The following is a 55,530-nucleotide window of genomic DNA, read 5'->3' on the forward strand; positions in this document are numbered from 1 at the left end:
GCCACTTTTGTTCAACCAACACCCATTATTGATTTAATTGATAATAATTATTTGGATAATCAATCAAATGATTCTAACAAAACAACCAACATCAAAGAGCAAACAGATAAAACTTTAGAATCTTTAACCGAAACCAGCACCAGAAATATTGCAATAATCGCTCCAACTTTTGGTTTTATCGCAAAGATATTTACAAGATATCCGCAAAATAACTACAAAAAATCGACACCTGTAGCGCTTATCGGCGATGATAGCCAATTCAAACTAGTTAGCGCGTTACCAAAGTCATACAAACGTTTTATCAATGATGAAAAATTAGTCAATTTTACCACAAAAGATGGTCGTAAGTTTATTGGTCAAATCAACAAAATTGATAAATCTGTACAAAATTTGGCAAATTTTGGATTTAGCGGCATTCAAATCCACATCTTGATTCCCAAAGACGAAGCTGAAAAAGCCAAATTACATATTGGTGATAAAGTTAGCGGTTCTGTAGAATATGGGCAACTGACTACAGGAGTTTTAGTGCCTGCTTTTGCCGTTTTTGACAACGCTCAATCGCCTTTTGGTCTAAATACACTAAAAAAACCTCCCTACAAACCCATCACCCCGTTGCATGCCTATGTTTGGGAAGTTGGTCAAGATGGTTATATAACTCTTGCCCCGGTTGATGTGATTGAATATCGACCAAAAAGCGATCAATATTTGGTTTCAGGAGTTACTTTAACCGGACTGATTGTACTAGCGGACTTACCCAAAAATGCTCAAAACAAATTGGTAAAGCTGGAGGGTTTTTAAGTTTATAAACCCAAAATACTTTTATAACCAGACAACAAGCAGTAACGTTTATTTACAATTTATATCGGATTTATCAAAAACCTACTTGAAACATTAAAAAAACGTTCTTTTTTTGTAGTATCGGCGGATTGCCCCTTGCTAAATACATCAAAGATTGGCAAGATACAACAGCTGTTTATTTACAGGCTTAGTTTGTGTATTTGCACAGTAACGCCCTAGATTCAACCGTATCGCACCCAAAATAACCGTGCATTACAGGATAATTTTACACATTTTACAACAAATAAGGTTAAAATATGAGCAAACAAATTTTATTAATTGAAGATGACCCTGATTTGGCGGAACTTATCAGTGAATACTTATCCATGAATTACTACGAAATTCATCATGCGCCAACCGCTCAGGAAGGTTTGGATATTTTGGACACCAAAGAGCGTGATATTAACCTAGTTGTGCTGGATTTAATGCTACCTGATATGGATGGTATGCAGGTTTGCCAAAAAGTTCGCGCCTCTAAAAACACACAAATCAACAAAGTACCCATCATCATGTTGACCGCCAAAGGCGATACCACTGACCGAGTGTTAGGACTTGAAATGGGCGCTGATGATTACATCTCCAAACCTTTTGAGCCACGTGAGCTTTTAGCACGCATTCGTGCGGTATTGCGCCGACATGAAACCCCAAATCAAGCCGATACCAATTCTGGTAGTTTGACTTTTGGACGTTTGACCGTATTTCCAGACAGTCATGAAGTTACCATTGATGATAAAATCGTTCGTCTAACCACACATCAATTCCAACTTTTACATTATTTTGCCACACATGCAGGCAAAGTGTTAAATCGTGAACAACTGTGGCAAGCCATGCCAAACGATGACAGTTCTGAAAATATTGACCGTGCTATTGATGTACACATCTCTCGCTTGCGCGCCTTGATTGAAGATAACCCACGCCAACCCAAACGAATTATCACTGTTCGTGGTGTTGGCTATCAATTTGCCACTGACCAAGTATAATCAAACCTTTTTATCAAAACCATCAGCTTGCTGGTGGTTTTTGACTTGAAGTCTTTTTGTTTACTGATGATTTCCCATGAAAGACCCGACTTCTAACGCACAAACAGAACCCGATTTTGGTATTCATTCTTTATTTGCGCGGCTATTTATCAGTGTGTTTTTAGCATTGATTATCTTTGCTATTGCTATGGTGTTACTTGCTCAGCTTACTCATAACAATTCAGACAGCATTCGTTCTAAGGTTATTGCAGGTCAAATTCTTCATCAATTAGACCCATTGCTTGTTGAAATTGACAAACACAGCCATGAAGGCAGACGTGTACAGACGCGTTTTGTACTGGCAATTGTTAAAAAAAGTTTTGATATTTTTGATGAAAGTTTAAACGCTAAAATTGGTTTATACGACCCTTCAAGACGGCTTTTGGTACAAACTGAAAATTCTGAACTTCCTCAAAAGTTATTGTTAGAAACTTCTTGGGTGTCAAGTATTGTACCAACTTTGATTGGCGATAGTCGCCCTTATGTAACCGTAGTTAGCAATACAGGATATATCTTATGGTATGAAAATCGCAATCCGCCAAAAGAATCGCCATTTTTAGGCATGTTCAACTTATTTACTGGCACGATGTTATTAATGATTATCATGACCGCAGTTTTATGGTGGATTGCCCATTCAATAACATGGCGCATCAATCAAATGAGCCGACAAATGGCAAAATTAGGTGATGGCGATTTTAGCGTGCGTGTGAGTGAAGACGGCAACGACGAAATCGCCTTTTTAGCACATGGCTTTAATCAGTCCACTCAAAAAATTGAACGGCTCATTAACGCCAATAGTCTACTTTTAGCTCATGCATCGCACGAATTTCGCACACCCATTACACGCATTCGCTTACAAATTGAAATGATGGACATGCTTGCCAATCGCCTTGATGAAGCCAGCAAAGCCAAATTTGATAAAAGAGCTGCAGCAATCAATCGTGATTTAACTGGCTTAAATGATTTGGTTGAAAGTATCTTGTTAGTCAGCCGCTTAGATGCTGGGCACGCCCTACAAAATACTGAAATGGTTGATTTATATGAGCTGGTAAAAAATGAATGTCAGCATTATTCTGAAGCAACACTGTTTGCCTTGCCAGTATCGATGCCGGCTCAACCCAAATTACTAACGCATTTAGTACGAAACCTTCTTAATAACGCCATGATTCATGGTATACCACCTATTGAAGTGTATCTGTACACCGCCATTACTACTGAAGATGCTTACAGTATACCAGCAGCCCTACTTGATTTAGATGGTCAGTATTTTGGCGAAGATGCGATAATTGACAAATACGGTGCTGAACATCAAAATACTGAAGAATTTAGCGAAGAAAAACCCAAAAACAGCTTTTTACGAAAACTTACACGAAAAGACAAAAAATCAGAAGAAGAGCAAGCAAATTTTGCGGTGATTGCAGTGATTGACCAAGGCGAAGGTATCAGCGTAGATAAACGTGAAGACATCTTTAGCCCGTTTGTGCGTTTAAAACAAGAGAAAAAAGGGTCAGGACTTGGATTGTCTTTGGTGTCACAAATTGTAGAAGCTCACAATGGGCAAATTAGTACAGATACTTGGCGGGGGAAAACTCGCTTTTTAGTCATCTTGCCACTCAATGCCAAAAAGCCTGATGAGAAAAATGAAAAATCTGTTCAGGCTTTAAATGAAAAAGATGACCAATCCACTCAATCTTGATTTGATTTTTTAATAACCACGTAGCGATATTGATTGTCCGATAAAACCTCTTGTTCAACCAAATGATGACCTAAATGCCGACAAAAATTGGGAATATCGCGCGTGGTTGCAGGGTCAGTTGCCAAAATTTCAATACTCTCTCCTGCCTTAGCTTGACGAATGATTTTATGCAAAAGCATGATTGGTTCAGGGCAATTTAATCCTTGGGTATCTAAAACATGGTTAATTTTTGTCATAATTTTTTCCAATTTTGTTGATTTGATGTTATTGATTTAAAAATGCCAAAAATTTTTTAAAGTTTACTTTAAATAAAAATGGCATACCAAACCACGATATCATGGTTAAAAATAAACTCATAAAAAACGCCACACCAGCTCCTTGAATTATTCCCAAAATCACTGTAATTAACAACGACCCCAAACCAATGATGAGCAAAATCATAATAATGCCAAGCTGAATGATGCGATAACGCCACAACAAAAATAAATGGTGCAAACTCAATGGTATTGACAGCGAAATCAGCACATATGGTAAAAAATGAAACGCGTAATAAATCAATATACTGTCTTTAAATTTTGCCATACTGGCTAAGGTGCCAAATACACAAAACACCAAAATTGCCAAAAATCCCAAATATGTACTCAATGTTGCGGTTTTGATGGCGGTTTTGATGTGTTGTTTAATAATGGAATGTTCAATCATGATTGGTCTTGGGCTGTTTGGTCATGAAAATTGGCAATGTAAACCGCTAAATCAGGCGCATGATAATAACTGTCTAATAAAATACACGCTGCTACATCATCAATGGGGTCAGTTTGACGTTTAATCAGTCCATGTTCCCATGCCAGCCTACGGGCTTCATTAGAAGTCAATCTTTCATCATAGAAAAATACAGGCACTTTTAAATGCCTTTCACCCAACCGATGAGCCAGTCTGCGAGCAAATTTTTTAGCACGCAAGGTTATCATGGATTCTGTGCCATCCATATTCAGTGGCAACCCAACTAAAATCTGTCCAATTTTCCAAGTATTAATCATACCCAACAGATTTTCCCAATCAGGCTGACCATTATTCATCGCAAGCACATCAAAGGGGCGAGCATTTTGGGTTAGACTATTGCCAAGCGCCATGCCCATTTTTTTAACCCCAAAATCCAAAGCCAACGTTAAAATTGGCTCTAGTGAGTTATGTAAATTTTTTGGTGTATTTTCAAGCAAAATAACGTCTCTTTTTTTATAATCTCAACAATTTATTAGCTATTCACCACTGACATTAAGCACGGGTGATGCGTTTTCTTCTGAAAGTAGCACCGTCATCATATTGGTTACCAATTTTGCTTTTTCATTATCGGTCATGGTAACAATTTTTCTGGCTTCTAAAGCTCTAACTGTGCTTTCCACCATTAAAATTGCCCCTTTTACCAATGTTTGACGTGCTATCAGCACTGATTCAGCCTGCTGTTTCCTTAACATGGCTTGAGCGATTTCAGCCGAATACGCCAAATGAGTAAATCGCGCTTCCTCAATATACACGCCTGCCATTTGTACACGTTCTTGCACCATGTCGCGAAACTCTTGTAAAATCTTAGCAGAATGCCCGCCTAGGCTTTCTTTACCATCTTGATTAGCATAAGGATAATGTGAAACGAGTGTGCGTAAGGCGCTTTCACTTTGGGTTTTCATAAAACCATGCACATCTTCAACATCAAATACTGCGGCTGCCGGATTATCAATTCGGTAGACAATTGCTGCCGCTACATCAATGGGCGTTCCTGAAATATCATTGACTTTTAAAATTGGGGTTACGTAATTGGTAGTTTTTAAAGAAACACTTTGCACTGAATAAAAAGGCACAATCCAATAAAAACCCTGTTTACTCAGCACCCCCGAATAATGTCCAAATAATGTACTGACTAAAGCGGTATTTGGTTGAATGATTTTAAATCTTGCCAATAGTACCACTGGCACCACAAAGATGGGTACTAGAGTTTTATCAGGTAAAACAAACACAATAGCAAGTATAATAATGATAAAAATGGCAAGAGCTACAAAACCATTGAGATGGTACATAGTGTATTGAGGACTGCTTTGTTGAGTCATAAAATTATCCTTACTTATATTGTGTTCTATCATTCAGCTGTTGTTAAGCGTATCCAACAATCTGCTCTAAATCTGGTAAAATTCCCAACTTTGTTTTGGCGAGTAACAGGCGTTTTTCAAAATCTGCCCCAAATAAAATAGACAAATCTGCAGGGCAAACCAACCATTTTTTATTTAAAATTTCTTGCTCTAACTGCCCTTTTGACCAACGACAAAATCCCATACACAGTAAAAAATGCGACAGTTTATCTAAAGCGATATTTTTTAACACATCTTTACTGGTGGTCAAACAAACATTTTCACCAACCGCAAAAGATGATGCAAATACAGGCAAACCAGTATGCAAAACAAACCCTGCTTGGTCATGCAAAAAACCGCCAAGCACCGCATTTGTATTCATGAGCACTTGAGACGCTGGCAAATTCATTTCCGATAAAACCGAACCAACTGATAAGAATGACAACGGTTTATTAATAATAAATCCAAAAGCCCCTTCTTGGCTTTGGTGGCGACATATATAAATTAATGCGTCCACAAAACGGTCATCATTGATTGTTTGACTGGGAATCAAAAAATGATGAATTAAGCTTTTGGGCAATACTGCGGCTTGGGATATCTGGGTCATAAATCAATCTTATGTGTTTTAAAATTCATGTAAAAACCAATGTTCACCAATCTATTTATTAGATTTTTTATCAGTTTTAACAATGTCCGCTAGCAAACTTTTTACATGAGCTTTGGTAGCCTCAGTAATATTAACACCTCCTGACATACGTGCCAACTCACCAATTTGTTCGTCTTTAGTAATTACTTTTAAATGACTGGTTGTTTTTTCACCATGTTTTTTTGCGACTAAAATATGCTGATGGGCGGCGGCGGCGACTTGAGCCTGATGAGTGATGGCAAGTAATTGCTGGTGGTCGCCTAACTTGCGTAAAAGCTCACCCACCACCTGAGCGGTTGCCCCACTAATTCCTACATCTACCTCATCAAATACAAGCGTTGGGCGAATTTGAGTTTGTTGGTCGGCATTCATGACCTGCATTACTAACGCAATTCTGGATAATTCACCCCCAGAAGCCACTTTGTGTAAAGGCTGTTTTGGCATGCCAACATTAGCACTAAATAATAAAGCAATCTCTTTGGTGCCATGCATGGTGTAATCATCAAGCTCTTTGGGGTAAAATGCAAATTCACAACTTGCATTAGGTAATGCCAAGGTTTTTAAATACTCTGCTAAAGTTTGAGTAATTTTTGGAGCAATTTCCTGGCGTGCTTTATCCAGTTTTTGAGCGTTATCAATATAAATGTCAAAAGCTTTGGCAACTTCTTTTTCTAAAGTTTGATTGTCTGGAATTGCCATCAAAGTTTCAAGCTCACGTTGCCAGCTATCTGTTTGATTTAAAAGCTCATCAATGGGTGTATGATACTTGTTTGCCAATCGATGTGCCAGTCCCAATAAATTGTTTAGCTCATTAAGTCTTTCTTCGTCAGGCAAAGACTGCTCGGCATAATCGGCAAGTACAGAAGCTGATTCACTGATGTGTTCTTGAGCTAGATTAAGCAGCTGACTGCACTGGCTAAATACTTTACCTTTATCGCTTTGACTATCGCAAATTTTAATGGCTCGTGATAACAAACTAAGTACGCTTGGCGCATCATCATCATTTTCCAAAGCCATTTTTGCCGCTAAAGCATCTTGCATCAAACTTTCTAGATTGGATAATTCGTCATATTCGCTTTCAATTTGAGCAAAATTAATTCCTAAAAGCGGTTGAACATCCATCAATTTAGCATTTAATAATGCCATGCGGTCAGCTCGCCCTGCTTCTTCTTGTTTGGCATTTTTGGCTAAAACTTGTGCGTTTTTCCATGCCTGATAGGCATCTTTAGTGGCAATTTTTAGAGCGTTTAGCTGCCCAATCTCATCCAACCAATCCATCACAAATTGTGGCTTTAACAGCTCAAGCCCCGCATGCTGTGAATGGATGTTTACCAAAATATCACCCAATGATTTAAGCTCGCCAATGCTTGCAGGTACGCCATTTATCCATGATTTAGAACGACCTTGATGGCTAATTTTTCGGCGAATCAACAGCACATCTTCAAATTCACGCTCGCATTCATCAAACCATGCTTTCACCGCATCATTATCCGATACATCAAACTCACCAAATATTAAGGCTTCATCTGCACCATGTCGCACCAAAGACGCATCGGCACGACCGCCTACACAAAGCGATAATGCATCTAAAATCAAAGATTTACCAGCACCTGTTTCACCAGTAATGACATTAAAACGCTTATCAAATTCAATCTGATGATGCTCAATCAGTGCCAGATTATCCAAAGTTAAAGACACAAGCATATAAAATAATTTTCCTAATATTTTTTTGACAATCAGTCAAATAATTTATAACAAACTGACTATTCTAGCATAAGTTTCTTGATGGATTGAGCAACTTTTTATGAGCATTACTCATCAATCATATTGTATCTATTAATTTATCATTTATAATAATAGCTAATGATATTATCAATAGGACTAATATGAGCACCACGTTACGTCAATTAAAAGCCTTTGTGTTGGTTGCTGAACAAAACAGTTTTACCAAAGCTGCCGAAGCCTTATGTCTAACCCAATCGGCATTAAGCGGCTTAATTAAAGAGCTTGAGCAAAATTTAGACGTCAAACTTTTTGACCGCACCACAAGAAAACTTCACCTATCCGACGCAGGCGGTAGGCTACTGCCTCAAGCCAAACGTGTACTCAATGAAATGAGTGTGCTTAATGAAAAAGTTGCCAATTTAAAATCATTACACCAAGGACATATTCATCTAGCAGTATCTCAGCAATTATCAGCAAGCACCATGCCAAAATTTATTGCTAAATTTTGCGAACTGCACCCTAATATCGAAGTTACGTTAACCGATTGCTCAATTGACCAAGTGGTTGAGCACATTGAAAATTTAGAAGCAGATTTAGGCGTTGCACCCGAACGCAGTTATTCAGATGACTTGCACGCTGATATTTTATTTAGTTCACCATTTTATTTAGTACTCCCAACAAGCCATCCTTTTGCTAAAAAAAATCAATTGCACTGGTCAGATTTATTAAATGAACGCTTAATTACCTTAAATGGTCCTTTTATTAAGGGCTTGCAAAACGAACTGCCTGTGCAAATTTCTAGCCGAATTTTTAATCCTGACTTTGAAATTAACTTTTTATCCACCGCTCTTGGTATGACGCGCATGGGACTTGGGGTAACCTTGTGTCTGTTATACGCTGCTGAATGGGTTGAACAAAATGGCTTAACCATGCGCCCAATTACCGAACCTGTCGTGGAACGAAAATTTTTACTTTATACGCATAAAAATCGTTCATTATCACCTGCAGCATTGGCATTCAAGGAATTTTTACTTAATAATGCCCATGAATTTTTGGTCAGTAAACCGACCACAATTTAAGGTGAATTTTTTGATTTTTTTACTGACAGAGCGTTTGATTTTGGTTATACTAAGGCTAGTTTTAGATTAAATTTCGACAAATTTATTGTGCAATCCCTAAGGATTATTTATGTTTGAACACGTTACCCCTTATGCTGGCGACCCGATTTTGGGTTTAATGGATAAATTTGCTAACGACCCACGCACAGACATCAAAGTCAATCTTGGTGTGGGCGTTTATTATACCGAAGATGGCAAATTGCCTGTGCTTGAGTGCGTAAAAACCGCTGAAAACCAAATTGCCAACCCACCAAAACCACGTGGTTATCTGCCAATGGACGGTTTACCTGGTTATCGTAAAGCCTGTCAAAATTTATTATTTGGTCAAGACAATCCTATCGTCAAAGAAGGACAGGTTGCAACCGTTGCAACACTTGGCGGAAGTGGCGCTTTAAAGGTTGGTGCAGATTTTATTCACGAATGGTTTCCGGATGCTAAGTGCTATGTTTCCGACCCAACTTGGGGTAACCACATCAGCATCTTTGAAGGAGCAGGCTTTAAAGTTGGTAAATACCCCTACTACGACCCAAAAACCATTGGGGTAAAATTTGATGAAATGTGCGAATTTTTTAATGGGTTAAATGAAAATGATGTAGTTTTGTTACACCCTTGCTGTCACAACCCAACAGGCGTAGATTTAACAAAAGAACAGTGGGATAGCGTTTTACAAATCATCAAAGATAAAAAACTCATTGCTTTTATGGACATTGCTTACCAAGGTTTTGGTGACGATATGACCGGCGACACCTACGCCATCAATAAAGCTGCGCAAATGGGTCTACCTCTGTTTGTTTCTAATTCATTTTCTAAAAACCTATCTTTGTATGGCGAACGTGTTGGCGGTTTATCGGTGGTCGCCCCAACCAAAGAAGAAGCTCAAACTGTTCATGGTCAGCTAAAATTTACCATTCGTCGGATTTATTCTAGTCCAGCATCACATGGCAACCATGTAGTTGACATCGTGATGAATGATGAAGCACTATACAATCAATGGGTTGGTGAAGTTTATGAGATGCGTGACAGAATCCGTCTTATGCGTCAAAAATTACAAGATATTCTAAGCCAAAAATTACCTGAGCGCGATTTTAGTTACTTTACCAAACAACGTGGCATGTTTAGTTTTACAGGCTTAACTGCCAAACAGGTAGAACGTCTGCAAAAAGAATTTGCCATTTATATGGTCAGCAATGGTCGTATGTGTCTTGCTGGTTTGAATAACAAAAACATTGATTATGTTGCTAACAGCTTTGCTGAAGTCTTAAAATGATTTAGCTAACTGACTCATGATATAATAAAACCACTTAATTTAATTAAGTGGTTTTTTATGAATGAGATAATTTTTTTAGAACATCAATGGCAAAATATCTCAGAACAGCTTTTTGGTCAAAATGAGATAACATTGTGGCAAAACATTGTTTTTCATTATCAACAAAAAGACCGTTTTTATCACAATCTTCATCATTTATATGAATGTTTTATTTTGTTTGATGAAATTAAACACCTATTAAATAAGCCAAATTTGGTGGCATTGGCTTTGTTTTATCATGATATTATTTATGATAGTAAAAATAATGATAATGAATTAAACAGCGCCAACTTTGCTAAAAATCAGCTAAAAAATAAAATACCAGATGATGGTTTATCTATAATTTACCAATATATTTTAGCAACTAAAAATCATCAAAACTATCTAACTGATAAAAATTTTGATGATTTAAATTATCTTTTGGATATTGATTTAGCAATTTTAGCACAAAATAAAAAGCGATTTTTAGAATATAATGCACAAATTCGCAAAGAGTATCAATGGGTAAGTTCTTGGATTTATTATCCAAAACGCCATTTTATTTTATACCACTTTTATCAAAAATCACCATTATTCTTGACTGATTATTTTTATCAAAAATCAGAAAAACAAGCTAAAGAAAATTTAGCATCTGTATTATTTAAACCTTACCACCCATCATCACGGTTGTTTTCTTAAACAATCGTCTTGAATTGGTTTGTTGCTAGACTACTGTCTCAAATAATGCTCAAATACATCCCCAAAATCATAACGGCGAATTTTTTCCAAGCGTTTTTGATAATGGTTTTCTATTTGGTCCATGGTTTGATTGATAATATCAGGCAGCTGCAAAATCACACTATCAGGCAACTGTTTTAAATCCACCATGCTCGTTGCCTTATCAAACGCCTTTTCTAAAATTCTTTCTTGATGATAAATGTGATGGCATTTTTCAGCAATGCTGGTTAATGCTTTGTAAATATCACGAATTTGCTCAATTTGATTTTTATCAATATCAATACTAAAAGTTTTACCTTGTGTTTTATTTAAACTGTCTGAATCACCTGTACCAAGCAATACAAATTTTAATTCTGCATCCAAATCGATTGTGCCTGCGGTTTCAATAAGTACGTTTGAAGGAGTGAAATAACGGTAAGGATAACGCTTTAATACTCGCTTTTTACTCATGGCGCTTTGTCCATCCAGATGCAAAAATGCCAAATTCGTAAAACAGTATTCATCCGATTTGGATTTAATCACAAAATAAATCTTTTCACCATCCTCATGAAAAATATAATCGTCAATGTCAGTTTGATGAAACTGTGATGGTGGAATAATTTTACCAATATCACTCAAACCCAAGGCATCAGATGCAAAGTTTTTAAACATGACTTTTCTCACTTTTAATGTAAAAATCTATTTTGATATAAAACGACCAATTTAAAAGAGCATAAACTCAATCTTCAGTGTGAAACAGCAAAAATAATTCAGTAATATTATCTTCTAAAGCATTTGCCATTTGCACCAATGTTTCTTCATCGCGCACATCACCCATTTCCTCATCAATGCCTGACAACATCACCATTGGTAATGTCAGCATTGCCACATCTTCTTCGGTTTGTGGGTCATCAAACCAATCTACATTCTCATCGGCATACATCGCATCAACAAAACCGATTGCCCACGCCGTCAAATCACTTTCTTCGCTAAAGTCAATAGAATCATCACTGGCATCAAAAGGCAGCTCGATTGACTCTTCAGCTTTTAGGGTGTCATAAAGCTCTTTTTGCCAACTTTTGATGGCATCTTTAATCTTAGGAGCAACTTGAGTGTGATTGCCTTCAAAAAAGCAATCAAGCCAATTTGGTAAAGGTTTGCCCACTACTGTTGCTGTCAAAAAACCATGGGCGGCAATGCTATCTAATCCAAAAACATTTTCATCGGAATCTAAATAACGAAATAATTCATCTTTTGTCATAATTATCTCAAAATGTTGTTACAAGACCAACCAAAATGACTATTCATCGTCAAAATCGTCGTCAAAGTCGTCAAACTCAGCAAAATCATCGTCGTCTTCTAAAGCGCGTTTTAAGCGATTTAAACGTTGTTCTTCTAATAATGCATCAATTTTTAGACGTTTTTCTAGGGGTTTAGCCTTGCTATCATCTGCAAGCTGGGCATCAGCATCTTCATCGAAATTGTCGTCGTCAAAATCGTCATTAATATCACTCATAGAGCTTTCCTAAAAATTACCACAAATTAATCTTCAACTTAATTTAAGACTTTATAAAAAGCCATTTGGTTTGTCAAGAGCTTTATTCGGTTAATAATACCAAATTACAAACTTGTTGCAATCTTTCTGCGGTAGTTTCACTCACTGCTTTCAGCCAACGGCAATTTCTTTCAGCAACACTGGTAGGTTTAAGAAGTTTATCTAAAACTGTATAAGTATTAAGTTCATTTAGTGAGGAATCTGGCAGCAAAATCAACACACGCTCTCGGTGGCGTTTACAAATAGCAATCATGTCTTCTTGATGCTCAATATCACTAACCATAGCGTGTACTGGCAAACAAAAGCGTTTTAATTCACGATGTTTATCATATACAATCTGCCCAAGTATTACAGATAATCTTGCAAGCATCATACCTGCTGTGGCGACTTTTGCATGACGATTTTCAGCTTGCAAAACAACCTTTGCTCCCTCTTCGTTATAATCATCAATCCCTACTAATTTTACACCCGATAAAACTCTTAATTTTAAAAGCTCATCGACTGATTTGACAAGCAATTGGTCGCACAATGCAAAATAAGCAGATTTGGTATGATGACTAACCGTTGTCATTAAATTATTGCTATCATCAAAGCGAATTTGCACCAAAACATATTCTTTTTTGGTGTGTTCTTCACCTTGAGTCAATGATTTTTCTGACTGTAAAGCAGATAATTGTGATGTTTTATCATCTGCAGGTTTAGTAGGTATTTTTTGGTCTAAATCTGTTACGTCTTTAGGTTTGTTTGTATCTTGTTTTGCATCATCAGATGCAGGCTCAAACATTTTATGATGATCAGCTGCTAAAGTTTCTTCTTGTAAAATATCAGAAGCCAAAAGCTGACGACGCAAGTCATCTCTAATTTTGGCAATCATATTACCACTTGGTCTAGCAATGTAACCATAAATTAAAAAAACAACCACATGTAAAAAGGCAATCATCACCAAATATATCCAGTGATGGCGAAAAATATCTGCCCGATTAACCGATTTGGTGTGCAAAGCCACAACACCTAACATTTGGTCTTTGTGTGTGATGGTTTCTTTAGCTGTAAAACCAGATTCAGATTCTTTGCCCACTGACACAAGCAACTGATTTTCATTGTTGTACACACCAACAAAATCAATGGAATCATCTTTAATAAAATGTTCAGCAATCACGGATAAACTTACGCGGTCATTGGCATTTAGCGGTATTGACATTTCTTCAGCAATCAAAATCGTGTCATGTTTTACACTGTCTTGATTTTGCTGATTAATCCGATATTCTTGTGCGACAACAAAAGCAAGCAATTGCAAACTTAAACTGATAAACATGACAATGGCAAATAAGCCTTGACGTGGGGCAAAATAGGTCATGATAGTACGTATTAGTGATAAACTACTAATTCTATCATTTTCACCCAAAAACACAAAGAATCTTCGCACAAAAAGCAAACGGTTTTTTCATGGAATTTTTATTAAAATTTATGTTATGATAGGGATATTTTTCTTTTATCTTTAGATAAAAAGCTGTTGATTTGTTGTTTGATTTCCTTAAAATGGCTTAAATTTTAGCTGAATTTTCAAACAACCATGATGTTACCACATGAGTAAGTCGTGTTTATAAGGAATATTTAATGAATACAACCACTTACGCGCTTCCTAAAAATAGTCAAGCTTGGCACGATGCATTATTTAAAGTTGCCCATTTATTGTCTGATGTCCATCACACCATGTTAAAGGATTTGCCGATTTTTGCCATTACTGTGGTGGTAAACCGTTCAGTATTATCATCTGAAAATTCAGGTATTGAACTGTTAGATGAGGCCATGAACCGCTATATGGTAAATTTATCAAAATGGCATCTACAAATGGTTTATGATGATGAAGCTGCCAAACAAGCTGCTGATAAAATCGTTGCTGGCATGACACTTGCCGATGTGGTTGTTTCTCGTTATTTGTTGCTGCCAAATGACCCAGAACAAATGACCAAAAGCAAACAAGAAGCAGCGGCTCGCATTATTGATGAACAACTTACCCATCATCTTAAACAATGTTTTAGTTCTGATGATGGTAAAGATGTTGTTGATGTTCACATCCTAAACATCAACCAGGTTCTAACTGCACCAAAACTGGTATGTTTTGATATGGATTCCACACTAATTGAGCAAGAAGTCATCGTTGAATTAGCTCGTATGTGTGGTCTGGCAGATAAAGTTTCTGAAATCACAGAAAGCGCGATGCGTGGAGAGATTGATTTTGCTGAAAGTTTTGCCAAACGTGTGGCATTATTAGAGAATGTACCTGAAAGTGTTGTTGGTGAAATTATTCAAAAACACATCACCATTCAGCCAGGAGCTTTTGCGGTGATTCGTGCCTTAAAAACCTTAGGCGCAACTACCGTACTGGTTTCTGGTGGTTTTGAACCTTTTGCCCAACACGTTGCTCAGACACTGGGAATGGATGAATTTCATGCAAATCCATTACTCGTTGCCGATGGCAAACTAATAGGGCTGACTGATTCAAATATTTTAGATGGCAAACAAAAAGCACTGATTGTAGAGCGCACAGCAAACCGCATGGGCATTAGCCTAGATGAGGTGGTGTGTGTAGGCGATGGCGCCAATGACTTACCCATGATGGCAGTTAGTGGCACGGGCATTGCTTACAAAGCCAAGCCCATCGTTGCCGCTAAAGCAGATGCTGCTGTGAATATCACCGGACTTGAAGGCGTGCTTTATGCGCTTGGTCATCGTTTTGACAAAGTTTAGATTTACCCCTACTTGATTAAGGCGGATTTATGTTTACTGTACCTGTTATTGATGTAAAATTTGACCCATTGGACGCGCTATTGTACGCCTTGGGTTTGCGTTTGGCTCATCTAACCAAGCATGGCACCGATGAAACTTATAATAATTTGATTAAAGGCAAAGAAGTTGCCATTCAATTTTTAAGCGATGATGTGGCTCGTTATTATCGCTTTGTAGATGGACATTTTGGTCAAGCCATTGGCAAAGCAAAAACGTCTGATTTAACCATTGAATTTAAAGATTCGATGACGGGCGTTAAAATTCTTACCAAGGGCGATATTGCGACATTTATGAGTGCAATTCAAGATGGCGATATTACAATTACAGGTGATTATAAATTGTTGCTTTGGCTGGCTAGCATTGCCAAACACGCAGCAAAATTACCTGAAGAATACAAAGGTTATCTAAATCAAGCTAAACCTTATTTAGACCAAGCCAAAACCCAATTACAAAATGCCAAACCGTATCTTGATAAGGTTAAGCCATATGCTGAGAAAGCCAGCGACCTAGCAAGTAAATTGCACAACAAACACAAATAAACCTGCTATTTTGTCAATGCCATCTGAAAAGATGGCATTTTTTAATGGCATAAAAAATCCCCAAATCAGGGGAGATTTGGGGTGGAACTGGAAAACCCAGTCAAAAATGGCGCAGCGAACGGGGCTCGAACCCGCGACCCCCGGCGTGACAGGCCGGTATTCTGACCAACTGAACTACCGCTGCAAGGTCAATCAAAACTGGTGGGTGGTAACGGATTCGAACCGCTGACCCTCTGCTTGTAAGGCAGACGCTCTACCAACTGAGCTAACCACCCAAGAATCACATCTTGTTGTGGTGCGTATTATATAGATTTTTTATTATTTGTCAAATGTTTTTTGAAAAAAAAATTTATAAAAAAGATCAAACATAACGCTTATTTTTAACTTTTTACCCATTTTTTGTATTTGTATAAAACCACCATTAAAAATCCAGCGTTTTATGTTTATATAATAAAATGAGCATAGATGGACTTAAAATGAGTGGTTGTACAATAATACTATTACTGAAAATTCACTATCTTCTCAAAGCATACAAACCTATATAAAGCCTTATGGTTATTCAATTAAATCTCTTTTATTTAAGGTTTATTTTTCCTAGTTACTTTAATTTCAATGGGAAAATAACCACTCTTCTTTGTTTGCCTTGTGTATCTGTTTGAATTTCATAAAATGGCTCATCCACCAATTCAACCTCACCTATATAAATATATTCATTTACTTTTGTGCTATTAAAAAACAATATTTGTATACCATTACTACGACTATTAGCTAAGGTTTTGTTTTGCGCAACATGAATAGATTGATCACCCTGTAAACCCATACCCGTGTAATATATCACATCATTTTCCCATCTATCTTGATACACGGAGTCACTTTTGTTTATTAAGACCAAACGATTATTTACCAAACTACGACGCATACCACCAGCATTTGATACGTTAAAGGTATCCATCAAATCCTGATTGCTAAATACATCGCCCTGTTTATAGTCACTAATTATCACACTATACCCCCTTTTTTTATCTTAAAAAAAATAAACCCACTATCTTAATTTTAGACAATGAGTTTACTTTAAATTATCAACCGCCAATCTTCTTATACTTCATACGCTTAGGCGTGGCGTCTGCTCCCAATCTTTGTTTGCGCCATTTTTCGTATTCGGTATAGTTGCCGTCAAAAAATTCTGGCGTTTCATTTTCAAATGATAAAATATGCGTACAAATGCGGTCCAAGAACCAGCGGTCGTGTGACACCACCATGACTGTGCCCGGGAAAACTTCCACTGCGTCTTCTAAGGCGCGCAAAGTTTCCACATCAAGGTCGTTTGATGGTTCATCCAGTAAAATTACGTTTGCCCCTTGCTTTAAAGTCTTGGCAAGTTGCAGACGATTACGCTCACCCCCCGACAAGCTGCCTACTCGTTTTTGCTGGTCTTGACCTTTAAAATTAAAACGTCCAATATAAGCGCGACTTGGAGTTGTGTATTCGCCTACTGTAATCATATCCAAACCATCTGAAACCTCTTCCCAAACGGTTTTATTATCATCAAGTTCATCACGCACCTGACCAACATAAGCAACTTTGACACTTTCGCCAATTTCCACCGAACCCGTATCTGGTTTGTCTTTACCTGTAATCATATTAAATAGTGTGGTTTTACCCGCACCATTTGGTCCAACAATCCCCACAATTGCCATTGGTGGCACAGTGAATGTTAAATTTTCATACAACAAACGGTCGCCAAATGATTTAGAAATATTATTCACCTCAATGACTTTATTGCCAAGTCTGGGTCCTGGTGGAATATAAATCTCAGCAGTTTCATTGCGTTGTTGGAACTCTTTAGAATTCATCTCTTCAAAACGTTCTAAACGAGATTTTGATTTGGCTTGCTGACCTTTCTGGTTCTTACGCACCCATTCCAATTCTTGCTTTAAGGCTTTAGCAAAGGCTTCTTCTTGTTTTTGCTCTTGTTCTAGACGTTTATTTTTTTGCTCAAGCCATTCGGTATAATTGCCTTTATAAGGGTAACCATAACCACGGTCAAGCTCTAAAATCCACTCAGCGACATTATCAAGGAAATAACGGTCGTGGGTGATAGCAACAATTGTACCAGAATAATCTTTTAAGAAACGCTCAAGCCACGCCACAGATTCTGCGTCTAAATGGTTGGTTGGTTCGTCAAGCAGAAGCATATCAGGCTTAGAAAGGAGTAAGCGACACAAAGCTACGCGACGTTTTTCACCCCCTGATAATTTACCCACATCAGCATCCCAAGGTGGTAGGCGTAATGCGTCCGCTGCTTTTTCAAGTTGGGTGTTTAAGTTATGAGCATCCCACGCTTGAATGATGTCTTCCATTTTACCCTGTTCAGCTGCTAATTTGTCAAAATCAGCATCTGGCTCAGCGTATTCAGCGTAGATTTGATTTAGACGGTCAAGCGCATCCAGTGCTTCACGTACACCATCCTCTACATTGCCACGCACATCTTTATTGGGATTAAGCTGAGGTTCTTGGGGCAAATATCCAACTTTAATGCCTGCCTGGGCGCGAGCTTCACCATTAAAATCCTTATCAACGCCCGCCATAATGCGTAGCAAAGTGGATTTACCAGCGCCATTTAAACCAAGCACGCCAATTTTTGCGCCAGGGAAAAAAGATAAACTAATATCTTTTAAAATTTCACGTTTTGGGGGAACAATTTTTGACACCTTGTTCATGGTGTAAATATACTGTGCCATACATTCACTATTACAAACAATAAAAAATAAAAGGATTAACCGTTTATTATCGCATTAACCCTTATAATCAGCAAGTAATAAATTTCTTTTCCTTTGAAGAGCTTTCGTTTATAATGGAAAGTTTAATAATATTTTGAGATAATTATGGCATTATTACCCATTTTAACCTACCCCGACCCTCGTTTACGCACAATTGCCAAGCCTGTAGAAAACTTTGATGACACTATTAAAACCTTAATTGCAGATATGTTTGAGACCATGTATGAAGCTCGCGGTATTGGACTTGCTGCAACACAAGTGGATAGGCATTTACAAGTTGTTGTGATGGATTTGACAAAAGAAGATGAAGAAAAACAACCACAAGTATTCATCAACCCCAAGGTTACACCTTTAACAGATGAATGTGTTCCCTATCAAGAGGGGTGTTTATCCATTCCGGAAGTTTATGATGAAATTAAACGTCCCGGCAAAGTACGTATTGAAGCACAAGATGCCAATGGTCAGGCATTTGAAATGGAAGCAGATGGGCTTTTGGCAGTTTGCATTCAACATGAACTTGACCATTTAAATGGCATTATGTTTGTTGATTATTTATCACGCCTAAAACAAGATAGAGCTCGCGAAAAAGTTAAGAAAGTCGTCGCCAAACGTAAGCGCCACTGATTTTAATAAATCAAATTTTAAATTAGATTATAGTGATAAATTAGATTATAGTGATATTGTCAAAATGGTTTTACAATTGCCAATATCACTACAAAAATAAGAATAAATACAGGTAATTCATTAAACCATCGCCAATAGACATGGGTTTTATAATGAGGATTTTGTATTAATTTTAGGCGAAAACGTCCACATAATAGATGATATATGGTTAATAAAATTACTAAAGTTAGTTTAATATGCAGCCAAACTTGAACTTTGTAAATTTGCCAATTCATCATCACCATACTCAGCCCAAGCATCCAAGTTACCATCATAGATGGATTCATGATGCCACGATACAACTTACGCTCCATGAGTGCAAAACGCTCTTGGCTTAACTTATCCTCACTCATGGCATGATATACAAATAAACGTGGTAAATAAAAAATACCAGCAAACCAGCAAACCATGGCAATAATATGCAATGCCTTAATGTATAAAAACATATTAAACTTCTACAAACTAAATCAAAGGACAAGAGGTTTCAGGTTTACCTGTCATGGCATCAATAATTTTTGGGCGTGGCTTTGGTTTTTGACAAAAAAGCCCAAGTTCTGACATCAAGCGGTCATCATTGGCTTGCGACTGATTGCTTGTCGTTAAAAGTTTATCCCCATAAAAAAAAGAATTTGCCCCAGCCATAAATGCAAGCGCCTGTTCACCATCTGTTAAGCTTTCACGCCCTGCTGACAGCCGAACATAACTATTAGGGCAGCAAATTCTAACTACGGCAATGGTTTTAATCCATTCAAGCACAGACAATCTTCCTTCTGCCAATACTTTATCACCTAAAGGCGTACCCTTGATAGGCACAAGTAAGTTTACAGGGATGGACTCTGGCGGTAAAGGCATTTGCGTCAATTCATATACCCAGTTTACACGGTCTTCACGACTTTCTCCCATTCCGACAATTGAGCCTGAACATACATTAATGCCAGCATTTCTTACATAATCCAACGTTTGCAGCCTATCATCATAGCTTCGTGTACTGGTAACTTGACTGTAATATTCTCGTGACGTGTCTAGATTATGATTATAATAATCAAGCCCTGCCTTCGCCAAAATATTTGCCTTATTTTCATCCAACATCCCCAGCGTCATGCAAGTCTCCAATCCTAAGGCTTTAACTTGTTCAATCAGCTCAACCAGATAAGGCATGTCTTTATCGCTTGGATGCTTCCATGCAGCCCCCATACAAAAACGTGATGAGCCCGATGCTTTTGCTTGCTTGGCAGCATTAACAACCTTTTGAATTTGCAATAATTTTTCTGAAGACAGTCCTGTTTTTTTTCTATAATGTCCAGACTGTGAACAATAACCACAATCTTCAGGGCAATTGCCCGTTTTGATAGATAATAGTGTACTAATTTGTACTTCGTTGGCAACAAAATTTTGACGGTGAACGGTTTGTGCCCGCATGATTAAATCCATAAATGGCAAATCAAACAGTTGAGCAATTTGTGCCTTGGTATACATTTTGGGGCTTTGATGAGTGGCAATCATAAGCAATCGCAATTATTAAATAAATGTAAAATAGAACAACTAAAAAGGTAGTTATTCTATCATAAAGTTTATTTTTAGTACACTTGTAGCGTTATTTTACTCTTAATAAACAGGCAATTAAATACAATAAAAAAAATAATCAAAAAAAGAAAACCAAGGTTTTGACACCTTGGTTTTATTACCGCCTATTATGGGCGGTCTACTAGCTCAACATAAGCCATCGGTGCATTGTCACCATCACGATAGCCACATTTGATGATGCGCAAATAACCACCTGGTCTGGTTTTATAACGAGGTCCAAGCTCATTGAACAGTTTACCCACAATTACTTTACTGCGAGTACGGTTAAAAGCTAGACGACGATTAGCTACGCTATCTTCTTTTGCCAAAGTAATTAATGGCTCTGCTACACGACGCAATTCTTTAGCTTTTACTAAAGTGGTCTTGATTAGTTCATGTTCAAACAGAGAGTTAGTCATGTTTTGGAACATTGCCTTACGATGGCTGCTGGTACGACCCAGCTTGACTCCGCTATTACGATGTCGCATGGTCACATATCCTTTAAATTAACGGCTACGATAAGAAAAACGGTCATCAACACGCAGGTTGCTAGGTGGCCAATTATCTAAACGCATACCCAGCTCTAAACCTTTAGACGCTAACACGTCCTTAATTTCAGTTAATGATTTCTTACCCAAATTTGGTGTTTTTAATAACTCAGTTTCTGAGCGCTGCACCAAATCGCCAATGTAATAAATGTTTTCGGCTTTTAAGCAATTTGCTGAACGAACCGTTAGTTCAAGATCATCCACTGGACGTAATAGTACAGGATCAATCTCATCTGGTTTATCTTTACCGCTGGTTTCAGGCACATCTTCAGCTTCCAAATCTACAAAAATTGCAATCTGCTGCTGTAAAATGGTTGCTGCCTTACGAATTGCTTCTTCAGGGTCAATAGTACCATTGGTTTCAAGCTCAATAATCAACTTGTCCAAATCTGTACGTTGTTCAACACGCGCATTTTCAACTTCATATGCCACTCGTAAAATCGGGCTAAAACTTGCGTCTAGTTTTAAATGACCAATCATTTTTGCATTTGCATCTTCACGACGCTGATTCGCTGGCTCATAGCCGCGCCCTGTTGCGACACGTAAGCGCATTTTTAAATGCCCGCGTTCGCTAAGAGTACCTAATACCAAACTTGGATTAGCAATTTCAACATTGTGTGGCAAATCTAAATCCGCAGCAGTAATAATGCCTGGACCCTTCTTATCCAAAGTTAAATAAGCCTCATGTTGGTCATGTAAAATAATTGCCAAACCTTTTAAGTTTAGAAGCAATTCTAGTACATCTTCTTGCAAACCCTCAAGTGTTGAGTATTCGTGATCCACACCCTCAATCTCAGCCTCAATTACAGCCGCGCCTGACAATGAGGAAAGCAAAATACGGCGTAGGGCATTCCCTAGAGTATGCCCAAAACCACGTTCTAACGGCTCGAGCGTGACCTTAGCAGTTGTTTCATTAACCGCATCCACGATAATGGTACTGGGTGTTAGAAACTCATTTGCACTTGTCATAGTGTCACCTCGATAGTTCAATAATTATTTAGAGTATAGCTCAACAATCAAGTTTTCATTGATTTCAGCAGGTAATTCACTACGCTCTGGTGCAGTTTTGAAAGTACCTTGTAATTTGCTATGGTCAACTTCAAGCCATTCTGGAATACCACGTTGAGTCGCCAACTCAACCGCATTTTTGATGCGCAGTTGCTCTTTTGACTTTTCATGCACAGCAATTACATCGCCATCTTGCACTTGAATTGATGGGATATTAACGCGCACAAACTCATCACGACCTGCTTTTTTTAGCAAAATAGCACGATGGCTAACTAATTGACGCGCCTCTGCACGAGTTGCACCAAACCCCATACGATATACAACATTATCCAAACGGCGTTCTAGCATCACTAACAAGTTTTCACCTGTTGCGCCACGCATGCGTGCTGCTTCTTTATAATAATTTGAGAATTGACGCTCAAGTACACCATACATACGTTTTACTTTTTGCTTTTCACGAAGCTGTGAAGCATATTCAGACGCTTTATTTTGGCTATTGCCATGCTGACCAGGTACACGACCTGCTTTTTTTGTCTTAACATCATAAGGTTTAACACCTGACTTTAACTGCAAGTCAGTACCTTCACGACGTGACAATTTTAATTTTGGACCAATATAACGGGCCATGTGTCTTTCTCCTTAAACTCGACGTTTTTTAGGTGGGCGGCAACCGTTGTGTGGAATTGGGGTTACGTCACTGATGCTGTTAATTTTATAACCCAATGCACCTAATGCTCTAACCGCAGACTCACGACCTGGTCCTGGACCTTTAACCAAGACATCAACATTTTTTACACCATAGGTTTCCTGAGCAGCTTTACCAGCAACTTCAGCAGCAACCTGCGCAGCAAATGGTGTTGATTTACGTGAACCACGGAAGCCTTGTCCACCTGATGTGGCCCAAGCCAATGCATTACCTTGACGATCAGTGATCGTTACAATGGTGTTATTAAAAGACGCATGAATGTGGGCGATACCTTCAGATACCGAGCGACGAGCCACTTTTTTGCGGCTACGAGTGTCTTTTGCCATCTTTTAGCTTCCTAAGTTGTTACTTTTTAATTGCTTTGCGTGGACCTTTGCGGGTACGCGCATTTGTTTTTGTACGTTGACCATTAACAGGCAAACCACGACGGTGACGAAGACCACGGTAGCAACCTAAATCAACTAAACGCTTAATATTCATTGAAATTTCACGACGAAGGTCACCCTCTGTAGTGTAATTTGCAACTTCTGCACGGACAGCATCTAACTGCACATCATCTAACTGACCAATTTTAGTGGTTTCTTGAATTCCTACTGCAGCCAAGATTTGTTTAGCAGTAGTACGACCAATACCAAAAATATAAGTCAATGAAATAACAGCATGCTTGTTATCCGGAATATTTACACCGGCAATACGAGCCATTAACTTTCTCCATTATGATGCAAGCACAAAGTTATGCTTGCCCAAACTCACTCTACTACCAAGAAGGTAGCACGGCAAGTAGCGGATAATACAACACCCGCTACTAAATTTCAAGTATTAATTTAAAAAAAATTAACCTTGACGTTGTTTATGACGTGGTTCTGAACTGCAAATTACTAAAACTTTGCCTTTACGGCGAACAATTTTGCAACTACCACAAATTCTTTTGACTGATGCTTGAACTTTCATTTCATGCTCCTACTGATGATCATTATTGCGATGATTTAATTAGTTTTTGGTCGTGATATTGGTGTGTCATAAGATGAGCCTGAACCTGTGCAATAAAATCCATCAACACCACAACAGTGATTAATAGAGATGTGCCACCCAACGGAATATGCACATGAAATGATGACTGCATAATCATAGGCATTAAACAAATCACTGTCATGTACATCGCTCCAATAAAGGTTAGGCGATTCAAGACGAAATCCAAATATCTTTTAGTTTGTTGCCCTGGGCGAATACCTGGAATGTAGGCGCCACTACGCTTTAAATTTTCTGCCACTTCTTTTGGATTGAACATCAAAGCGGTATAGAAATAACAGAAAAATATAATCAGAACAGAAAAAATCAACAAATACAAAGGATTTCCCGGATGCAGTGCCAAAGAAATATTTTGTAACACCGTCTGAAATGCTGTTGGATTTGCATTTGAACCAGCCCATTGCCCTAAACTTGCTGGCAACATTAATAAGGAACTGGCAAAAATTGCAGGTATTACTCCCGCCATATTCAACTTTAAAGGTAAATGAGACTGCTGTTGTGCGTAGACCTTACGTCCTTCTTGTTGTTTTTGAGCGTAATTAACTGGAATACGGCGCTGTGCGCGCTCTACAAAAACGATTGCTGCAGTTACAGCGATACCTAAAACGATAAAAATTGGCACTACTAACGGATTATCAAGTCTACTAGAAGCTGCTGAAATCATAGTTGGCATACTGGCAATAATGCTAGCAAAAATTAGCATTGAAATACCATTACCAATGCCTCTTTCCGTAATTTGCTCACCAAGCCACATCAAGAACATTGAACCAGCAACCAAAGAAGTTACAGCGGGCAAATAAAACTGCAAGCCGGTTGTCAAGGTCATACCTTGCACGATAAGTCCCGTAGACATAGCAATCGCTTCCACAAAAGCTAATGCCAAAGTACCTTGACGTGTGTATTTGCTTAGAGTACGTCTACCTGCCTCACCTTCTTTCTTTAAAGCCTCTAGAGAAGGTATAACTACTGACATCATCTGCACAACAATAGATGCCGAAATATAAGGCATAATCCCCAATGCCATAATTGACATACGTTCTAAGGCGCCACCAGAAAAAACATTAAACATTCCTAAAAAGGGATTGTTTTCTGGATTAAAAAAGTCTGCTAATGCAACAGGGTTTATGCCAGGTACAGGTATATGAGAACCCAAACGATAAACAATCAACGCTCCAATCAAAAATAACATGCGATTCCAAAGCTCATCATATTTTCTTATAAAAGCAATGGGATTTAGTGAAAGATTAGAATTTGTCGTTGATTGTTTTGACACGATTTTACTCCTCGACGCTACCACCAGCAGCTTCGATAGCTTGTTTAGCACCTCTAGTCACTTTAACACCTTTAAAAGTTAAAGCACGGGTAATTTCGCCAGACAAAATAATACGGGCGCGCTTCATATCGCCACGAATAATATTGGCAGATTTTAAGGTTTCTAAACTAACAACATCGCCTTCCACCTTATTTAGTTCAGAAAGACGTACTTCAGCTGTAACCATTGCTAATTTACTAGTAAAACCAAACTTTGGTAAGCGACGGTAAATTGGCATTTGACCGCCTTCAAAACCTGCTGGAATACTAGATCCAGAACGTGAGGTTTGACCCTTGATACCACGACCACCAGTCTTACCAAGACCTGAGCCAATGCCGCGACCACGACGTTGAGCAACCTTTTTTGCACCTAAAGCTGGTGCCAGTTCGTTTAATTTAAGACCCATTAGGCTTCCTCCACTTTAACCAAGTAGTTAACACGATTCACCATGCCACGAGTAGATGGAGAGTCTTCAACCTCAACAGTATGACCAATGCGACGTAGTCCCAAACCTTTTAAGCAAGCTTTATGGCTTGCTAAGCGATGGGCACTTGATTTAACTTGAGTAACTTTTATTTTCTTCATTACAACCCACCTAAATTAACCCAAAATTTCTTCAACAGACTTACCACGTTTTTGAGCGATAAATTCTGGAGAAACCATGTCACGCAAGCCTTTAAATGTTGCTTGCACCACATTTGCAGCATTGGTTGAGCCATAACATTTTGCTAATACATTTTGTACACCAGCCACTTCTAACACTGCACGCATTGCACCGCCGGCAATAACACCAGTACCTTCAGAAGCGGGTTGCATATATACTTTTGAAGCACCATGACGAGCATTAATGGGATGCTGTAGAGTATGTCCAGCCAATTCCACCTTAATCATATTGCGCTTTGCTGCTTCCAATGCTTTTTGAATTGCAGCCGGCACTTCACGAGCCTTACCGCGACCAAAACCAACACGACCATTACCATCACCTACAACGGTAAGTGCAGTAAAAGAAAAAATGCGACCACCTTTAACAACTTTTGCCACGCGGTCAACAGCGACTAAACGCTCTACCAAACCGTCAGTTTGTTCAACTTTTGCCATGATTAGAACTCCAATCCATTTTCGCGCGCAGCGTCAGCCAAAGCTTTAACGCGGCCATGATATTTAAAACCACTACGATCAAAAGCAACTTTAGTAATACCAGCTGCTTTTGCACGCTCAGCAATCAAAGCGCCCACTGCTTTTGCAGCTTCAACATTACCTGTCACACCTGAACGCAAACTCGCATCAAGAGTGGATGCTTGGGCAACCACGACACCACCAGTGGGTGAAATAACTTGTGCATAGATATGGCGCGGAGTACGCGTTACAGTCAAACGATTTACACCCAATTGACGAATATGGGCACGGGTCTTCTTAGCTCGACGAAGACGAGCTGCTTTTTTATCGAACATTTTTGCTCACCTTACTTATTTCTTCTTAGCTTCTTTACGCAGAACCACTTCATCACTATAACGAACACCTTTACCTTTATAAGGCTCTGGAGAACGGAAGGCGCGAATATCGGCTGCTGCTTGACCCAATTTTTGTTTATCACTTGATTTCAAAACGATTTCAGTTTGACTTGGGCTTTCAGCAGTTACACCTTCAGGCAATACATATTCGATTGGATGCGAATAACCTAAACTCAAATTTACTTTATTGCCAGCAACTTGAGCACGATAACCAACACCAACTAACTGAAGGCGACGCTCAAAGCCATTAGTAACACCATTGACCATATTATTTAATAATGCACGAATTGTACCAGTGTGCATCCAAGCTTCCTTTGTATCTTTCACAGGAGCAAGGGTAACAGTATTTTCTTCTTGTTTAAGCTCGACCAATTCATGCAGGTGTAAAGACAAAGAACCATTTTTGCCTTTAACTTCTACCTGCCGATCGTTCAAAGTAACGCTGGTACCAGCTGGCAACGTTACTGGGGCTTTAGCCACACGAGACATAGAAATTTCCTTTAATTCAAAATACCATCAAATACTTGACGGCAAGAAAAAACTAACAGATTATAGAACCTGTTAGTTTACCACATTTAAATTTGAAAGTAAATCCAAAATTAAACTACAATAATATTTTAAGCAACCAATGCAATAACTTCACCGCCAACACCTAAAGAACGTGCTTCACGGTCGCTCATAATACCTTTACTGGTAGAGATTATAGCTACACCCAAACCTCTTTTAACGCTTGGCAATTCATCTTTTGAACGATATTGACGAAGTCCAGGACGGCTAAAGCGTTTCAGTTCTTCAATAACGCCTTTACCCTGATAGTATTTTAACTCAATGGTTAAAACCTTTTTACCATTTTCAATATCATCAACCTGTGCACTGGTCAGGTATCCTTCTGCAACTAACAAATCAGCAATTGATTTGCGCAGTTTAGATGCAGGCATTGATACAGTTGGTTTATTTCTTGATTGGGCATTGCGGATACGGGTCAGCATATCAGCAACAGGATCTTGCATACTCATAGCCTTAACTCCTTACCAGCTTGCTTTACGAACACCAGGCACATCGCCTTGCATTACACGTTCACGTAATTTATTACGTGAAAGACCAAATTTACGGAAGTAACCATGTGGACGACCTGTCAAACCACAGCGATTACGCAAACGTACTGGAGATGAATTACGTGGCAAAGCTTGTAAAGCCAACATCGCATCTAGACGCTCTTCATCAGTTGCACTGCTATTACTAATCACTTCCTTTAGCTTTGCACGCTTTTCGGCGTACTTAGCAACCATCTTTTCGCGTTTCAACTCGCGATTAACCATGCTTTTTTTAGCCATAACGTTTTACCTTATCTGAATGGGAAGCCAAATGCCTTTAATAGAGCACGACCCTGATCGTCATTTGCTGCCGTAGTTGTAATAGTAATATCTAAACCACGAATACGATCAATTTTATCAAAGTCCACTTCAGGAAAAACAATCTGCTCTTTGATGCCAAGTGAATAATTGCCACGTCCATCAAAAGCCTTAGCTGAAAAACCACGGAAATCACGAATACGTGGAATCGCAATAGAGATTAATCGATCTAAAAATTCGTACATTTGCTCGCCACGAAGTGTAACTTTACAACCAATTGGCCATTCTTCACGAATTTTGAAACCAGCAACAGATTTACGAGCTTTTGTTACAACAGGCTTTTGACCTGCAATTACAGTCATATCTGCAAGCGCACCTTCCAATAACTTTTTATCTTGTGCTGCACCACCCACACCCATATTTAAAGTGATTTTGGTGATTTTTGGTACTTGCATGACGTTTTCCAAGCCAAGCTCGTCTTTGATTTTTTGCTTTAGCTGGTCATTGTATAATGATTTTAATCTTGCCATTAGTGAATTACCCTTTATAAATTACGCAGTCGCCACTACTTCACCAGTAGAACGATAGATGCGCACTTTTTTGCCATCTGCATTCACCTGGTAAGCAATACGGTCTGCTTTTTGGGTTGTTGCATTATAAATTGTAACATTTGAAATATGTAAAAATGCTTCTTGCTTAATAATGCCGCCCTCTTTACCCAACATTTGATTAGGTTTTTGATGTTTGGTTACAATATTAATACCTTCCACTTTTACACGGTCTGCTTTAACCGCCAAAATTGTGCCTTGCTTGCCTTTGTCTTTGCCAGCAATCACAACCACGGTATCGCCTTTGCGTAACTTTGCCATAAGATGCCTCTAAAAAAAGGTTACAGTACTTCTGGTGCAAGTGAAACAATTTTCATAAATTGTTCAGTACGTAATTCACGGGTTACTGGCCCAAAAATACGTGTTGCAATCGGTGCTTTGTTGTTGTTTAGAATAACTGCTGCATTGTCATCAAAACGCAATACAGAACCATCGGGACGACGTACGCCTTTTTTGGTACGTACTACAACGGCATTCATTACATCGCCTTTTTTAACACGACCACGAGGAATGGCTTCTTTAACAGTTACTTTGATAATATCACCAACAGACGCATAGCGACGATGAGACCCGCCCAATACCTTGATGCATTGTACACGTCTTGCACCACTATTATCTGCAACTTCCAGCATTGTTTCAGTCTGAATCATCGCATTAACTCCATAATAATTTTAAGCAGTAAAAACCACTTGCTGCTAAATCTCGTAAATCCAATAAATGGATAATTTAAAGGATGCACATTATACTAGCAAATGGCTTTTAATGCAAATAACTTAAATTTTTACTGCAGTCTCAATCACATCCACCAAAGTCCAAGATTTGGTCTTTGAAATAGGACGAGTTTCTTTGATACGTACGATATCGCCTTCTTGACAAACATTATTCTCGTCATGAGCTTTTAGTTTGGTTGAGCGGCGAACTTGCTTGCCATACATTGGGTGGCGAATTTGGCGTTCAACCAACACTACAATGGACTTATCCATCTTGTTGCTGATTACTTTGCCAGTTACGACGCCAACTTCTTGAGTTTGGATATTCTCGCTCATGCATCGCCTCTTTGTTTTTCATTAATTAAAGTCAAAATCTTAGCAATCGTACGACGATTGGCTTTGACTTCATGAGTATTACCTAGCTGACCTGTTACTTTTGCCATACGCAGACGAAACGCATCTAACTGTTTTTCATCAAGCAATTGAGCCAACTCTTCTACAGATTTATCACGCAATTCGCTGGTTTTCATTACATAACCGTCCGTTTAACAATTGTGGTTTTGAAAGGAAGTTTGGCTGAAGCTAGTGTTAAAGCCTCACGAGCAAGCTCCTCGCTAACACCCTGAATTTCATAAAGCATTTTTCCAGGCTTGATTTCAGCAACCCAATATTCAACAGGACCTTTACCTTTACCCATACGAACTTCTAAGGGTTTTTCGGTAATTGGCTTGTCTGGGAAAACACGAATCCAAATTTTACCACCACGTTTAATGCGACGAGCAATAGTACGACGGGCCGCTTCAATTTGGCGAGCAGTCATACGACCACGACCAATAGATTTTAGACCAATTTCACCAAAGGCAACTGTGCTACCACGTTGGGCAAGACCTGTGTTACGTCCTTTGTGCATTTTGCGAAACTTGGTGCGTTTTGGTTGTAACATAGCTTAACCTCTGTCTGAATTACGGCGACCGTTATTGCGACCACGACGCTTAGGTGCACGAGTCTTATCTTCGGTTACCGGATTATAAACACTATTCATGCCATCTAGAATTTCACCACGGAAAATCCAAACTTTAACACCAATAGTACCATATGTGGTTTCTGCACGAACTTCTGAATAATCAATATCGGCACGCAAGGTATGCAATGGCACACGACCTTCACGATACCATTCTGTGCGAGCAATTTCAGCACCACCCAAACGACCTGATAATTCAACTTTAATGCCTTGAGCGCCAGCACGCATACTGTTTTGAACTGCACGCTTCATAGCGCGACGGAACATAACACGGCGCTCAAGCTGGCTTGCGATACCAACAGCAACCAAGCGAGCATCTAAATCAGGTTGGGTAATTTCTTGAATATTAACCTGAGCAGGAACGCCCATCAATTTGGTTAACTCTTTTTGCAAGGCTTCGATGTCGGCACCTTGCTTACCAATAATCACGCCGGGACGGGCACTATGGATAGTGATTTTAGCAGCACCTGTTGGACGCTCAATACTGATATTACTTACCATAGCTTCTTTTAATTTATTGCGCAAAAAATCACGCACTTTAAAATCATTTAGTAAGTAGTCTTTATACTGCTTTGGATTGGCATACCAGTTAGCATTATGCTTTTTAATTACGCCCAAACGGATGCCAATTGGATGTACTTTTTGACCCATAATTATTCCCCTACCTTAACAGTGATATGACAAGTGCGCTTGCTGATTCGGTCAGCACGACCCTTGGCACGGGGCATAATACGCTTCAATGTGATACCTTCATCTACATAGATGGTAGAAACACGTAGCTTATCAATGTCTAAACCATTGTTATGTTCTGCATTTGCAATAGCAGACTGTAGGCATTTCTTAACTAATTTAGCACCTTTTTTATTGCTAAACGTCAAAATATCTAAAGCGCGCTCGATTGGCTTACCACGAACTTCGTCCGCAACCAATCTTACTTTTTGTGCCGAAATAGCGGCACCACGTAATTTTGCAGTTACTTCCATGGTAGTACCTTATCTCTTAGATTTCTTATCAACGCCATGACCGCGATAACTGCGAGTCGGAGCGAATTCACCTAGTTTATGACCAACCATTTGTTCGCTAACTATCACAGGCACGTGAGTACGACCATTATGGACAGAGATGGTTAGCCCTACCATTTGTGGCAAAATCATTGAGCGACGAGACCAAGTTTTAATTGGTTTGCGACTATTGGTTTCAAGAGCATTTTCAACCTTAGCCCACAAATGCGCATCAATGAACGGACCTTTTTTCAATGAACGAGGCATGAATTATTCCTTATTTCTTGGCGCGACGGCGACGGATAATCATACTGTCAGTACGCTTATTAGAACGAGTCTTCAGACCCTTAGCTTTCTGACCCCAAGGACTGGTAGGATGTTTACCAAAGTTACGTCCCTCACCACCACCATGTGGGTGATCAATTGGGTTCATTGCTGTACCACGAACAGTAGGACGAACACCACGCCAGCGTGCTGCACCAGCTTTACCTAGTGATTTTAGATTGTTTTCAGTATTTGATACTTCACCAATTACCGCACGGCAATTTGAATGAACGCGGCGAGTTTCACCTGAACGCAGACGAACAATCACATAAACACCATCACGGCCAAGTAATTGAACTGCAGCACCAGCAGAACGTGCAATCTGAGCACCTTTGCCAATTTTTAGTTCAATGTTATGAATAACGGTACCCACTGGGATATTTTTTAGGGGCAAACAGTTACCTGGACGAATTGGAGAGTTCTCACCTGATTGAACTTGGTCACCAACAGCTAATTTTTTTGGTGCAATGATATAACGACGCTCACCATCTGCATATTTCAATAACGCGATATGCGCTGTACGGTTTGGATCGTATTCAATACGCTCAACTACTGCTGGAATATTGTCTTTATTACGTTTAAAATCAACTAAACGATAATGCTGCTTGTGTCCACCACCAATATGACGAGTGGTAATACGGCCATTATTGTTACGACCACCAGTTTTTGCTTTTGATTCAACAAGTGGTGCATATGGACGACCTTTATATAGGTGTGGATGCACAACTTTCTCAACAAAGCGGCGACCTGGTGATGTAGGTTTTGCTTTTACGATAGGCATTTTTGTTATCCTTATTCGTTATTCGCTGTTTCACTAGTGACTTCTTCACCAGCACCGGTTTGTACGTCTGTACCTGTTTTTAAAGTAACATACGCTTTTTTAACGTCACTACGACGTCCAACTACACGACCAAAACGTTTTGTTTTGCCTTTAATATTTAATGTGTTTACTTTTACAACTTCAACACCTTCAAACATCAACTCAACAGCTTTTTTAATTTCACGTTTGGTGGCACTGCTATCTACTTTGAAAACTTGCACGCCAAGGGTATCCCCTAAACGTTGAGATTTTTCAGAAAAAACAGGGGCTTTTAGTACTTGATATAGTCTTGCGTTGCTCATGCAAGTGCCTCCTCAAATTGTTTGGCTGCTTCTACTGTCATGATGACTTTATCAAAAGAAACCAAGCTCACTGGGTCAACTTCGCGAGCACCTAACACATTCACATGTGGAATGTTACGTGCTGACAAATATAAGTTTTCATCAACTTCATGAGTAACAATCAATGCACGTGGAGCATTTAATTCAGCTAATTTTGCAATCAATTCTTTGGTTTTAGGCGCAGAAACACTGATATTATCAACTAATACCAAACGGTCTTGACGAACTAATTCAGCCAAAATGCACTGCATTGCGCCACGATACATTTTACGGTTTACTTTTTGCGACCAATCTTGTGGCTTAGCTGCAAAAGCACGACCACCACCGACCCAAATTGGTCCACGAATAGAGCCAGCGCGAGCGCGACCAGTACCTTTTTGACGCCATGGCTTTTTGCCACCGCCAGAAACTTCACCACGTGTTTTTTGGGCACGAGTACCTTGGCGTGCACCAGCTAGGTAAGCAGTTACCACTTGGTGTACTAAGGCTTCATTGAACACACGACCAAAGGTCACTTCTGAAAGTTCAACCGCCGTACCTGTAACAGTTTTTAAATTCACGTTAATCCCCTTTACTAGGCTTTGACTGACGGACGTACGATTACATCGCCACCGTTGGCACCTGGAAGTGCACCTTTGATGACTAGTAAACCTCGTTCAGTATCCACAGACACGATTTCAAGCCCCTGAACAGTAACACGTTTGTTACCCATTTGACCTGGCATCTTTTTGCCTTTAAATACTTTACCTGGTGTTTGGTTTTGACCTGTTGAACCAAGAACACGGTGTGATACTGAGTTACCATGAGAAGCATCTTGAGTACGGAAATTGTGACGCTTCACACCACCTTGGAAACCTTTACCTTTGCTTTGACCAGTCACATCAACCAACTGACCTACAGTAAATAAATCTGCCAAAATTTCTGCACCAACTTCACGACCTTCTAGGTCAGCTTCATCAGCACGAAATTCCCAAACACCTCTACCAGCGGCAACACCAGCTTTAGCAAAGTGTCCTTTTTGTGCAGCAGTTACACGGCTTTCACGACGCTCACCTGTGGTTACTTGGATTGCGTTATAACCATCGGTATCTACTGTTTTGATTTGTGAAATGCGGTTAGCTGTAACCTCAACTACTGTTACAGGAATAGATGCACCTGCTTCAGTAAAGATTCGGGTCATGCCGCATTTTTTACCGACTAAACCAATCGCCATTTTAGACCTCTTAACTTGTTAATCGTTTATATTAAACCAGCGTTCATTAGCCTAAGGCGATTTGAACATCAACACCAGCTGCCAAATCTAATTTCATCAAAGCATCTACTGTTTTATCAGTAGGTTGCACGATGTCAATCATGCGTTTATGGGTGCGAATTTCATACTGGTCACGAGCGTCTTTATTGACGTGTGGTGATGTCAATACGTTGAACCGCTCAATACGAGTCGGCAAGGGAACAGGTCCACAAACTTGTGCGCCTGTACGCTTTGCAGTATCGACAATCTCTTGTGCCGACTGATCAATCAGACGATGGTCGAAAGATTTTAGTCGGATACGGATTCTCTGGTTAGCCATGCCAACAAGCTCCTAATAAGTATTTTAACTTCCATCTTAATATGATTTCAGTCATTATTTAATCAATTTTTTCAAAGCATTTTTTTAGACAAAATAAAACTTTCCTATTAATCTAACTTTCATTAGTAACAGGAAATTTAGATTTTGAAGTGCCAAAAACGATGCTTCGGCTGTGGCGTTGTTAATATTTACCTAATTTGGAAGGCAAATATATCAAAGGATAAATACAACGCTAAACTAAAAGTGCTGACATTATACATGTTTTTTGATAAAAAACAAGTTATTTTATCTAAATTTTTAGCTGAAAGTTATAAAAACTTTAAGGTGTATTGTTCAGGCAAATAATCTGCCCTAGCCTGTAGCGTTGGTGATAATTTACTTTGTAGATTAAGCTGGCTTAACAACCGACTTTCTTGCAAATATTGAATCACAGCTAAAGAAGCATCAATATTTATTTGTTGATAATTTTGATCATGCATTGGTTTTTCTAATATTTTTTGAATAATTTCAAAAGCAATGGTTTTAGCACTCTTAACTTTGCCGCTACCCTGACAAGTAGGGCAAGTTTGGTTTAAATAATTATTTAATGTGTCTTGCTGTCTTTGGCGCAATAAAATAGCAATGTCTGCTTTTTCAACATAGGTGATTTGTGTATTTATTTTATCTGTTGTCGCTTTATATTCTAATAAATTCAAAACCTCTTTTTTATGGTTATTTGATTTCATATTAATAAAATCGATGACAATAATACCGCCAATTTTTCTTAAAAGTAGTTCATAAAAAATTGTATAAATTGCTTCTATATTAATTTTTTGATAAATATTCAAAATATCTTTGGTTTTTGAACCCGAATTTACATCAATTACTGTCATTGCTTCGGTCTGTTCAATCATTAAAAAACCACCTGATGGTAGATCTACACGATGATTTAAAATATGATTAAAATATTTTTCCACACCAAATTGTTCAAATAAGTTTTTATGTGGATAGTAGTGAATATTTGGTACAAAATTATAAAAAAATTTATTGGCAAAATCAATTACTTGATTATATATTAGCTGGTCATCAATAAAAATATTAGCATCTGATTCAACTTCGTGAATCTCTTGTAAAAAAATAGGTATCTGCTGGTATAATAAAGCAGGTTTTTTATATTGAGGTTTTTTTTGCAAAATGGATTGCCAGATTTCACTTAAATAAATCAGCTCATTGATTAAATCTTTTTGGTTAGCATCTTGTGCCTGGGTACGAATAATTAATGTGCCTTTTATTGACAAATTACTTAATGACAATATTTTTTGTTTTAGATTATTTTTAATCGATTTTTTGGTGATTTTATGTGAAAATCTTATGATAAGTTCTTTAGACTGACCTTCATTATTTGGTAGATATAAAAAATAACGTCCTGTCAATGATAATAGCATCGTTACCTTAATGCTTTTACTAGATATTGCATCTTTTTGCACTTGAACTAAAATTCGCTGACCTGTATAAAATCTCTGCAAATCGGTCGATTCAGCTATTTCTAAAAAGGCCATTTTCGCTAAACCAATATCCACAAAAATGGCTTGCAAATCAGGCAAAATTCGAGAGATGACACCAAGGTAGATATCACCCAAATGAATATCATCAGCATATTGCAATGATAATTTTTCAACCGTCTGATTGTTTAAATACACCATACGGGTCTGGGTTAAGATTTGACTAATTAAGATTTGTCTAGACATAATCTTTTGTCATTTGATTGATTAATGCCAAAGTTTGCGCGAGTGGTAAGCCTACAACTGCTGTGTAACTACCATTAATTTTTTCCACCCAAGCTCCGCCAATTCCCTGAATGGCATAAGCCCCTGCTTTATCCTTTGGCTCACCTGTTTGCCAATACCACTGCTTTTGAGCATCCGTTAAGGTGATAAATGTAACTTCTGTTTGTGATTTAATGATTTTTTGAGCAATAATTTGCCGATTTTTGACTACACTAGCACAAACAGCGGTTAAAATTGTATGGGTTTTTCCTGATAGTTTATCCCACATCAAAAAAGCATCGGCTTGATTTTTAGGCTTACCTAAAATCTCACCTGTTGGTGCAATCGCAATGGTATCGGCCGTTATTAACATTGTCAATTCATGGTTCAGTAATGTACAGGCCTTTTGAGCTTTTGATAAAACCATGCGCTGGCTATATGTTTGAGGGGTTTCATTTGGATTTAACTGTTCATCAATTTCTGCACTCAGTGTATCAAAGCAAACACCTGCTTGAGTTAATAAATCAATGCGTCTTGGCGATGTGGAGGCTAAAACAAGTTTCATTAGATAGTTTCCATTTGATAATCTTTATTAAGTAACATTTATCAATAAGCTCTATCTTTGTGCTGACCATTAATCCAATATAAAGGAAACCAAAACAAAGGAAATAGTGTAATACTGCTCATCAAAGACCCAAAACCTATCCAAGTAAATACATGATGGGAAAATGCTTGTAATATCCACAATAAAGTTTGATAAATCCCAAGCCCAATTGCCGCAAGAACCCATGCTTGGATTAATGTTAATTCCTTAGTGTATAACAGCATAAATCGCAGCGCAAATGCCATTGCAACCGCACAAAACGCCTGATGCCCCAAATGTGTTCCTAATAACAAATCGCAACTTAATCCCACCAAAAACACCGCCCAAACCGACATCATGCTTGAACGATACATAACCCAAAAAGCCAGTACCATCACCAAAAACATGGGGCGAATGCCAAAAGTGTATTTTAGTGGATAAACATTGAGCATGGAAGCCACTACAAAACTGGCTACCATACCTACAATCAAAATGGTCTTAGAACTTGAATTCATGATGCGTTAGCACGCTGGGTGTGAGCAGCTGACTGATTTTTAGTGTCATCTTTAGGTTGAAGAATAAGCACAAAATCGCTGCGCAAAAAATTAGCTGCTGGCGTAACACGAATATCAGCAAAATTATCAGTGTGAGTGGTGTCAATTGCAGCGACCTTACCCACCTTATAACCTGCTGGCATACGTCCACCAAGTCCCGATGAAATCAGTTCATCGCCAACTTTGACATCAGCAGTTTTAAAAATATAATCCAAACTTAAACTGTCTGGCATGCCGCCACCAGAAACCATGGCTTTTTGACCAGTACGTGCCACCACCACCGCCACGGATTGCTGCTCGTCAGTTATCAATAGCAGACGACTGGTGTCATCATAAGAATTGATAATCTGTCCTAAAATACCATTTTCATCAATTACCGTTTGACCAATTTCCACACCGTCTTTTTTACCTTTATTTAAAATAACCACCTGTTTTAAAGGATTGCTATCAGTGCCAATGACTTTGGCAAGCATTAAATGATGGGTGTTGGATAACGTTGTATTTAAAACACCATTTAATCGAGCATTTTGTGCAATTAAGGTATCTTGCACTTGCAGCCTAGCACGCGCTTGTAATAATTCAGTTTGTAAACGAATATTTTCACGACGCAAGGCTTCTTTTGAATATGCAGTACTCTGAGCGTATTCCATCATATAAGATGGAATAACAGACACTTGGTAAATTGGTTGCATTGACGCATGACTGGCACTGCGAAAAGGAGCAAACCAATGTGAATTTTGGCTGTCTAACAACATCAAAACCAATGCCAACACCAAAAATCCAAGTGTCATACGGATATATAATGGTTTTTGGGAAAAAATACTCGGCAACATTGCCAAACCTTTATCAGTATAAAATCAAATAATCATCAATAAAAACAGCAAATGCTGTTTTTATTACTAAACAAAGATAAGATTCAATGACTTATCATGAATAAAGTCTAATGCTTTACCACCACCACGGCTTACACAAGTTAAAGGGTCTTCAGCAACAAAAACAGGCAATCCAGTTTCACGTGATAGCAATTTATCCAAATTGCGCAGCAGCGCTCCACCACCAGTTAACACAATTCCGCGTTCAGCAATATCTGATGACAATTCAGGTGGGGTTTGTTCAAGCGCTTCTTTTACACCTGTTACGATAGATGCTAAAGGCTCAGCTAACGCTTCTTGAATTTCACGTGAAGTCACTGTAAATGTCTTGGGCACACCTTCTGCCATGCTACGTCCGCGTACTTCTACTTCCAAATTATCTTTATCTTCATAAACTGCTGTACCCACTTCCACTTTAATACGCTCAGCAGTGGTTTCGCCAATAATGCAGCCGTGGGCTTTTCTTACATAATTGATGATGGATTCATCAAACAAATCGCCACCCACACGAATAGAATCTGAATATACACAACCTGATAAAGCAATTACGGCAATTTCTGTTGTACCACCACCAATATCCACCACCATGGAACCACTAGCATCATGCACAGGAAGTCCTGCCCCAATTGCTGCCGCCATTGGCTCTTCTAGTAGATGCACGCTGTTTGCACCTGCTGAACGTACCGCTTCCTCAATAGCACGGCGCTCAACCAAAGTGGATTTACAAGGTACACAAACCACAACATTAGGGTCAGCCAAAAAGCGTTTGGCTTTAACCTTGTACATAAAATGCTTCAGCATTTTTTGGGTAACTTCAAAATCAGCAATCACCCCATCTTTTAAGGGGCGAATTGCAGTAATATTATCAGGGGTACGCCCCAACATTTGTTTAGCATCAACGCCAACAGCGGCAACTGTTGGGTTTTGGGTGCGATTTGCTCGCAATGCAACGACCGTTGGTTCATCAAGTACCACGCCCTTACCTGGGGAAAAAATTAAAGTATTGGCAGTACCTAAGTCAATCGCGATATTTGTGGATAAAAATCCGAGTAAGTTCATGGTTTATTTCCAAATTTTTTTACTAAAACAACAAATTTGCGATAATTAAAACAATAAAATTGCCCAAAAATTATACAAATTCTAAAAAGGTTAAGAAATGGTGCTAAATTATACCTGATTTAGACCAAAAAAATCATAATGATTTACTAAAAAAATCATCAATTTGCAATAAAATTTGTCAAAAGATAGAATTTGGTCAGATAAAACATTGATTTTTTACTCAATGTTACAAATTTTATAAAATCCGCAAATTACAAATATTCACTAAACGTTTATTTTCAGTGAGTTTGTTTTACAAATTATTTAAATAAAATTTTGTAAAAATGGTAAATGTAAATATGGTAAAATTGCCAAATTAATCCCTTATTTTAAATCTTTAGGATTATTTATGACAACTTTAACCACTGATGATATTTTGACATGCGCTCGTTTATCTCGTCTTTGTATTGATATGGATACCGCACAAAACTACGCAAGCGATTTACAAAAAATTTTAACCATGATGAGCGTATTGTCTTCGATAGATACGGACAATGTTGCACCACTTGCCAACATTCACGAAAGCTGTCAGCCGTTACGCCCTGATGTTGCTGATGCTCAAATTGACCGAGATGCTTATCAAGCCATAGCTCCAAGTGTACAAGATGGCTTGTATTTAGTTCCGCAGGTGATTGAATAATAAAATAAGTTATTGGTCATGAATTGGTTATCTTGTCTGAAGGTTTTATTATTAGGTATGGTAATGGGCTGTCATCTTGCTTGTGCTGATTTTAATATGCTTATTAAACCATTGACACACCAAACCCAAAATGACAAACAACCGCTTCATCAGGCTCAAAAAATCTATCGTATTTTAGCCAGTAAACAGTACAGCAAACTAAACGTTCATATTCACCCAACCCAAAGGGTGGGTTTTATGATGTATGCTTACACCACCTCCAACCAGTACGTTCGCCGTTTTTCAGATACCAACAAAGTATTTAACCAAAAAGATTTTAATAGATATTTGGTAGAATCCAAAATTCGCTTTACTTGGGGACAAAAAGACGGTTCTGGTGATTATTTAGTAACTTCTTTAGCAAATTATCTAGATACTTGGGTGCATGCTGATACATTAAAAAACCCAACCATTCACATAAAACACACTCAAAAACTTAGTAATCATTTTGATGATAGCGCTAAAGCGTATTGGGGCACTGTGGATTTTTCTTGATAGCGGTTCGCAAAAATGCGATTATATGGCTTGGCGACTGTTGCGACTGGTTTTTAAAGATTATTAAAGCAGTTATTATCTAATTGCTATTATTAACGGCGAATGGACGGTTTGATTTCGTCATTGTATTTACAATATTATTTTATTTAAGTGTCTTATTATGTCAAATTTACATACTCTATCTGTTGATGAAATTGTTTTAGGTCTTGCCAAAAAAGAATTTTCTAGTCTTGAGCTGACCAACTGTTTACTTGAGCGCATTCAAAGTCATGACAAAAATATTAACAGCTTTATTACATTAACTGCTGATATTGCACAAGAAAACGCCAAACTTGCTGATAGTTTACGAGCCAATGGTGATAACCGCCCTTTGCTTGGTGTTCCTGTAGCACACAAAGACAATATGTGTACAAAAGGCGTACTAACGACCGCAGGTTCAAAGATTTTATACAATTTTAAATCACCCTACGATGCTACCTTGGTAGAAAATATTGCCAATGCTGGTTTTATCAACCTTGGTAAACTCAACATGGATGAATTTGCCATGGGTTCAGATAACGAAAAATCCTACTATGGCGCAGTACACAACCCTTGGGATTTACAACGTGTGCCAGGTGGGTCATCAGGTGGCAGTGCAGCAGCAGTTTCGGCAGGGTTTGTGCCTGTAGCAACTGGTTCAGATACAGGCGGCTCAATCCGTCAGCCCGCTAGTTTTTGTGGGGTTACAGGTATTAAGCCCACTTATGGACGAGTGTCTCGTTATGGTGTGATTGCCTACGCATCCAGTCTTGACCAAGCTGGTTCGTTTGGTAAGTCTGCATTAGACTGTGCCTACTTACTTCATGCTATGTCAGGCTATGACCCCAAAGATGCTACCAGTATTAAAATTGAAGTTCCTGATTTTGTTAAAGAAATTAAAGCGGCTCCAACCGACAATCAACCGTTAAAAGGTTTGCGCATTGGCATTGCTAAAGCCTACTTTGGACAAGGTTTAAATGCTGAAGTAGAAAATCAAATCCGTAAAGCTCTTGCCACTTATGAAGAGCTTGGAGCAAGTATTGTGGAAGTAGATATTACCGACCCTGCAATTACTTTAGCAACTTACTATCTATTAGCCCCCGCCGAAGCGTCATCTAATTTATCCAGATATGATGGTGTGCGATTTGGTTACCGCTGTGAAAACCCAACAGATTTGCAAGATTTATACACCCGAAGCCGCTCTGAAGGTTTTGGCGAAGAAGTCAAACGCCGTATCATCATGGGAACTTATGCGCTTTCAGCAGGCTACTTTGACGCTTATTACACCAAAGCCCAAAAAGTGCGTCGCATTATCTTAAATGATTTTAAACAGGCTTTCTCAAAATGCGATATCATAGCAAGCCCTACCGCTCCAACTACTGCTTATAAATTAGGTGAAGACTTAGACCCTGCTAGTATTTATTTAGGTGATGTTTATACCATTGGTGTCAACCTAGCAGGGCTGCCAGCGTTATCACATCCTGTAGGTATGGCAAATGGCTTGCCAGTTGGATTGCAACTGATTGGCAATCACTGGGCAGAAAGTGAACTTTTAAAAACTGCCCATATATTTCAAGCAAACAGTGATTATCATCTTAGCATGCCAGCTTTATAGAAAACTTGATAACAATCGCGATGCGTAGTTGCGCATTGATAAACAGTAAAGAATTTTATGATTGCATAAGTTTAGTTTTTTTAAAAACTTAAATTTTAGGAAGAAATTATGACCCAACAAGCCCCATTAATTGATGGTTATGAAGTAATTATTGGTATTGAAATCCACTGCCAACTCAACACCCAAAGCAAAATTTTCTCAAATACACCAACCGATTTTGGAGCCGAAGCCAATACTCAAGCCACCATCGTGGATTTGGGATTTCCAGGAGCATTGCCCGTTCTGAATGAAGGCGTGATTGAACGTGCGTTAAAGTTTGGCTTGGGTGTCAATGCTAAACTTGGGCTTTATAACACCTTTGACCGCAAAAACTATTTTTATCCAGATTTACCAAAGGGCTACCAAACCACCCAAATGGCAAACCCAATTGTTGGTGAAGGTTATATTGATATTTTGGTCAATGCTGGCGAAAAAAACGAATACACCAAAAGAATTGGCATTACCCGTGCCCATTTAGAAGAAGACGCAGGCAAATCCGTTCATGACGCTGTACCCCAAATGACAGGCGTAGATTTAAACCGCGCAGGCACGCCTTTAATTGAGATTGTCTCTGAACCAGATATACGTTCGGTCGCTGAAGCGGTCGCTTACGTCAAGACCATTCATGAATTGGTTACTTGGCTTGGTATTAGTGATGCGGTCATGGCTGAAGGGTCGTTTCGTGCTGATATTAACGTTTCTGTACATAAACCAAATACACCATTTGGCACTCGTTGTGAATTAAAAAACCTAAATTCGTTTCGCTTTATTGAGCGTGCAATCAAATCAGAAATTGAGCGACAAATTGACGTGCTTGAAGATGGTGGAAAAATCATCCAAGCTACTCGTTTGTATGACCCAGAAAAAGATGAAACTCGCGCTATGCGCACCAAAGAAGAAGCCAACGATTACCGTTATTTTCCCTGCCCCGACCTACTTCCTGTCATGATTTCAGATGAAACCTTGGCAAACGTTAAGGCAGATATGCCAGAACTTCCCAGCTCTCGCAAAGCGCGTTTTGTCAGCGAATTTGGTCTTTCTACTTACGATGCCAATGTACTCAATGGCGGGCGTGAGTTATCAGATTATTTTTTACAAGTAATTGATTTAATTGGTAAAAATAATGCAAAAGTTGGTGCAAACTGGGTGATGGGCGAACTATCTGGGGCCTTAAATAAAGCCGATTTAACCATCAATAAATCCCCTATTAGTGCCGAACGCCTTGCAGGTCTTATTAATCGCATTAACGACAATACCATCAGCGGCAAAATCGCCAAACAAGTTTTTCATTTGATGTGGGAAAATAATGATAAAACAGCCGACCAAATCATTGCTGAACACGGTCTAAAACAAGAAACAGATACTGGTGCAATTGAGACCATCATTAAAGAAGTGCTTGATAATAACCCAAAAATGGTGGAAGAATATAAATCTGGTAAAGAAAAAGCCTTTAATGGGCTAGTCGGTCAGGTTATGAAAGCCAGTAAAGGCAAAGCCAACCCATCAGCAGTAAATGAACTGATGAAAAAGATGCTTGGCTAATCATTCTAAAATAATACAAAACCCACATGATGTGGGTTTTGTTTTTTGGTGCTGATTTAAAACATTTGTTTAAAAATTTTTGCAATTAAACGTCGTAATCAAACATAGCACTGATGGATTCTTCATTATTGATACGACGCAAGCTTTCAGCAATCATTGGAGCAATGGAAACTTGGCGAATTTTTGGGCAATTTTTTGCTTTTTCTGTTAAAGGAATGGTATCGGTTACCACAATTTCATCAAGGGCTGAATCACTAATGGTTGAGATGGCATTACCCGATAATACAGGGTGGGTGATATAACCAACAACACGGCGTGCGCCTTTATCTTTTAAGGCTTTGGCGGCTTTACACAATGTGCCTGCGGTATCTACAATATCATCAACAATCACACAATCTCTATCTTTGACATCGCCAATAATATGCATTACCTCTGATTCGTTGGCTTTAGCGCGGCGTTTATCAATAATCGCAAGGTCTGCATCCCCTAGTGATTTTGCCATAGCACGAGCACGCACCACACCGCCAACATCAGGTGAAACTACCATCAAATTTTCGTAATGTTGTTGTCTTAAGTCATTCAATAAAACAGGCGTACCATATAAATTATCTACAGGTACATCAAAAAAGCCTTGGATTTGGTCGGCGTGTAAATCCACCACGGTTACTCGGTCAATTCCGCCGATGGACAGCATGTCAGCTACCACGCGAGCAGAGATTGGCACGCGAGCAGAACGGCTGCGGCGGTCTTGACGAGCATAACCAAAATAAGGAATCACCGCAGTGATGCGTCCTGCGCTAGAACGGCGAAGTGCATCAGCAAGCAGCACCACTTCCATCACATTATCATTGGTCGGCGCACAGGTCGGCTGTATGATAAATACGTCTTTTCCGCGAACATTTTCTTTGACTTCAACAGCAATTTCACCATCAGAAAAACGCTGAATAACAGCTTTACTTAAAGGAATGTGAAGATGATTGGCAACGGTTTGGGCAAGCTGGGGATTGGCGTTGCCTGAAAAAACAGCCATATATGACATGACAAAATCCTATGCTGGAAATAATAAAGTTGCAATCTATGGACTAAAAGCAAGGCTTATCAATCCAAGACCAATTGGCGGGTTAGGGATATATTTTAGCATTTTTGGCTTAATATCGCCATATTTTTCAAAAGACAAAACCAGTCTGATAGACTGGTTTTGAAGAAAATAAATTCATTAATCCAATGGTACACCGATACGGCGGGCGACTTCTTCGTAGCCTTCCACCACATCACCCAAACCTTGACGAAAACGGTCTTTATCCAGTTTTTTCTTAGTTTGTTTGTCCCATAAACGGCAGCCATCGGGTGAAAACTCATCACCAAGCACAACCCGGCCATGAAATAAACCAAATTCCAATTTAAAATCTACCAGCATTAAATCTGCTTTGTCAAAAATTTGGCTTAAGACTTCATTGACTTTATGAGTCAGTGCGTGCATTTGAGCAAGTTCATCGGCACTGGCATAACCCAAAGCAATAGCGGTTGATTCAGATAGCATGGGGTCGCCCAATTTATCGTCTTTATAAAACAGCTCATACGTTGGCGGAACCAAAGGCTGACCTTCGGTTAAGCCCAAACGCTTTACCAATCCGCCTGCAGCATAATTGCGCACCACGCATTCCACAGGAATCATTTTTAAGCGTTTAACCAATACTTCATCATCGGATAATTGACGCTCAAAATGAGTTTCTACACCTGCTTCTTGCAGTTTTTGCATAATAAAAGTATTAAAACGATTGTTTACTTTTCCCTTGCGGTCTAACTGAGCAATTTTTTCACCATTAAACGCTGAAGCATCGTTGCGAAAATGTAAAATTAGATAATCTAAATTATCCGTTTCATAAACGGATTTGGCTTTGCCCGTATAAAGTAGATTTTGTTTTTGCATAAAAATTCTCTCTTTTAATTTAAGGAGTTACGCTTGGTGGTCTAGGAAGCTGATACTGTGTGCCTTGAGCGTTGGACAGCTCTAAAGTATTTTGCGATTTGGTTGGGATGACAGGGTATAGTGGCATAAAATCACTACTGGCTTGATTTTTAGGTAATTTAATCGGGTCTAATTGATGGCTTTTTTGATAGTTTAATGTGCCATTATTGCGTTTATTTAACACGCCTTTAACGCCAAAGCAGCCCGACAAAACCACGGCAGTAGCTAAAAAAATGGTTGTTATTTTTATCATCTTCATAAAATCCCCTTATAATAATTGAGCTTTTTGTAAAGCGTCATCCATCCGCGCTTGATTGGCTTTGGATAACCACACAAGCGGTAAACGAATGCCCGTATCAATTTTGCCCATTTTGTATAAAGCGTACTTGGCAGGCTGAGGACTGGATTCGCAAAATAAATCTTGATGTAAATGCTTGATGGTATCATTTAATTGGTTGGCAGCGTCAAAATCTCCTACAAGCGCCAATTTGAAAATCTGGCTCATTGCTTTTGGAGCAACATTAGAAGTAACCGAAATATTACCCTTTGCGCCCAATCTCACCAGCTCAATGGCGGTTGCATCATCGCCAGACAGTACAACCAAATGGTCTTTAACGGCATTGATAAGTTTTTCACCACGAGCCAAATCGCCCGTTGCATCTTTAATGGCAACAATGTTTTCAATCGTCATCAAGCGCTCAACGGTTTCTTGGGTCATGTCCACCACCGTACGACCTGGGACATTATAAAGCATTTGTGGCATATCCACCGCCTCAGCAATCGCCTTGTAATGCTGATAAATACCCTCTTGGGTGGGTTTGTTGTAATACGGAACAACTAGCAGTGCGCAATCTGCTCCAACTTTTTTGGCAAACGAAGTCAGTTCAATCGCTTCAGCAGTATTATTAGCGCCAGTTCCTGCAATCACAGGCACTCTCCCTGCTACTTTTTGCACAAAAAATTCAATCACTTTACAATGTTCTTCCATGGATAGTGTTGCTGCTTCGCCCGTTGTACCCACCGCCACCAAAGCATCCGTGCCTTCTTGGATTTGCCAATCAATTAATTTTTCTAATGCTGGGTAATCCACTTCTCCTGTTTGGGTCATGGGCGTAACCAATGCCGTAATTGAGCCTTTAAGCCTTGCTTTAATCGCATCATACGTTGTCATAATCCACCTAATGTGATTGCTCTAATTTAAACGGATGTTAGTTTATCACATTTTTATTGCGCTTAGGGGGTAAAATTTGGTAGCGAAAATCATTTGCTACTATTTATTACCGATTCATTAAATTTCAGCGTTTGCAGCTTTTCTTTAATCTCTTTTTCCAATTCGGCAGATTCTAAAAAGAGTTTGTCCAAATCCGCCGAAAATCCCGCCATTTTCTGCGAAAATTCATCGGCGGAAATATCCACATAATCTATCTTTACCTCGAAATACTGCCCCGCCGACAGGCTGTAGTTTTTGGCTTTAATTTCATCGTAGCTGACCACCACGCTGAAATCTTCCACAGCCTGTTTGTGCGTGAAGGTATTACAGATTTTTTGTTCTTCTGCGCGGGAGAGTACGGTTTTTTGGTTTTTGCCGTCTTTGATTTTTTCGCCCAAGCCCGATGCGTCGATTAACACCACTTCGTCTTTATTGGCTTTGTCGATAAACAGAATAGAAACGTTGGTTCCCGTGGTGGCGAAAATATTGGAAGGCATGGACACCACGCCGGCGAGCATTTTGTTTTCCACCAAATATTCGCGAATTTTTTTATCGATACCCGATTGAGCCGTGATAAAGCCCGTCGGCAACACAATCGCCGCTTTGCCGTTTTCTTTCAGGCTAAACAAGATATGCTGGATAAAAAGCTGGTAGATTTCCATCTTATCCGTATCTTTTGCCTTGATTTTCGGGATACCGGCAAAAAAGCGTTCGCGGTTTTCCTCGCCTTCCAGTTGGTCGCGAAAATCGCTGAAATCCAATTTAAACGGCGGATTGGAAACGATGAAATCAAATTTTTTCAGACGACCTGAAGCGTCTTTATGGGCGGGCGACAAAATCGTATTGCCTTGAACCACATTATTCAAAGAATGCACCAAATTGTTCAAAATCAGATTCAGCCGCAAAAGATTGGACGATTTTTGCGAAATATCCTGCGTATAAATCATACATTTGTCTTCGCCGATGGCATGGGCGACGTTCATCAACAGCGTTCCCGAACCAGCCGACGGGTCGTAAACGTCCACACTGCGGATTTTCCCGCGCACGTCCTCCGGCACCAAAATATCCGCCATAATCCGCGCCACCGCGTGCGGCGTGTAGTATTCGGCATATTTGCCGCCCGAATTACTGTTGTAGTCTTTAATCAGGTATTCAAAAATCGTGGCGAAAAAGTCGAATTTTTGCGCAAAAATTGCCTCGAAACTGAAACCTGCCAGCTTGGAAATCAGCGCGCGGCAGAAATCATCGCGGCGGCCTTCATCGGTAATATATTGACTGATACGCTCGAACAACACAATTTTCGCCCCGCCTTCGGTTTTCACCGAAAACAGTTCCGCATTCTGCGCGGCAATATCGGTGAGTGTATCGTCAAAGAGTTTGGCAAAGTCTGCGCCGTTTTGTCGCTCGGACAGATATTTTATGGAATGTTCGGGCTTCAAAACGGCGGTTTTTCCCTCAATATCCATATTGACGAACTCGATTGGCTCGTCGGGCTTTTCTTTGCGAATTTGTTTAACTTCGAAATCGTATTTGTCGTTTAAGAATTTATACAAAAAAGCCTGACTGATGATTTTGAACTCGTTGCCATCGTTACCTAAGCCATAGTTGGCGCAAATGGTTTTTAAGCTGTCAATCAGGGCTTTGGTTTGTTCGGTAAAGTGTTGTTCGGTCATTTTTTATCTCGTTCTTTTTATTGTATCGGTCGGATTCTTGAATCTGGCTTATTCCGCCACGGATACCTGCCCGTTCATTAGCATGGGCAGTAGGAAATCGCGTAGTTGGGTTAGTCGGTGGTTTTGTTTTATCATAGAACTTATTTCAGCAAAGATATTTCTATTAAATTCATTAAATTTATTTAGAATGAATTTATCAGGAATAACAATACATCCTCTTTTCAAAACATCTTGAGATACATTCTTTAAAACGGTTCCTGCAGAAATATCAGAAATTCTCTCCTCTTGATTTTTTAAAAACCAAAATAATAAATTTAGCAAATTACTTTCTTTTGGCTCTGCAGCAATAATAAATCCACAATATACAACTAACTTATTTGTATTTATCAGCAACCTTGTTGCACCAGGATTACCACTTCGTGCTACTAATATTGTATTTTCTTTTATTTGATATGCTTGTAATTTATCACTTTGTAAATTCACGATATCTAAATCATCCTCATGAATAAAAATAGAAGAATTACTCACATCTCTAACATTAACAATATAACTTACTGAGTCTCCAACATCATCAGATGAATAATTAATACCATTCTTAAAATTTACGATTTCCCCCAAACTCTTCACCTCCCACCCCTTCGGAATTTCCCGTTTCAAGGTTTCATCAAACACCATTTCGCCGCCTGAGGATTTGTAGGGTTTGCCGTCTGTGTCGGGGAAGTCGAACTGCACGAACCAGTAGTCGTACAGGGTTTTCGCCATCTGTTCCAAGCGCGCGTTGATTTGTTTGTTCAGGGCGATTTTTTTGTCTATTGTATAAAGTAAATTACCTATTTTTTCTTGAATATCTTTTATTGGGTGGTAAACAATAATATTATCAAAAGTTTTTGCCGAAATTCCAAATACGGTTGAACCACTATTATTTTTAATAATTTCTTTTTGCCCCATTTCTGACTGAATATAATATTTTAGGTATTTATTATCAAAATTATCATTAACACGTAAAGCATATAATCTTTGACTAAGTATAATTTTTTCGTCGCTATCCCAAATCATAACTTGTCCAGATGGCGCTTCTGAAGTAAGAAGTAAGTCGCCTTTTTTAACCTCTTTTTTCATCCATAAATCATACAACTCTTGATTACCGAATTTAATATCATCAATTTTTGTCAACCCTGAAAACTTAACATTATTTGCAGAAATTGCCCTATAACCATCATCTGACCAATCCAAACCCAGTTTTTTTGGTGTTCGTCCTCGGTAATCAATAATTAAACTAAGGCATTTAGATAATGAAGTTTGATAAAAATCATATTGCATTGTATTTACTTCTTTTTAGTAAAGATTGGCACTAATTACGCTAAACCAACCAGTTCAATTATCAAAGGTCATCTAAAAAACATTCCCAAATCCGACCGCACTTTTATTGTCCACTTCGAACGTATGCAATACGCCCGTAAAGGCTACCTGAAAATCTACTTCTCAAATCCGCCCGCTTTCTTTTAAATACTCCCGCACCAACAGGCGGTTGATGGCTTGGATGTCGGCAGGCTGAACGGGAAATTGCTGTTCCGTTCGAAACCGTTTTAATACGATGCCCTGCATTTGTTTTTCAAAGTAATTTTGATTGTCCAAAATCTGCTCCATATCCAGCACTTTTTGGTCGGCATCGGTTTTTACACCGTTCAGCGCGTTAAAGACTTTGAGTTTGTCGCCGTAGAAGGCGGCGTTTTCCATCAGCCGCTTGTGGGTGCGGGCATACTTAGCGTCGCCGCCGTATTTGTGCCGTAAGAGGTCGTTTTGGCGGTTCAGCTCTTTGATTTTGGCATAGACGGTTTCGAGTATGGCGATGTTTGCCTGCATTTCTTCTTGCCCGACTTCGGCGAGGTTCTTTTTCTTGAAGATGCGTTCCAGCTCTTCGCGCAGGCTGATGTATTCGGGGTCGTCTTGGTCGAAGTTGCCCGCCAGCCCTTCGCGGACTTTGCGCATGATGTCTTTTAAATCGTCGGCAAGTTTGAGTTCGGCTTCGCCGATTTTGACGAATTGGAAGTAAACGTCTTCCAGCGCTTCATTGAGCAAATGGGCGGTGTCGCCTTGCTGTAGTTTTTCGGCAAGGTTTAAGGTATCCAAGCGGGCGGCGGTTTCGCGGTACAAAAGATTGAGCTTGTCAAAATCCAGATGTTCGAGAAATTCATGGCTGCCTTGCAGGCGCAGGATGTTGTACAGCTCTTTGGCGGTTTGCAGGGCTTTTTTTAAGGCGAGAAGCTGTTTTTTGTCTTCTATTTGGCTAATTTGGCGGCAAAATTCTTCGGCGTTTTCGGTATCGAAATCAAACAGGACGTTTTTAATGTCAGCAATTTCCTCTTCGATTTCTTCGGCAGTTTTGAAAAGCTGGCTGTAACTGCCGATTTCGTCGCCCAATTCGTTGGAAAGTTCGTCCCAATAGGCGCGGTTGGTTTTGTCGAATTCGCGCTCGATGTCGGCAAAATCGACGACATAGCCGTAACGGTAAGATTTGTAGGTGCGGTTGACGCGGGTCAGGGTTTGTAAAAGGTTATGGGCTTTTATCAGTCTGCCCAAATAGAGCTTTTTCAGGCGCGGCGCGTCAAAGCCGGTCAAAAGCATGTTGTACACAAACAAGATGTCGATTTTGCCTGCTTTGAAATCTTTGACCCATTGGTCGCGTTCGTCTTTGGTGCCAACGTCGTGCAGTATCAGCGCGGCGGTGAGATTGTGGTCTGAGGTCGTCTGAAAATGCTCAAAAAGCTGGCGTGCCTGTTCTGCGCTGTCGCAAACGACCATGGCGCCGAGGCTCTCGTCTTGGTTGGTTTTTCTGAATTTGGCGAAGTCGTCCAAGATATAGTCAAGCATCGGGCGGACGAAGTGCGGATGGGCGTAGATTTCTTTGCGGTCAAAGCTGCCTTTTTCGACTTCAAGCTGCGCCAATGCAGCCTGCAATTCGGCTTTGTATTGGCTGCTGATGACCTCGCGAATCAGGCGCAGGGTGTAGCCGTCGGCGATGGAGGCATTGTAATAGTATTTATGGATGTAGTCGCCGAAGAGTTCGCGGGTGTTGACGTTGCCTGCGGTTACGCCGATAAGCGGCGTGCCAGTCAGCCCGATTTTAACGGCGTTTACGTCGGACTGGTTGAGATTGGCAAGAAACGAGCCTTTTGGGTTGTAGCTGCGGTGTACTTCGTCAAGAAAATAAACGCGCTGGATGGCGAGATCGTAGTCGTTACGGGCGACGACATCGGGGTCGTCTTGGAATTTTTGGATGTTAACGACGGTGATTTCCGCTTTGCCTGCGTGGTTGTGTAAAGTTTGGGCGGATTTGATGTCGGCAGCAAAGGCTTCGCGGCTGTCGATGGTATGGACGATTAAGTCTCGGGCGGTAAATTCCCGCTGCGCTTGTTTCAACAAATCAAGCCTGTCCACAATGAAATAGAATTTCGGCACGATGCCCTGTTTGGCGTAATAGTGTGTCAGGTAGCGGGTGTTGTAATAAGCAAGCGCGGTTTTGCCGGAGCCTTGGGTGTGCCAAATCACGCCTTTTTTGCCGCCGTTTGCCAAATGTTTTTCAATGGCGAGAGTGGCAAATAGCTGCGGATAGCGCATGATGTGTTTTTGCAGCGCGCCTTGTTTACTTTTAACGTACGTCAGCCCGTGTTGCAGGATAAAGGCGAGGCGCTCGCGACAAAGCAGCGAAGTCAGGATGCGGTTGGTCGGTGTTTCGGGCAATTTATTGCTGATAAATTCGCGCTCGTGTTTGATAACGTGCCGGTTGTTGTCTTGCAGAACGTTGTTTTCAAGGTCGTCTGAAAGCGTGTTCAATAATTCGGCAAGATTTAATTTATGCTCTTCACGGAAATAGTTAAACACGGGCTTGCCGTAAGCAGACGAGGCGTAAAACGCACCTTGCACTGGTTCGGTTGCGCCGTCATCGTATTCCATGTTGTTGGAAAAAATCATGAATTGGGTGATGTTGATAAAACGGCGGAATTTGGGATTTTTCGCACGTTTGCCCATGCGCTCCCGCTCTTCGCCGATGCCGCCTTTATTGTTGGGCTTTTTGACTTCGATAAAGACCAAAGGCATGCCGTTTATCAGCAGGGTAATGTCGGGGCGGAATTCTTCATCGCCGTTGATGCAGGGCAATTCGGTTACAACGTGGAAGCTGTTGTTTTTGAAATTTTGGAAGTCAATTAGTTTCTTGCCACCGGATTGATTGGTGAGGCGTTCGTAAAATTTTTGCCCTAAGTCTTCGTTATCTAGCTCTAGATGTATGTCGGCGAACAAACGGTGTGCATTGTCCGGCGACAAATCAGGATTGATGCGGCAGAGGCTTTCTATAAAGATGTCAGGGAAGATGTTGGTTTTTTTGTCCCAGTTATTTTCGTTTTTGAGCGAAAGATAATCATAGCCCAAGCGCATCAGGTGCAAAACAGCGGGGATTTGGACGCGGAAAATTTCGTTGTAAGTCATACAATTCCTTTTATTATTAAATTATGACAAAAACATGTCATTGGGCTTTTTGTAATGTTTGTATTCTATAAAGAGTTTATTGTTATAAAATTTCTACAATATAGACGTCCATTTTTTACAAAAAGCCTATTATAATAATTTGTAGTTTTTTATTCCATCCGAATCCCTAGAATTATTGGGGTGCCATTACGAATTATACCAACTGTTACCACACCCGTTTGTGGCAAACTTTGAGCGGCTTTTTTAAAAGCAGTAACGTTATAAGTAGGCATTTGATTTAAACTAACAATAATATCACCAACTTGAAGTCCTGCCCTTTCTGCCAAACTTGACATTTCAATCGAACTAATTACAAGTCCTCCACGCACATCATAAGCTGATAACATTGCATTTTCGCTACTGGTTAGCTCTTTAACTCGCAAACCCAATCTTGCTTTATCACTATTGATATTGCTAGCTGCCATATCTTGCGGGCTGTCTGCAAAAACCCCTTGCAGTGTCAGTGATTTTTTATCCCGCCAAATACCCAAACTAAAAGGTTGCTGGGATTTAGCACGATTCAGCTGATTTAGTAATTCTGATGCTTGAGTGATGGTTTGACCATTAAATGATAGCACAACATCACCTGCTTTTAAGCCCGAACGCTGAGCAGGACTATCTGGAGCCACACGAGTTACAATCGCCCCTTTAGGTTTATCAAAACCATAGGCTTCTGCTAAATTGCGGTCAATGTCTTGCAGTCCAACACCCAAATACGCTCGCACAACTTTACCATTTTGTTTGATTTGCTGATAAATATCCATAGCTGTATCAATTGGAATGGAAAAGGATAAACCCATGTAGCCACCTGTTCCACTAAAAATTCGTGAATTCACCCCAACTACTTCACCATTTTGATTGAATAATGGCCCACCTGAATTTCCCGGATTTAATGCCACATCAGTTTGGATAAATGGTACGGTAGCTTCTTTGCTGATGTTGCGTGATTTGGCAGACACAATTCCTGCTGATGCCGAATAATCAAAACCAAATGGTGAACCAATGGCTAAAACTGGTTCACCAACTTTTAAATTATCACCTTTTGCCATTTTTAAGGCAGGAAAATTCTTACCAACCACTTTGAGCACAGCAATATCAGATGCCTCATCAGAGCCAATCAATTTAGCATCCAATTCAGAACGGTCATTTAGTGTAACTGTGATGGATTTTGCACCTGCAACTACATGATGATTGGTTAAAATATAGCCATCTGAGCTGACAAAAAATCCCGAACCATATCCATGTTCCACCGTTGGAATTTCAGGGGCAGCTTGATTACCAAAAAATTGACGCAATACTTGAGCTTGATAAGCCAATGCCAATTCTTCATCACTGACTGGCTTGACAATACTAATTCGCACCACCCCGCCTGCCTCTTTTTCTACCAGTGATGAAAAATCCGTCATCACCGCTGAATGTGCGGGCATGATATATAAAATTGATGAAAAAACACCCAAAGAAATCGCAAGAACCCTACTTAATACATTTCTTTTTAATTTAGATGGTTTAACCATAAAATCTTGTAACATAAAAATCCCAGTTATTGTAAAAGATTATCGTTAGTATCCTAAAAACCTAAAACAACGTCAAGTTTTAAAAAGTAGTTAAACCTTAGTTAATTCTTACCAAATAACAACTGTATGACCATTTATTAATCAAGCATTGTGCAAAATGTTTGTTTTATGTTTGCTGATTATGGTTTATGTTATAATAAGCCAACCATTTTATGATACAAGATTAGACAATATAAATAATAGGTAGCCTATGAGCAATAATAATATGACACTCACCGACAATGCCGCCAAAAAACTGACTGCTTTAAAAGCCGCTGAAGGCAATCAAGACTTAATGTTACGGGTTTATGTAACTGGAGGTGGCTGTTCTGGGTTTTCTTATGGTTTTGATTTTGCGGATGAACTTGATGAAGACGATGCAACCTTTTTAAATGGCGATGCAACATTGGTGGTAGATAGTCTTAGTTATCAATATTTGCATGGCTCAA

General features: G+C 39.4%; 69 protein-coding genes and 2 tRNA genes (2 of these 71 only partly in view). 14 read left to right on the top strand and 57 right to left on the bottom strand.

The features are described from left to right. The 3 genes from ACZBKJ_RS01585 to ACZBKJ_RS01595 form a co-directional block, all read left to right on the top strand. A protein-coding gene (locus ACZBKJ_RS01585; protein WP_463199168.1) for an efflux RND transporter periplasmic adaptor subunit crosses the window boundary here: on the top strand, window positions 1–798 show its 3' portion. 348 nt of this gene lie to the left of the window's left edge; the window shows 798 of its 1,146 coding nt (coding positions 349–1,146); its start codon lies beyond the left edge, outside the window; its stop codon occupies window positions 796–798. Between the two features lie 296 nt (window positions 799–1,094). Beyond that, window positions 1,095–1,817 (top strand): response regulator transcription factor, encoded by a 723-nt coding sequence (locus ACZBKJ_RS01590; RefSeq protein WP_463199169.1) that lies wholly within the window; start codon window positions 1,095–1,097, stop codon window positions 1,815–1,817. Window positions 1,818–1,893: 76 nt separating this feature from the next. Continuing rightward, window positions 1,894–3,552, top strand: a complete 1,659-nt coding sequence (locus tag ACZBKJ_RS01595; RefSeq protein WP_463199170.1) for an ATP-binding protein — start codon at window positions 1,894–1,896, stop codon at window positions 3,550–3,552. Here ACZBKJ_RS01595 and tusA read toward each other — a convergent pair. The 6 genes from tusA to recN are packed head-to-tail and all read right to left on the bottom strand — an operon-like array spanning window position 3,543 to window position 8,019. After that, entirely contained in the window at window positions 3,543–3,788 is a 246-nt protein-coding gene (tusA, locus tag ACZBKJ_RS01600) for a sulfurtransferase TusA (RefSeq protein ID WP_463199171.1), read from the bottom strand. The two genes, ACZBKJ_RS01595 and tusA, sit on opposite strands and share 10 nt — an antisense overlap. Window positions 3,789–3,816: 28 nt before the next feature. Next, window positions 3,817–4,254 carry a hypothetical protein gene (locus ACZBKJ_RS01605; protein WP_463199172.1) on the bottom strand — a complete coding sequence of 146 codons (438 nt, stop codon included), beginning with the start codon at window positions 4,252–4,254 and terminating at the stop codon, window positions 3,817–3,819. After that, the gene (ruvX, locus tag ACZBKJ_RS01610; RefSeq protein WP_463199173.1) at window positions 4,251–4,769 is read right to left on the bottom strand and encodes a Holliday junction resolvase RuvX; all 519 of its coding nucleotides are present in this window, start codon (window positions 4,767–4,769) and stop codon (window positions 4,251–4,253) included. The genes ACZBKJ_RS01605 and ruvX overlap by 4 nt, the downstream gene beginning before the upstream one ends. 39 nt (window positions 4,770–4,808) lie before the next feature. Further along, window positions 4,809–5,651, bottom strand: a complete 843-nt coding sequence (locus ACZBKJ_RS01615; RefSeq protein WP_463199174.1) for an SPFH domain-containing protein — start codon at window positions 5,649–5,651, stop codon at window positions 4,809–4,811. A gap of 43 nt (window positions 5,652–5,694) precedes the next feature. After that, complete coding sequence (locus ACZBKJ_RS01620) at window positions 5,695–6,276, bottom strand: YqgE/AlgH family protein (RefSeq protein WP_463199175.1); 582 nt, start codon at window positions 6,274–6,276, stop codon at window positions 5,695–5,697. Between the two features lie 51 nt (window positions 6,277–6,327). Then, window positions 6,328–8,019, bottom strand: a complete 1,692-nt coding sequence (gene recN, locus ACZBKJ_RS01625) for a DNA repair protein RecN (protein WP_463199176.1) — start codon at window positions 8,017–8,019, stop codon at window positions 6,328–6,330. Between the two features lie 182 nt (window positions 8,020–8,201). Here recN and ACZBKJ_RS01630 point away from each other — a divergent pair, with 182 nt between their 5' ends. The 3 genes from ACZBKJ_RS01630 (at window position 8,202) to ACZBKJ_RS01640 (ending at window position 11,142) form a co-directional block, all read left to right on the top strand. After that, the gene (locus ACZBKJ_RS01630) at window positions 8,202–9,119 is read left to right on the top strand and encodes a LysR family transcriptional regulator (RefSeq protein ID WP_463199177.1); all 918 of its coding nucleotides are present in this window, start codon (window positions 8,202–8,204) and stop codon (window positions 9,117–9,119) included. A 109-nt stretch (window positions 9,120–9,228) separates the two neighbouring features. After that, a complete protein-coding gene (locus ACZBKJ_RS01635; protein ID WP_463199178.1) occupies window positions 9,229–10,425 on the top strand; it encodes an amino acid aminotransferase in 1,197 nt (398 codons plus the stop codon). 57 nt (window positions 10,426–10,482) lie between these two features. Next, window positions 10,483–11,142, top strand: coding sequence for an HD domain-containing protein (locus ACZBKJ_RS01640; protein WP_463199179.1), 660 nt, complete (start codon window positions 10,483–10,485; stop codon window positions 11,140–11,142). Window positions 11,143–11,172: 30 nt separating this feature from the next. Here the strand turns inward: ACZBKJ_RS01640 and ACZBKJ_RS01645 are convergent, their stop codons facing one another. The 4 genes from ACZBKJ_RS01645 to ACZBKJ_RS01660 all read right to left on the bottom strand — a co-directional run bounded on the left by ACZBKJ_RS01645 (window position 11,173) and on the right by ACZBKJ_RS01660 (window position 14,072). After that, a complete protein-coding gene (locus ACZBKJ_RS01645; RefSeq protein ID WP_463199180.1) occupies window positions 11,173–11,832 on the bottom strand; it encodes a PH domain-containing protein in 660 nt (219 codons plus the stop codon). A 67-nt stretch (window positions 11,833–11,899) separates the two neighbouring features. Further along, window positions 11,900–12,421, bottom strand: a complete 522-nt coding sequence (locus tag ACZBKJ_RS01650; protein WP_463199181.1) for a YecA/YgfB family protein — start codon at window positions 12,419–12,421, stop codon at window positions 11,900–11,902. Between the two features lie 39 nt (window positions 12,422–12,460). Further along, window positions 12,461–12,676, bottom strand: a complete 216-nt coding sequence (locus ACZBKJ_RS01655; RefSeq protein WP_463199182.1) for a PA3496 family putative envelope integrity protein — start codon at window positions 12,674–12,676, stop codon at window positions 12,461–12,463. Between the two features lie 82 nt (window positions 12,677–12,758). Beyond that, entirely contained in the window at window positions 12,759–14,072 is a 1,314-nt protein-coding gene (locus ACZBKJ_RS01660; RefSeq protein WP_463199183.1) for a hypothetical protein, read from the bottom strand. Window positions 14,073–14,332: 260 nt separating this feature from the next. Between ACZBKJ_RS01660 and serB the strand changes: the two genes are divergently transcribed. After that, window positions 14,333–15,466: a phosphoserine phosphatase SerB gene (serB, locus tag ACZBKJ_RS01665; RefSeq protein ID WP_463199184.1), complete on the top strand. Its 1,134-nt coding sequence runs from the start codon at window positions 14,333–14,335 to the stop codon at window positions 15,464–15,466. 29 nt (window positions 15,467–15,495) lie between these two features. Continuing rightward, window positions 15,496–16,044 carry a hypothetical protein gene (locus ACZBKJ_RS01670; protein WP_463199185.1) on the top strand — a complete coding sequence of 183 codons (549 nt, stop codon included), beginning with the start codon at window positions 15,496–15,498 and terminating at the stop codon, window positions 16,042–16,044. Window positions 16,045–16,151: 107 nt separating this feature from the next. On the opposite strand, the gene ACZBKJ_RS01675 is transcribed toward ACZBKJ_RS01670, so the two are convergent. The 4 genes from ACZBKJ_RS01675 to ettA form a co-directional block, all read right to left on the bottom strand. Next, window positions 16,152–16,228, bottom strand: a tRNA-Asp gene (locus ACZBKJ_RS01675). Between the two features lie 15 nt (window positions 16,229–16,243). Then, window positions 16,244–16,319 (bottom strand) — tRNA-Val (locus tag ACZBKJ_RS01680). Window positions 16,320–16,642: 323 nt separating this feature from the next. Continuing rightward, window positions 16,643–17,047, bottom strand: coding sequence for a hypothetical protein (locus ACZBKJ_RS01685; RefSeq protein WP_463199186.1), 405 nt, complete (start codon window positions 17,045–17,047; stop codon window positions 16,643–16,645). Between the two features lie 76 nt (window positions 17,048–17,123). Continuing rightward, the gene (gene ettA / locus ACZBKJ_RS01690) at window positions 17,124–18,785 is read right to left on the bottom strand and encodes an energy-dependent translational throttle protein EttA (protein ID WP_463199187.1); all 1,662 of its coding nucleotides are present in this window, start codon (window positions 18,783–18,785) and stop codon (window positions 17,124–17,126) included. A 144-nt stretch (window positions 18,786–18,929) separates the two neighbouring features. Between ettA and def the strand changes: the two genes are divergently transcribed. Then, window positions 18,930–19,448, top strand: coding sequence for a peptide deformylase (gene def, locus ACZBKJ_RS01695; protein WP_463199188.1), 519 nt, complete (start codon window positions 18,930–18,932; stop codon window positions 19,446–19,448). 59 nt (window positions 19,449–19,507) lie between these two features. Here the strand turns inward: def and hemJ are convergent, their stop codons facing one another. The 35 genes from hemJ to ACZBKJ_RS01870 all read right to left on the bottom strand — a co-directional run bounded on the left by hemJ (window position 19,508) and on the right by ACZBKJ_RS01870 (window position 39,725). Continuing rightward, the gene (hemJ, locus tag ACZBKJ_RS01700) at window positions 19,508–19,933 is read right to left on the bottom strand and encodes a protoporphyrinogen oxidase HemJ (RefSeq protein WP_463199189.1); all 426 of its coding nucleotides are present in this window, start codon (window positions 19,931–19,933) and stop codon (window positions 19,508–19,510) included. Window positions 19,934–19,949: 16 nt separating this feature from the next. After that, window positions 19,950–20,990: a biotin synthase BioB gene (gene bioB / locus ACZBKJ_RS01705; protein WP_463199190.1), complete on the bottom strand. Its 1,041-nt coding sequence runs from the start codon at window positions 20,988–20,990 to the stop codon at window positions 19,950–19,952. Between the two features lie 188 nt (window positions 20,991–21,178). Beyond that, complete coding sequence (gene rplQ, locus ACZBKJ_RS01710; protein ID WP_463199191.1) at window positions 21,179–21,538, bottom strand: 50S ribosomal protein L17; 360 nt, start codon at window positions 21,536–21,538, stop codon at window positions 21,179–21,181. A gap of 18 nt (window positions 21,539–21,556) precedes the next feature. Next, window positions 21,557–22,567, bottom strand: a complete 1,011-nt coding sequence (locus ACZBKJ_RS01715; RefSeq protein WP_463199192.1) for a DNA-directed RNA polymerase subunit alpha — start codon at window positions 22,565–22,567, stop codon at window positions 21,557–21,559. 24 nt (window positions 22,568–22,591) lie between these two features. Continuing rightward, window positions 22,592–23,233: a 30S ribosomal protein S4 gene (rpsD, locus tag ACZBKJ_RS01720; protein ID WP_463199193.1), complete on the bottom strand. Its 642-nt coding sequence runs from the start codon at window positions 23,231–23,233 to the stop codon at window positions 22,592–22,594. Between the two features lie 12 nt (window positions 23,234–23,245). Then, window positions 23,246–23,638: a 30S ribosomal protein S11 gene (gene rpsK / locus ACZBKJ_RS01725; protein WP_036364258.1), complete on the bottom strand. Its 393-nt coding sequence runs from the start codon at window positions 23,636–23,638 to the stop codon at window positions 23,246–23,248. Between the two features lie 19 nt (window positions 23,639–23,657). Then, the gene (rpsM, locus tag ACZBKJ_RS01730; protein WP_463199194.1) at window positions 23,658–24,014 is read right to left on the bottom strand and encodes a 30S ribosomal protein S13; all 357 of its coding nucleotides are present in this window, start codon (window positions 24,012–24,014) and stop codon (window positions 23,658–23,660) included. Between the two features lie 132 nt (window positions 24,015–24,146). Beyond that, window positions 24,147–24,263 (bottom strand): 50S ribosomal protein L36, encoded by a 117-nt coding sequence (rpmJ, locus tag ACZBKJ_RS01735; RefSeq protein ID WP_463199195.1) that lies wholly within the window; start codon window positions 24,261–24,263, stop codon window positions 24,147–24,149. Between the two features lie 22 nt (window positions 24,264–24,285). Beyond that, a complete protein-coding gene (gene secY, locus ACZBKJ_RS01740) occupies window positions 24,286–25,614 on the bottom strand; it encodes a preprotein translocase subunit SecY (protein WP_463199196.1) in 1,329 nt (442 codons plus the stop codon). Window positions 25,615–25,618: 4 nt separating this feature from the next. Then, window positions 25,619–26,059, bottom strand: a complete 441-nt coding sequence (rplO, locus tag ACZBKJ_RS01745; protein WP_463199197.1) for a 50S ribosomal protein L15 — start codon at window positions 26,057–26,059, stop codon at window positions 25,619–25,621. Continuing rightward, complete coding sequence (gene rpmD / locus ACZBKJ_RS01750) at window positions 26,059–26,238, bottom strand: 50S ribosomal protein L30 (RefSeq protein WP_463199198.1); 180 nt, start codon at window positions 26,236–26,238, stop codon at window positions 26,059–26,061. Before rpmD ends, rplO begins: the two co-directional genes overlap by 1 nt. A gap of 15 nt (window positions 26,239–26,253) precedes the next feature. Then, a complete protein-coding gene (gene rpsE / locus ACZBKJ_RS01755; RefSeq protein ID WP_463199199.1) occupies window positions 26,254–26,751 on the bottom strand; it encodes a 30S ribosomal protein S5 in 498 nt (165 codons plus the stop codon). Window positions 26,752–26,753: 2 nt separating this feature from the next. After that, window positions 26,754–27,104 carry a 50S ribosomal protein L18 gene (gene rplR, locus ACZBKJ_RS01760; RefSeq protein ID WP_463199200.1) on the bottom strand — a complete coding sequence of 117 codons (351 nt, stop codon included), beginning with the start codon at window positions 27,102–27,104 and terminating at the stop codon, window positions 26,754–26,756. Between the two features lie 15 nt (window positions 27,105–27,119). Then, window positions 27,120–27,653: a 50S ribosomal protein L6 gene (gene rplF / locus ACZBKJ_RS01765; RefSeq protein WP_463199201.1), complete on the bottom strand. Its 534-nt coding sequence runs from the start codon at window positions 27,651–27,653 to the stop codon at window positions 27,120–27,122. A gap of 128 nt (window positions 27,654–27,781) precedes the next feature. Next, window positions 27,782–28,180 (bottom strand): 30S ribosomal protein S8, encoded by a 399-nt coding sequence (gene rpsH, locus ACZBKJ_RS01770; protein WP_463199202.1) that lies wholly within the window; start codon window positions 28,178–28,180, stop codon window positions 27,782–27,784. A 12-nt stretch (window positions 28,181–28,192) separates the two neighbouring features. After that, window positions 28,193–28,498 carry a 30S ribosomal protein S14 gene (rpsN, locus tag ACZBKJ_RS01775; RefSeq protein ID WP_463199203.1) on the bottom strand — a complete coding sequence of 102 codons (306 nt, stop codon included), beginning with the start codon at window positions 28,496–28,498 and terminating at the stop codon, window positions 28,193–28,195. Between the two features lie 11 nt (window positions 28,499–28,509). Beyond that, window positions 28,510–29,046 carry a 50S ribosomal protein L5 gene (gene rplE, locus ACZBKJ_RS01780; RefSeq protein WP_463199204.1) on the bottom strand — a complete coding sequence of 179 codons (537 nt, stop codon included), beginning with the start codon at window positions 29,044–29,046 and terminating at the stop codon, window positions 28,510–28,512. A gap of 21 nt (window positions 29,047–29,067) precedes the next feature. Beyond that, window positions 29,068–29,385 carry a 50S ribosomal protein L24 gene (gene rplX / locus ACZBKJ_RS01785; RefSeq protein ID WP_463199205.1) on the bottom strand — a complete coding sequence of 106 codons (318 nt, stop codon included), beginning with the start codon at window positions 29,383–29,385 and terminating at the stop codon, window positions 29,068–29,070. A 20-nt stretch (window positions 29,386–29,405) separates the two neighbouring features. After that, a complete protein-coding gene (rplN, locus tag ACZBKJ_RS01790) occupies window positions 29,406–29,774 on the bottom strand; it encodes a 50S ribosomal protein L14 (RefSeq protein ID WP_463199206.1) in 369 nt (122 codons plus the stop codon). Between the two features lie 123 nt (window positions 29,775–29,897). Next, window positions 29,898–30,170 carry a 30S ribosomal protein S17 gene (rpsQ, locus tag ACZBKJ_RS01795; RefSeq protein ID WP_463199207.1) on the bottom strand — a complete coding sequence of 91 codons (273 nt, stop codon included), beginning with the start codon at window positions 30,168–30,170 and terminating at the stop codon, window positions 29,898–29,900. Next, on the bottom strand, window positions 30,167–30,364 hold the full coding sequence (gene rpmC, locus ACZBKJ_RS01800; protein WP_463199208.1) for a 50S ribosomal protein L29: 198 nt from the start codon (window positions 30,362–30,364) through the stop codon (window positions 30,167–30,169). Before rpmC ends, rpsQ begins: the two co-directional genes overlap by 4 nt. Next, window positions 30,364–30,777: a 50S ribosomal protein L16 gene (gene rplP, locus ACZBKJ_RS01805; RefSeq protein WP_463199209.1), complete on the bottom strand. Its 414-nt coding sequence runs from the start codon at window positions 30,775–30,777 to the stop codon at window positions 30,364–30,366. The genes rpmC and rplP overlap by 1 nt, the downstream gene beginning before the upstream one ends. A gap of 3 nt (window positions 30,778–30,780) precedes the next feature. Next, a complete protein-coding gene (rpsC, locus tag ACZBKJ_RS01810; protein ID WP_463199210.1) occupies window positions 30,781–31,506 on the bottom strand; it encodes a 30S ribosomal protein S3 in 726 nt (241 codons plus the stop codon). Window positions 31,507–31,508: 2 nt separating this feature from the next. Continuing rightward, window positions 31,509–31,838 carry a 50S ribosomal protein L22 gene (gene rplV, locus ACZBKJ_RS01815; RefSeq protein ID WP_463199211.1) on the bottom strand — a complete coding sequence of 110 codons (330 nt, stop codon included), beginning with the start codon at window positions 31,836–31,838 and terminating at the stop codon, window positions 31,509–31,511. A gap of 9 nt (window positions 31,839–31,847) precedes the next feature. Next, window positions 31,848–32,123 carry a 30S ribosomal protein S19 gene (gene rpsS / locus ACZBKJ_RS01820; protein ID WP_463199212.1) on the bottom strand — a complete coding sequence of 92 codons (276 nt, stop codon included), beginning with the start codon at window positions 32,121–32,123 and terminating at the stop codon, window positions 31,848–31,850. A gap of 10 nt (window positions 32,124–32,133) precedes the next feature. Then, window positions 32,134–32,961, bottom strand: a complete 828-nt coding sequence (gene rplB, locus ACZBKJ_RS01825; RefSeq protein ID WP_463199213.1) for a 50S ribosomal protein L2 — start codon at window positions 32,959–32,961, stop codon at window positions 32,134–32,136. An 11-nt stretch (window positions 32,962–32,972) separates the two neighbouring features. Beyond that, on the bottom strand, window positions 32,973–33,302 hold the full coding sequence (gene rplW, locus ACZBKJ_RS01830) for a 50S ribosomal protein L23 (RefSeq protein WP_463199214.1): 330 nt from the start codon (window positions 33,300–33,302) through the stop codon (window positions 32,973–32,975). Continuing rightward, a complete protein-coding gene (rplD, locus tag ACZBKJ_RS01835; protein WP_463199215.1) occupies window positions 33,299–33,901 on the bottom strand; it encodes a 50S ribosomal protein L4 in 603 nt (200 codons plus the stop codon). Before rplD ends, rplW begins: the two co-directional genes overlap by 4 nt. A gap of 14 nt (window positions 33,902–33,915) precedes the next feature. Then, the gene (rplC, locus tag ACZBKJ_RS01840; protein ID WP_463199216.1) at window positions 33,916–34,554 is read right to left on the bottom strand and encodes a 50S ribosomal protein L3; all 639 of its coding nucleotides are present in this window, start codon (window positions 34,552–34,554) and stop codon (window positions 33,916–33,918) included. 46 nt (window positions 34,555–34,600) lie between these two features. Continuing rightward, window positions 34,601–34,912, bottom strand: coding sequence for a 30S ribosomal protein S10 (rpsJ, locus tag ACZBKJ_RS01845; protein ID WP_003656991.1), 312 nt, complete (start codon window positions 34,910–34,912; stop codon window positions 34,601–34,603). 308 nt (window positions 34,913–35,220) lie between these two features. Continuing rightward, window positions 35,221–36,639 (bottom strand): ribonuclease E/G, encoded by a 1,419-nt coding sequence (locus tag ACZBKJ_RS01850; protein WP_463199217.1) that lies wholly within the window; start codon window positions 36,637–36,639, stop codon window positions 35,221–35,223. Next, the gene (locus ACZBKJ_RS01855; RefSeq protein ID WP_463199218.1) at window positions 36,632–37,222 is read right to left on the bottom strand and encodes a Maf family protein; all 591 of its coding nucleotides are present in this window, start codon (window positions 37,220–37,222) and stop codon (window positions 36,632–36,634) included. Before ACZBKJ_RS01855 ends, ACZBKJ_RS01850 begins: the two co-directional genes overlap by 8 nt. A gap of 41 nt (window positions 37,223–37,263) precedes the next feature. Further along, entirely contained in the window at window positions 37,264–37,755 is a 492-nt protein-coding gene (mreD, locus tag ACZBKJ_RS01860; protein WP_463199219.1) for a rod shape-determining protein MreD, read from the bottom strand. Next, window positions 37,752–38,627: a rod shape-determining protein MreC gene (gene mreC / locus ACZBKJ_RS01865; RefSeq protein WP_463199220.1), complete on the bottom strand. Its 876-nt coding sequence runs from the start codon at window positions 38,625–38,627 to the stop codon at window positions 37,752–37,754. The genes mreD and mreC overlap by 4 nt, the downstream gene beginning before the upstream one ends. Window positions 38,628–38,693: 66 nt before the next feature. Further along, a complete protein-coding gene (locus ACZBKJ_RS01870) occupies window positions 38,694–39,725 on the bottom strand; it encodes a rod shape-determining protein (protein WP_463199221.1) in 1,032 nt (343 codons plus the stop codon). Window positions 39,726–40,113: 388 nt separating this feature from the next. Between ACZBKJ_RS01870 and gatC the strand changes: the two genes are divergently transcribed. The 4 genes from gatC (at window position 40,114) to gatB (ending at window position 44,152) form a co-directional block, all read left to right on the top strand. Continuing rightward, window positions 40,114–40,404 (top strand): Asp-tRNA(Asn)/Glu-tRNA(Gln) amidotransferase subunit GatC, encoded by a 291-nt coding sequence (gatC, locus tag ACZBKJ_RS01875; RefSeq protein WP_463199222.1) that lies wholly within the window; start codon window positions 40,114–40,116, stop codon window positions 40,402–40,404. A gap of 18 nt (window positions 40,405–40,422) precedes the next feature. Continuing rightward, complete coding sequence (locus ACZBKJ_RS01880; RefSeq protein WP_463199223.1) at window positions 40,423–40,938, top strand: hypothetical protein; 516 nt, start codon at window positions 40,423–40,425, stop codon at window positions 40,936–40,938. 160 nt (window positions 40,939–41,098) lie between these two features. Beyond that, a complete protein-coding gene (gene gatA / locus ACZBKJ_RS01885) occupies window positions 41,099–42,571 on the top strand; it encodes an Asp-tRNA(Asn)/Glu-tRNA(Gln) amidotransferase subunit GatA (RefSeq protein WP_463199224.1) in 1,473 nt (490 codons plus the stop codon). A 108-nt stretch (window positions 42,572–42,679) separates the two neighbouring features. Then, window positions 42,680–44,152, top strand: a complete 1,473-nt coding sequence (gene gatB, locus ACZBKJ_RS01890) for an Asp-tRNA(Asn)/Glu-tRNA(Gln) amidotransferase subunit GatB (protein WP_463199225.1) — start codon at window positions 42,680–42,682, stop codon at window positions 44,150–44,152. An 85-nt stretch (window positions 44,153–44,237) separates the two neighbouring features. On the opposite strand, the gene ACZBKJ_RS01895 is transcribed toward gatB, so the two are convergent. From ACZBKJ_RS01895 to ACZBKJ_RS01930, 8 genes are all read right to left on the bottom strand, one after another. After that, complete coding sequence (locus ACZBKJ_RS01895; RefSeq protein WP_463199226.1) at window positions 44,238–45,191, bottom strand: ribose-phosphate pyrophosphokinase; 954 nt, start codon at window positions 45,189–45,191, stop codon at window positions 44,238–44,240. Between the two features lie 177 nt (window positions 45,192–45,368). After that, entirely contained in the window at window positions 45,369–46,082 is a 714-nt protein-coding gene (gene purC / locus ACZBKJ_RS01900; protein WP_463199227.1) for a phosphoribosylaminoimidazolesuccinocarboxamide synthase, read from the bottom strand. 19 nt (window positions 46,083–46,101) lie between these two features. Then, window positions 46,102–46,380: a hypothetical protein gene (locus tag ACZBKJ_RS01905; RefSeq protein WP_463199228.1), complete on the bottom strand. Its 279-nt coding sequence runs from the start codon at window positions 46,378–46,380 to the stop codon at window positions 46,102–46,104. Between the two features lie 9 nt (window positions 46,381–46,389). Beyond that, the gene (gene dapA, locus ACZBKJ_RS01910; protein ID WP_463199269.1) at window positions 46,390–47,295 is read right to left on the bottom strand and encodes a 4-hydroxy-tetrahydrodipicolinate synthase; all 906 of its coding nucleotides are present in this window, start codon (window positions 47,293–47,295) and stop codon (window positions 46,390–46,392) included. A gap of 86 nt (window positions 47,296–47,381) precedes the next feature. Continuing rightward, window positions 47,382–49,004, bottom strand: a complete 1,623-nt coding sequence (locus ACZBKJ_RS01915; RefSeq protein WP_463199229.1) for an HsdM family class I SAM-dependent methyltransferase — start codon at window positions 49,002–49,004, stop codon at window positions 47,382–47,384. A 48-nt stretch (window positions 49,005–49,052) separates the two neighbouring features. Beyond that, complete coding sequence (locus tag ACZBKJ_RS01920; RefSeq protein WP_463199230.1) at window positions 49,053–50,324, bottom strand: restriction endonuclease subunit S; 1,272 nt, start codon at window positions 50,322–50,324, stop codon at window positions 49,053–49,055. Between the two features lie 162 nt (window positions 50,325–50,486). Then, window positions 50,487–53,489 (bottom strand): type I restriction endonuclease subunit R, encoded by a 3,003-nt coding sequence (locus ACZBKJ_RS01925; RefSeq protein WP_463199231.1) that lies wholly within the window; start codon window positions 53,487–53,489, stop codon window positions 50,487–50,489. A gap of 149 nt (window positions 53,490–53,638) precedes the next feature. After that, complete coding sequence (locus ACZBKJ_RS01930) at window positions 53,639–55,057, bottom strand: Do family serine endopeptidase (protein ID WP_463199232.1); 1,419 nt, start codon at window positions 55,055–55,057, stop codon at window positions 53,639–53,641. A gap of 235 nt (window positions 55,058–55,292) precedes the next feature. Between ACZBKJ_RS01930 and erpA the strand changes: the two genes are divergently transcribed. Further along, window positions 55,293–55,530, top strand: partial view of an iron-sulfur cluster insertion protein ErpA gene (gene erpA, locus ACZBKJ_RS01935; protein ID WP_463199233.1) — the 5' portion only. Its footprint extends 98 nt past the window's final position; the window shows 238 of its 336 coding nt (coding positions 1–238); the start codon lies at window positions 55,293–55,295; the stop codon falls past the right edge of the window.

The organism is Moraxella sp. I5G (assembly GCF_055193055.1).

Bases quoted from the DNA above. Each gene is read 5' to 3' on its own strand.
- ACZBKJ_RS01590 (WP_463199169.1), top strand. From the start codon at position 1,095: ATGAGCAAACAAATTTTATTAATTGAAGATGACCCTGATTTGGCGGAA.
- ACZBKJ_RS01595 (WP_463199170.1), top strand. From the start codon at position 1,894: ATGAAAGACCCGACTTCTAACGCACAAACAGAACCCGATTTTGGTATT.
- tusA (WP_463199171.1), bottom strand. From the start codon at position 3,788: ATGACAAAAATTAACCATGTTTTAGATACCCAAGGATTAAATTGCCCT.
- ACZBKJ_RS01605 (WP_463199172.1), bottom strand. From the start codon at position 4,254: ATGATTGAACATTCCATTATTAAACAACACATCAAAACCGCCATCAAA.
- ACZBKJ_RS01615 (WP_463199174.1), bottom strand. From the start codon at position 5,651: ATGACTCAACAAAGCAGTCCTCAATACACTATGTACCATCTCAATGGT.
- ACZBKJ_RS01620 (WP_463199175.1), bottom strand. From the start codon at position 6,276: ATGACCCAGATATCCCAAGCCGCAGTATTGCCCAAAAGCTTAATTCAT.
- recN (WP_463199176.1), bottom strand. From the start codon at position 8,019: ATGCTTGTGTCTTTAACTTTGGATAATCTGGCACTGATTGAGCATCAT.
- ACZBKJ_RS01630 (WP_463199177.1), top strand. From the start codon at position 8,202: ATGAGCACCACGTTACGTCAATTAAAAGCCTTTGTGTTGGTTGCTGAA.
- ACZBKJ_RS01635 (WP_463199178.1), top strand. From the start codon at position 9,229: ATGTTTGAACACGTTACCCCTTATGCTGGCGACCCGATTTTGGGTTTA.
- ACZBKJ_RS01640 (WP_463199179.1), top strand. From the start codon at position 10,483: ATGAATGAGATAATTTTTTTAGAACATCAATGGCAAAATATCTCAGAA.
- ACZBKJ_RS01645 (WP_463199180.1), bottom strand. From the start codon at position 11,832: ATGTTTAAAAACTTTGCATCTGATGCCTTGGGTTTGAGTGATATTGGT.
- ACZBKJ_RS01650 (WP_463199181.1), bottom strand. From the start codon at position 12,421: ATGACAAAAGATGAATTATTTCGTTATTTAGATTCCGATGAAAATGTT.
- ACZBKJ_RS01655 (WP_463199182.1), bottom strand. From the start codon at position 12,676: ATGAGTGATATTAATGACGATTTTGACGACGACAATTTCGATGAAGAT.
- ACZBKJ_RS01660 (WP_463199183.1), bottom strand. From the start codon at position 14,072: ATGACCTATTTTGCCCCACGTCAAGGCTTATTTGCCATTGTCATGTTT.
- serB (WP_463199184.1), top strand. From the start codon at position 14,333: ATGAATACAACCACTTACGCGCTTCCTAAAAATAGTCAAGCTTGGCAC.
- ACZBKJ_RS01670 (WP_463199185.1), top strand. From the start codon at position 15,496: ATGTTTACTGTACCTGTTATTGATGTAAAATTTGACCCATTGGACGCG.
- ettA (WP_463199187.1), bottom strand. From the start codon at position 18,785: ATGGCACAGTATATTTACACCATGAACAAGGTGTCAAAAATTGTTCCC.
- def (WP_463199188.1), top strand. From the start codon at position 18,930: ATGGCATTATTACCCATTTTAACCTACCCCGACCCTCGTTTACGCACA.
- hemJ (WP_463199189.1), bottom strand. From the start codon at position 19,933: ATGTTTTTATACATTAAGGCATTGCATATTATTGCCATGGTTTGCTGG.
- bioB (WP_463199190.1), bottom strand. From the start codon at position 20,990: ATGATTGCCACTCATCAAAGCCCCAAAATGTATACCAAGGCACAAATT.
- rplQ (WP_463199191.1), bottom strand. From the start codon at position 21,538: ATGCGACATCGTAATAGCGGAGTCAAGCTGGGTCGTACCAGCAGCCAT.
- ACZBKJ_RS01715 (WP_463199192.1), bottom strand. From the start codon at position 22,567: ATGACAAGTGCAAATGAGTTTCTAACACCCAGTACCATTATCGTGGAT.
- rpsD (WP_463199193.1), bottom strand. From the start codon at position 23,233: ATGGCCCGTTATATTGGTCCAAAATTAAAATTGTCACGTCGTGAAGGT.
- rpsK (WP_036364258.1), bottom strand. From the start codon at position 23,638: ATGGCAAAAGACACTCGTAGCCGCAAAAAAGTGGCTCGTCGCTCGGTA.
- rpsM (WP_463199194.1), bottom strand. From the start codon at position 24,014: ATGGCTCGTATTGCCGGTGTAAATATTCCGGATAACAAGCATGCTGTT.
- rpmJ (WP_463199195.1), bottom strand. From the start codon at position 24,263: ATGAAAGTTCAAGCATCAGTCAAAAGAATTTGTGGTAGTTGCAAAATT.
- rplO (WP_463199197.1), bottom strand. From the start codon at position 26,059: ATGGGTCTTAAATTAAACGAACTGGCACCAGCTTTAGGTGCAAAAAAG.
- rpmD (WP_463199198.1), bottom strand. From the start codon at position 26,238: ATGAAGAAAATAAAAGTTACTCAAGTTAAATCAAGTGCCCATCGCTTA.
- rpsE (WP_463199199.1), bottom strand. From the start codon at position 26,751: ATGGCAAAAGTTGAACAAACTGACGGTTTGGTAGAGCGTTTAGTCGCT.
- rplR (WP_463199200.1), bottom strand. From the start codon at position 27,104: ATGTTCGATAAAAAAGCAGCTCGTCTTCGTCGAGCTAAGAAGACCCGT.
- rplF (WP_463199201.1), bottom strand. From the start codon at position 27,653: ATGTCTCGTGTGGCTAAAGCCCCAGTAACGTTGCCAGCTGGTACCAGC.
- rpsH (WP_463199202.1), bottom strand. From the start codon at position 28,180: ATGAGTATGCAAGATCCTGTTGCTGATATGCTGACCCGTATCCGCAAT.
- rpsN (WP_463199203.1), bottom strand. From the start codon at position 28,498: ATGGCTAAAAAAAGCATGGTTAATCGCGAGTTGAAACGCGAAAAGATG.
- rplE (WP_463199204.1), bottom strand. From the start codon at position 29,046: ATGGCAAGATTAAAATCATTATACAATGACCAGCTAAAGCAAAAAATC.
- rplX (WP_463199205.1), bottom strand. From the start codon at position 29,385: ATGGCAAAGTTACGCAAAGGCGATACCGTGGTTGTGATTGCTGGCAAA.
- rplN (WP_463199206.1), bottom strand. From the start codon at position 29,774: ATGATTCAGACTGAAACAATGCTGGAAGTTGCAGATAATAGTGGTGCA.
- rpsQ (WP_463199207.1), bottom strand. From the start codon at position 30,170: ATGAGCGAGAATATCCAAACTCAAGAAGTTGGCGTCGTAACTGGCAAA.
- rpmC (WP_463199208.1), bottom strand. From the start codon at position 30,364: ATGAAAACCAGCGAATTGCGTGATAAATCTGTAGAAGAGTTGGCTCAA.
- rplP (WP_463199209.1), bottom strand. From the start codon at position 30,777: ATGTTACAACCAAAACGCACCAAGTTTCGCAAAATGCACAAAGGACGT.
- rpsC (WP_463199210.1), bottom strand. From the start codon at position 31,506: ATGGGTCAAAAAGTACATCCAATTGGCATCCGTTTGGGCGTAATTAAA.
- rplV (WP_463199211.1), bottom strand. From the start codon at position 31,838: ATGGAAGTAACTGCAAAATTACGTGGTGCCGCTATTTCGGCACAAAAA.
- rpsS (WP_463199212.1), bottom strand. From the start codon at position 32,123: ATGCCTCGTTCATTGAAAAAAGGTCCGTTCATTGATGCGCATTTGTGG.
- rplB (WP_463199213.1), bottom strand. From the start codon at position 32,961: ATGCCTATCGTAAAAGCAAAACCTACATCACCAGGTCGCCGCTTTGTT.
- rplW (WP_463199214.1), bottom strand. From the start codon at position 33,302: ATGAGCAACGCAAGACTATATCAAGTACTAAAAGCCCCTGTTTTTTCT.
- rplC (WP_463199216.1), bottom strand. From the start codon at position 34,554: ATGGCGATTGGTTTAGTCGGTAAAAAATGCGGCATGACCCGAATCTTT.
- rpsJ (WP_003656991.1), bottom strand. From the start codon at position 34,912: ATGGCTAACCAGAGAATCCGTATCCGACTAAAATCTTTCGACCATCGT.
- ACZBKJ_RS01850 (WP_463199217.1), bottom strand. From the start codon at position 36,639: ATGTCTAGACAAATCTTAATTAGTCAAATCTTAACCCAGACCCGTATG.
- ACZBKJ_RS01855 (WP_463199218.1), bottom strand. From the start codon at position 37,222: ATGAAACTTGTTTTAGCCTCCACATCGCCAAGACGCATTGATTTATTA.
- mreD (WP_463199219.1), bottom strand. From the start codon at position 37,755: ATGAATTCAAGTTCTAAGACCATTTTGATTGTAGGTATGGTAGCCAGT.
- mreC (WP_463199220.1), bottom strand. From the start codon at position 38,627: ATGTTGCCGAGTATTTTTTCCCAAAAACCATTATATATCCGTATGACA.
- ACZBKJ_RS01870 (WP_463199221.1), bottom strand. From the start codon at position 39,725: ATGAACTTACTCGGATTTTTATCCACAAATATCGCGATTGACTTAGGT.
- gatC (WP_463199222.1), top strand. From the start codon at position 40,114: ATGACAACTTTAACCACTGATGATATTTTGACATGCGCTCGTTTATCT.
- ACZBKJ_RS01880 (WP_463199223.1), top strand. From the start codon at position 40,423: ATGAATTGGTTATCTTGTCTGAAGGTTTTATTATTAGGTATGGTAATG.
- gatA (WP_463199224.1), top strand. From the start codon at position 41,099: ATGTCAAATTTACATACTCTATCTGTTGATGAAATTGTTTTAGGTCTT.
- gatB (WP_463199225.1), top strand. From the start codon at position 42,680: ATGACCCAACAAGCCCCATTAATTGATGGTTATGAAGTAATTATTGGT.
- ACZBKJ_RS01895 (WP_463199226.1), bottom strand. From the start codon at position 45,191: ATGTCATATATGGCTGTTTTTTCAGGCAACGCCAATCCCCAGCTTGCC.
- purC (WP_463199227.1), bottom strand. From the start codon at position 46,082: ATGCAAAAACAAAATCTACTTTATACGGGCAAAGCCAAATCCGTTTAT.
- ACZBKJ_RS01905 (WP_463199228.1), bottom strand. From the start codon at position 46,380: ATGAAGATGATAAAAATAACAACCATTTTTTTAGCTACTGCCGTGGTT.
- ACZBKJ_RS01915 (WP_463199229.1), bottom strand. From the start codon at position 49,004: ATGACCGAACAACACTTTACCGAACAAACCAAAGCCCTGATTGACAGC.
- ACZBKJ_RS01920 (WP_463199230.1), bottom strand. From the start codon at position 50,324: ATGCAATATGATTTTTATCAAACTTCATTATCTAAATGCCTTAGTTTA.
- ACZBKJ_RS01925 (WP_463199231.1), bottom strand. From the start codon at position 53,489: ATGACTTACAACGAAATTTTCCGCGTCCAAATCCCCGCTGTTTTGCAC.
- ACZBKJ_RS01930 (WP_463199232.1), bottom strand. From the start codon at position 55,057: ATGTTACAAGATTTTATGGTTAAACCATCTAAATTAAAAAGAAATGTA.